This window comes from Geodermatophilus sp. SYSU D00703 (assembly GCF_054050155.1).
Genome location: NZ_JBJGYU010000032.1, coordinates 1 through 50087 on the forward strand (window position 1 = coordinate 1; position 50087 = coordinate 50087).

A 50087-nucleotide genomic window follows, 5' to 3' on the forward strand; every position below is an offset into this window, starting at 1 on the left:
GGGGGGGGGCAACTAAAAAAGCCGGAGGTCCCGCGGGCCACGCCCCCGGCCCCCCCCCCCCCCCCGGGGGCCCCCCCCCCGTCCGCGGAGCCTGTGGTCGTCCGGACGCCGCTTCCCCGACGACGTCCGGACGACCGGTCCCGAGCCTACGACCAGAGGGCGGGAGCCCTCAGCCCGTCGTAGTCGGATCGTGATCTGCGCCTAGACCACCTGGTGGAGCCAGGTGATGGGGCTGCCGTCGCCGGCGTGCCGGTAGACCTCGAGGTCGGCGTCCCAGGCCGCGCCGAGGAGCTCGTCCACTCCGTGCCGGAACGCCTCGATGGACGTCGCCGTCGCGGCCAGGTGGCGCAACTGCTGCTCGGTGACGATGAGGTCACCGTTGGCGCTCGTGGGCGCACGGAAGACGCCGTGTCCCGGCACGTACGACATGCGCTCGCCGTCGTTGCCGTGGCTGGCTTCCTCGGTCACCTCGAAGCGCAGCATGGGCCACGCGCGCAGCGCAGCCACCAGCTTCGCCCCCGTGCCGGGAGCGCCGGTCCAGGCGACCTCGGCACGGTAGGAACCGTGTGCCGCGGGCTGGTCGGCCCACGACAGGGAGACCGGCGCGCCGACGACGCGTTCTAGCGCCCACTCGACGTGCTGGCAGAGCGCCTTCGGGCACGCGTGCACGAAGACGACACCCTGGGTAGACCGTCGCTGCACGGGGCACCTCCATCGACTCGATCGGTCTCGTCTTCCCCAACGGACGATCGATTCGGTGACAGGCTGTGTTCGGCGGTCGTGGACCCCAGGGATCCCAGGAACAGTTTGCACGATGGTCACCCGATCGCGCCAGTGCGGGAGGGACCATTGGGTCACATGTGACGGATGGTCACTGCGCGGACCTCTATCTGCTGGTCAGCGGGCCATACCACGACCGCGGGACCGGCGTCCAGCACCGTGCCGCCACCCACACGCCATCCACAGGATCTCCCCCGTGAGCCCACAAGGCGATCCCCAGCCGGGCTCCGCTCCGAGGTCAGCGCTCACGCAGGGTAGTCGACGAGGCCGTGCGACGCCGGAGCGACGCGGCGTCAGGCACCCAGCGTGGCCTGGAGGTCCTCCCGCGGGACCACCCGCGTCGCCCGGAACGGAACGCCCTCGACGCCCGGCTCGGTCCAGTCGACGTCGACCACCTGGCCGGCCCGCAGGGTTCCCCCGGGCGGGCCGTCGACGACCGCGGCGTCCACCCAGCAGCCGCCCGGCAGGTCCGGCGCCTCGACCAGGCCGGCCCGGCGGGCGTCGTCCCAGCGGATGACGGTCCCGTGCGACGTGCCGCTGCGTGTCATGCGTCCAGGCTGCGCGCAGGGCAGTCGGCGTTCAAGGCCGCCGGCCACGCTGCGGTCCGGCCGAGCCGGGGTAGGGCCGTCACATGGCGCGACAGCAGGGGATGTCCGATGCCGGGCGGGACGTGGTGGCCGGGATGGTGCTCGGCGCGTGGGACGCCTTCCTCGAGCAGGCCGCGGCGGTCGACCTCGACCGGCCGACCCGGCTGCCCGGGTGGCGGGTGCACGAGGTCTGCGTGCACCTCGGCTGCTGGGACGACCACGCCGCCCTCGCCGACCTGGTCGCCTCGGCCCGGGCCGGCGGAGCCGGGACGCCGCCGGACGTCGACGCGACCAACGCCCGTGTGACCGCCGCTCACCGCGACGCCTCCCGCGCGGAGGTGCTCGCGGCGCTGCGCCGCAACCGGGAGGCCACCGCCCGGTACCTGTCCGACGAACCGGTCGAGCTCGACACCGCCCCGGCGGTCGCCGTGGTCGGCCGGCTGCCCCTGCTCAGCGTCGTCCTGGGCCAGGCCTACGAGCTGGCCGTGCACGGGCTGGACCTGGCCGACGCGGGGGCGCCGCCGGTCCCGGGCCCGGTGCTGCAGGCGGGGCTGGCCGCGCTCGCCGACGTCACCGGGGCACTGGCGGCGGCCGAGGGGATCACCGGGGGCGCCGGCCTGGCCACGCCGGACGGCGGCTGGCGGTTCGCGGCCGACGAGCAGGGGTGGACCGTCCGGCGGTTGCCCCCCGGCCGCCCGACGGGGACCGCCGTGGAGGCACCGGCCGACCTGCTGCTCGAGGCGGCGTCCGGTCGGGTGAACCCGGTGGTCGCGCTGGCCCGCCGGCGGCTGAAGGTGCACGAGATCGGCGGCCTGCTGGCGCTGGCGCCGATCGTGCAGTCGGCACCCGGCATCCCCGGCGGCCCGATCCTGCAACTGGCGGCCCAGACCCTCGGCGGCGTGGGCGGCCTGCTCGGCCGGTTGCGCGGACGCCGTTAGCCACGGCCGCGCGGCCGACGCTGTCACGGGTGCGGCCGCCGAGGGGGTCCCCCGGCGGCCGCACCCGTGACAGCTCCGGAGTCAGCAGCCGCCGACCGAGATCCCGTGCCCGGTGAGCCACGGCACCGGGTTCACCCGGTTCGCGTACAGCCCGCCCTGGTGCACCTCGAAGTGCAGGTGCGGGCCGGTCGACTGGCCCTTGTTGCCGACCTCCGCGATCTGCTGGCCGGCGGTCACCACCTGGCCGGCGCCGACGAAGAACCGGTTCACGTGGCCGTAGAGGGTGATCTGACCGTCGGCGTGCTGCACGTACACGGCCTGCCCGAAGCCGCTGGCCGGCCCGGCCTGCAGCACCACGCCGTCCTCGGGCACGTAGATCGGCGTGCCGATCGGCGCGGCGATGTCGACGCCCTGGTGCATGGTCCCCCAGCGCGCGCCGTAGCAGGAGGTGACCCGGCCGGCGGCCGGCATGGCCGTGGCGCTCTGCGCGCTGGCCAGCGCCTGGCTCTGCGCCTGCCGCTGGTTCCACGCCGCGCCGGGGTCGGCCGCGCCCTGGGAGGCCAGCAGCCGCTCCCCCGCCTGCCGGAGCTGCTCCTCCAGGGAGGCCTTCTCCGCGGTGCGGGCGTCGTACTCCGCCTGGGCCTCGGCGAGGTGGGCGTTGGCGGCCGCCTCGGCCTCGGCGGCGGCCCGCGCCGCCTCGTCGAGCCGGGTGACGGCGTCCCGCGCCGCGCGGTCGGCGTCGGCGACCCGCTGCTCGACGGTGAGGAACTCCCGGAGCTGGGCGGCGCGGTGGTCGCCGATGACCTCCATCGTGGCGGCCTGCTGCAGCAGCTCGGTCGGGCTCTGCGCGTCGAGCAGCAGCTCGACGTCGCCGAAGCCGGTGTCGCCGCCCATGTAGGCCTGACGCCCCAGGTCGGAGATCGCCTGCTCGGCGCCGACGACGTCGGCCTGGGCGTCGGCGAGCTCAGCGGCGGTGCGCTCGGCCTCGGCCTGCGCGTCGGTCAGCTGAGTGCGGGCGACCAGTGCGGCGTCGGCGGCCGCCTCGGCCTCCACGGTCATCCGCTGGAGCTGCTCCTCGGCTCCCTCGAGCTGCTCCTCGATGCGGGCCACCTGCGCGGTCAGCTCCTCCTGCTCGGAGGAGGCGGGCGCGGCGGGCGCGGCGAGCGCGACGGGCGTGCCGGCCAGAAGGCCGGCCACCGCCGCGGCGACGACGAAGGCCCGGCGCGGCGCGCGCAGGCGTCGCGCGGCGGGGTGGCCGGGCAGGTTGGTGCGGTGGTGCAGGGTCGCCAAGGCGACGGTTCTCCCATCCTCGCGACCGCCTACCGAGTTAGCTGACGGGTTCGGGCCGGACGGCGCCCTACCTCCCTGCGCCCCCGAGAACGCAGGCAGGACTCACCCCAGGAGTTCGGTGGGTCCCCGGTCCGCCGCGACCCCAGGAGGTCGTCGGCGGTTCGGCGGGGCCTGGCCGAGGCCCTCGGTTCCCGAGGAGCTGAGCCCGGCGAGGCCGTCGGGAAAACTACTAGGCGCGACACCCGAGGTCACGATCGGGTAACTCGCCGGTGCGCCTCATTGCCCGATCGGGTGAATCCCGGGTACGGCCCGTGCCTGGACGACTCCGAGCCGGTGCCGCCGGAGACCACCGGTGGGTGCGGGCCTGGACTCCCTGGCCCACCTGCACCGACGCCGGCCGACGAGCGAGGCGCCGGCGACTGGGCGCCGCTCCACCTCCGTGCGCGAGGACGCGGCGGACGGGGGCGGACGGCGGCGGTGAGATCCTGCACACGCTCCCCCGACACGCCGGCGACACGCCGGGGCCGACAGCGCGGCCTGTTGCCACTGCGCCTTCCGGGGACCACCGGTCGGGGCGTCCTGCACTCAGCCGTCCCGTCGCCCTGTGCCACCCCGCCGGGACCACGTCTGGCAGGCTGGAGGCACCGGGGCGGTAGCTCAGCCGGTCAGAGCATGGGACTCATAATCCCTGGGTCGTGGGTTCGAGCCCCACCCGCCCCACCGGTGCAATTCCAGGTCATAGCCTTGACGGTTCGGTGTCAAGATCGCTGATCTTGAGCCGCGCCCACGTGACGCCCACAGGATGCTCCGAGATGTGGGTGGCGTCCATGCGTTCTGCGAGGGCGCCGAGGTCGTCGTCGAAGAGGCCGGAGTAGACGTCGAGGGTCATCGCGGCGGAGGCGTGGCCGAGCATGCGCTGCACCGCCTCGACGTTCGCGCCGCTCGCCACGAGGAGGCTCGCCGCGGTGTGGCGGAGGTCGTGGGGACTGAGATCCTCCAGTCCCGCTGCAGTAGCGGCCGGGTCGAACCACGTCGCCGTACTCCCGCGCCGCGTCAGCCAGCTGCTCCACCTGAACCCGAGTGAGCAACCGGGGCTCAGCACGGATCGCTCGGGGCAACGGGACCCCGGTGGCCGGGTTCCGCGGGATGCGCCCGTCACGGACGGCGAGCGTCAGGACGAGTGCGAGCACCCGGTGCGCCTGCCGGACGGTGGCCGGCGCCAGCCCCCCGGGGGTCATGTCGGCCACCCACGCGGCGACGTCAGCGTGGCTGACGTCCGCCAGCCGATGGCCGCCCCAGCGCGGCAGGATCTGCGAGCGGAGCAGTGACCGGTAGCGGTAGGACGTGCTCGGCTTCAGGCCCGTCTGTGCGGCGAGCTACTGCTCGGCCCACGCTTCGACCGTGATCGATACCGGGCCCGACATCGCTTCGTCCCGTCGCTGAGAACGATCGTGGAGATGGACCCCGCCATGCGCGGACGATGCCCACGTCAAGTCCCTGCGTCAGGGCTTGCTGTGGACGCCCATGGCCAGACAGAGGACGGCGAGCGCAGGGACTGTCAGTGGAACGCGTCTTCATGGCATCAGCCGGCTGCGCGACAGGCTTCAGTCCCGAACCTGTTCGCCTCGACGTCTCCCAAAGCTCACCGCCGAGGCCGACCGCACGCCCGCCTGCCTCCTCCGGATCAAGCTCGAAGCGCGCGACCGTCTGACCCGCGAAGCGAGATGTGGGGAGGCTCGACGCGTGTCTCAGAAGGCGGCCTCAGAGACAGGGGGGACCGCTAGACATGCTTGAACCCGCGCTGTCACCGACGTCATTGACGTCTTCTGGATCGATCGGTGATCCGTTCTCCACGTCGTCCACGACGCGGATCGCCACATCGTTGGCGACTCGCACCAAATGGCCGCGCTCCTGCCCCATGAGGTGTGTCAGAACGGCGAGTGCCAGCGGTACGCCGAATAGGAAGATCGCGATGGCGCAGGCCAGCACGGCCACGCCGAGGATGCGAATGCGCACAAGCACCGCCTCCGATCGGACACCGCCCGGAGGCGCGGTCCCGGCCGCCACGAGGATGCAGGGGCCCAGGCAGGCCTGTCACGGCATCCCGCAGTGGCGAGCCGATGGGGTTCCGGTCCGCGGGCGAGGCGCCGCCACCGGTCACTCGCCGCTCGGCCGGGCTCCCGCCGGACTTCGGCCAGCCGTGGTCGGGCTCAGCCGTCAGCGGCTCAGCCTCTTCAGCACCCACATCACCAGTCCGATGAGCACGATCACGACAGCGAGGACAACCACGAGAACGACCCAGTTCGTTGTCATCGGTGGTCTCCAGCCTTTTCGGAGGATGTGGGCTCGGCGGCATCCGCGGGTCGCTCAGGGGTGAGTCTCGATGGCCGGCGGCGACTCGCATCGGGCGAGGGCCGCGCTCAGGCGGAGTGGGCACCACGGGCGGCCCCCGTCTGCTCGACCGGTGCCGGGCGGCCCGCCGCACCCGTGGAGCTCCACGTCAGGAGGCGCTCCAGCGGCCCCCTGCCCAGGAAGATGCGCCAGAGCGTGGCGGCGGCGGTGGTCACCACGACGAAGGCCAGCCAGGCGTGGTTGGTGGTGTAGTCCAGAGTGCCAGTGATCGCGACGGCGACGATCCCGCCGGTGTAGGCGGTCAGCGCCATCGACCCCACCGCTGCCAGCGGGAACACAACCCTCGGCAGCCGGTCGGCGACGGCGAGGCACACCGCGATGACGGTGAGGGCCACACCGACGGAGCCGACGATCTCGAAGGTCGTGCCGGTGTGCGGGAAGGCGCCGGTCAGCAGGACGGGATCGGACGTCTCCGGGCGCGCGGTGTCCTCGAGCACCCAGGTCTGCGGCGTTGCGGCCGCCCACCACTGCGTCGACAGCCAGCCGCCGCCGTACCCGACGACGGCCAGGCCCGCCCCGGCAGCCACCAGGCGCAGCCGCACTCGTGCGGTGGTGAGGTCGCAGCGCCCCACAGCGAGGCCCACGAGGATGAAGGTCCACCAGATCAGCGCCGGATAGACGCCGGTCACCGTCAGCCAGACAAACGGCGCGTCGTAGGCATCGGTGGCCACGACGACATGCGTGAGGACCAGGTCAGCCGGCGGTGTGAGCACCGCCAGCACCGCGGCCGCCACCAGCAGACGGCGGGGCGACCACCGGAGGAACGGCAGGGCGAGAACGAACAGGACCGCGTACACGCCGAGGATGACGTCGACGTCGGTGCCCAGTGCCTCTAGCACGCCGCCGATGGCGAACACCCAGGCCGCTCGCACCAGGATCCGCACCCGGGCGCCAACCAGTTCTTCACCAGTAGCCGGTGTCGTGCGCCCGGACAGCAGCGCCACCGAGATCCCGGCAAGTACGGCGAACAGGATGGACGACCGCCCGTTCACCACGCCTGTCCAGGTCGATGGCGATGCCCCGACGTCCGGCGCGACGATGCCCACGTGCGCGCCGAGCATTCCGAACACCGCCAGCGCGCGGGCGACGTCGAGGCCGACGATCCGGCCGAACCTGTCGGTGGAACCTTCGGGGACAGGCCGCGGTCTGGTAGCGCAGCCAGGGCTGGCGGCGGTCATGGTGCGGGAAGCTAGGCACCTGCGGCACAGGTCTACACCGGCTGCACCGGCGTTTACCAACTTCTTGAGACTTTCTCGTCGGCCCCTGCGACGCTGCCCGGGCCCTACTGCAACCCCGCTCGCCGGCCGGTGCCTCACACGCCCGGACCCCACACGCAGAGGCAGATGCCAGCACCGCCAGGCCCTGCATCCTGGCGGTGCCCGGACGAGTCCGGCGCCCAGCGCGGGCTGCTTGGGCGCCAGGTCAGGCAGTCGCCATATGCCAGGTTTCTCCACGTCACGGTTCGCCACCCTCGGTGCCGATCCTGAGCACTGGTGACGCCCCTGCTGCGGCGGGCATCCTGGGGCCTACCGAGCGCGGCGATGACGCCGCAGCGGAACGGAGATGCCCGTGCGCACTCGGATCATCGGCTTGGCCGTCTGGGCGTCGGTCTTGGCAATCCTGCTGTTCGCGGTGCCACTCGGGATCGGGGTTCTCCAGTACGCGCTGCAGATGCAGCGCAGCGACCTGGAGCGGACCGCGGACGGGGTGGCTCTCGCAGTGGCCCGCGACGTCTGGAAGCACGAGGACATCGAGGCCGGCGAAGACATCGACGCCATCGGTCAGCGCGATGACCTCGCAGTTGCCGTCTACGACGAGGACGGTGACCTGCTGGCCGGCACGCGGCTGCTCGACGGGCGTGCGCAGCTGGCCGATGCACTGGACGGCACGGTCAGCAGCGGCACTGACGGTGGGGACCTCGTCGTCGCCGTCCCGGTCACACACGCGGACGAGATCACCGGCGCCGTGGTGGCCACCTCACCACGCACCGCCGTCCTGCCCAGAGTCGCGCTGGTGTGGGGTGGGATGGGGGCGCTCGCGGCTCTTGCGGTGTCCTTCGCGTGGCTGGTGGGACGGCGGCACGCCCGGCGACTGGCCCTTCCGCTGGAAGACCTGGCCGGCGCTGCGCGCCGGCTCGGCGACGGGGACTTCAGCGTCCGCACACGCACCGGCGGCGTCCCGGAGATCGATGAGGTAGGCGCGGCGTTGAACTCCACCGCCGGGCGCCTCGACGACCTCGTCGCCCGGGAGCGGGCCTTCTCCGCCGACGCCTCTCATCAGCTGCGCACCCCCCTCGCGGGCCTGCGATTGCGGCTGGAGGCAGCGCTGGAGCGGCCGGACCGGGATCCTCTGCCCGCCGTCGCCGCCAGCCTGGCTGAAGCCGGGAGGCTCGAGGCCACCATCGAGGAACTGCTGGCCCTCGCGAGGGAACAGCAAGCCGACCGAGCCGGTCCGCTCGACGTGGTCGCGCTTCTGAGCGAGATCTCCCCGGCCTGGCATGAACGTCTGGCGCTGCAGGGACGCGAGCTGGACCTGGCGATCGACCCGGATGTCCCGGACCCGTACGCGCACGCCTCGGCGGCCGCGGTCCGCCAGGTGCTGGCCGTGCTCCTGGACAACGCCACGACGCACGGCGACGGCACGGTGTCGATGACGGTCCGCGAGACGCCCGGAGCCGTAGCCATCGACGTGGCCGACGAGGGCCACGGTGTGCAGGACCCGGCGTCTCTGTTCACACGCCGCGCTGATCGGCGGAACGGCCACGGCATAGGGCTTGCGCTGGCCCGGCGCCTCGCCGAGGCCGAACAAGGGCATCTGGAACTGACCCGGCCAGCGCCGCCGGTGTTCACGCTGCTGATCCCGTGCGCCGACGCCGACCTGGCGGCCCGCAGCCGGGGCCTCCTGTCGACCGACGGGCAGTGTTAGCGCGCCCCACCGCTCTCATCGCACGCGGCGAGCTCCAGGCGGAATCCGTGCGCGCGCACCGTCACGATCCGGGGGATGCGGTCGCCGGCGGCGGCGACCTCGCGGATCTTGCGCCGCAGCGCCGCGACGTGGACGTCCAGGGTCTTGGTCGAGCCGACCCAGTAGGGATCCCACACTTCGGCCATCAGCTGCTTCCGGCTGTGCGCGACCTCCGGGTGCGCGGCCAGCCGCGCCAGCAGATCGAACTCCTTCGGCCGCAGCGCGAGCTCACGACCAGCGACCGTGACCTGGTGCCGGGCCATGTCCACGACCAGGTCTCCTATCGTGAGGACCCTCGATGCGCTCGATTCGGCCTGGATGCGGCGCAGGTGCGCGCGGATGCGCGCGTGGAACTCGGCCAGAGAGACCGACTTGACCAGGTAGTCATCGGCGCCGGCATTCAGCCCCACCACGACGTCCCTCTCCGCAGAGCGAGCCGTCAGCATGACCAACACACAACCGGGTTGGGTACGCCGCAGCTGCCGACACACCTCCAGACCATCGATGTCCGGCAGCCCCAAGTCCAGTAAGACCAGGTCAATGGCACCGGTTGCGGCGCGTTTCAGCGCACCGGCGCCGGTCTGCTCCCACACGACGTCGTAGGCATGGTCACGCAGACTCGAGGTCAGGGCCTCCCCGATCGTCCAGTCGTCCTCGACGAGAAGGATTCGACTCGACATGGCCTCATCGTTGCAGGGACGACAACCGCTGGGGTGCCGGTCAAGGGGGGGAGACGGTCACGCCGCCCGGCGCCCGACCGGGGTCAGGCCCCGCGGTTCGTACACCGCCAGCCCCGTCGCTCCGAGTAGTACGACAAGTGCCGCCGCCGCGTCGACCGCCAACTGGATTCGCATCCCGTCGAGGTCTGCCCCCAAGCTGGCACCGCTGGCAGCAACGGACCCGAGGTGACAGATCGGGCTGGGTGTGCAACACCAGTGGCGCGATCGCCACGACGGTCAGCACCAGCTTCACCACCGGGGGGCTCGGAGTAGTCGTCCGGCTGCACCAGGGAGAGCACATCGACCGAGCGCGACGGCGGCTGCTCGGCTTCATCGCCGACCTGGTCGCCGACGGCGCGCGTGCCGGCGAGGTACGGGGAGACGTCCCGGCCGACGAACTCGCCGGGTACGTGCTGGGTGCGATGTCAGCGGCCGGCCAGATGCACTCGGAAGCGGCCGTACGTCGACTCGTCACGGTGATCGTGGCCGGGCTACGGCCGCCGCGCTGACCGCATGAGGCGGCTGAGCTTCGCTCCCCTGCTCGCCGACCAGCGCCTACACGAGGACCGGCTCGCCGACGACGGTGCGGCGGCGGGCGTCGGATCGGCGGCGGAGCAGCCGGCAATGAGCACAGCCAGGGCGGTCGCGGCGAACTCGGGTGGACCGGGGCGCGGTGCGCGCATAGGAGATCTCCGGTCTGGTGCGCAAGGGCAGGGGGATCGCGCACGCCGCGGCGGGGCGGGTCACGTGTCCGCCCCGCGGGCCAGCCGCCGAGCTCGGTGAGCAGCTGCTGCATCTCTGTGATCCCCGCGTTCTGCGTGTCCCGGATGGACTCGGCCAGCGCGATCGGGTCGGCGTTCCGCCCCTCGGCGGCTTCGGTGGTCGCCATTTCCACCGCACCACGGTGGTGCTCGATCATCATGGTCAGGAACGTCCGGTCGAACTCGGCGCCGGACGCGGCGGCCATGTCCCCCTGTCCATCCCGCCCATGTCACCGTCGTCCATGCCGCCGTCGTCCATGCCGCCCATGCCGTCATCGGAGGGGCTGCTGGAGGCGGCGGCGCCCCAGTCGGCGAGCCAGCCGGACATCGTCTCGACCTCCGGCGCCTGCGGGGTCTCGATGCGCGCGGCGAGGTCCTTCACGCGTGGGTCGGCGGCCCGATCCTCGGCCACCTGCGCCATCGTGATCGCGGACTGGTGGTGCGGGATCATGCCGTTGACGAACTGGACGTCTTGATCGTCGTGGTCGGCCTCGGCACTGGCCGAGGAGCTGGCCGAGCCGCTGCTGCTCAGCATCGAGCCGTGTCCGGCGGGGTCGGAGGAGTCGTCGGCACAGCCGGCGAGCAGCAGAGTGCTGGCGACGAGGGCGCCGGCGAGGCCGGTGAGGCGTGCGGTGGTCTGCGTCATGGTGGTGCGTCTCTCCTGGTGAAGTCGGTACGAAGGCGTGCACGAGCGACCGCCGCCGGGCCAGCCGGAGCCGGGGCGAGGCGGTCGGACGGGTGGGCCTACGTCCGCAGCAGGCAGAGAGCGTGGAGGTCAGGTGGTCGCGACAACGGCAGAGATCCAGCGGCGCGGCTGACGATGCGCGCTGGAGCGGCCAGCGCCCGCGGCACCAGCCGAGAACCGAGTTGAGCGAGCAGGACCGCGAGACCGGCAGCGAGCACAGCCAGGCAGACCGCCCACAGGTGTCCAGGTCCGGGTATCACGTGCCGCCGTGCTCGCTGCTCAGCACGGCACCGGCCAACACCTGGTCGGCGGCGTGCGGGAGAGCAGCGGCCAGTGGGCCGGCGTGGGCGACCGTGGCGTCGGCCTGGTCAGCCGTCGTGGCGGTCACGGCCGTCACGGCGAGGGAGACCACAGGTTCAGCGCCGAGGTGGGCGGCCCCCTCGTGAGCCGAGCTGCACTGCAACCCGTGCACGAACAGGACCGCGAACAACAGCAGCACCGCCGTCCGGCTTCGCCCGGTCATGCCCACCCGCTCTCTCGAGGCTACGAGGCCTCCGCAGCGTCCGTCGCGGAGGCCTCGTCGCCCCTGTCGCACCGTCAGCGAGACACCGGCTCCGGCTCGGGGGCCGTGGCCGTCTCGGCCGCGGGCGTCTCGGGCGCGGCGGGCAACCGCAGGCGCTTGAGCAGCAGCGCGTTGACCGCGACCAGGAACGACGACCCGGACATCGACAGCGCGGCGATCTCCGGCCGCAGCACGAGGCCGAACGCGGGCTCGAACACGCCGGCGGCGATCGGCAGGGCGATGGCGTTGTAGCCGATGGCCCAGCCGAGGTTCTGCCGCATCTTGCGCAGCGTGCCGCGGCCGATGGTCAGCGCGGTGGGGACGTCGAGCGGGTCGGAGCGCATGAGCACGACGTCGGCGGTCTCGATGGCGACGTCGGTGCCGGCGCCGATGGCGGTGCCGAGGTCGGCCGTCGCGAGTGCGGGGGCGTCGTTGACCCCGTCGCCGACCATCGCGACCCGCTTGCCGGCTCGCTGCAGCTCGGTGATCTTCGCGGCCTTGTCGCCGGGGAAGACGTCGGCGATGACGGTGTCGATGCCGAGCTGGGCGGCGATGCGTCGGGCGGTGGCCTCGTTGTCGCCGCTGAGCATGACGACCTCGACGCCGGCCTCGTGCAGCGCGGCCACCGCGGCCGCCGAGGTCTCCCGGGGGGCGTCGGCCAGGGCGATGATCGCGGCGGCGCGGCCGTCGACAGCGACCAGGACGGCGGTGCGGCCGCTGCCGGCCAGCTCGTCCCTGCGGGCGCCGAGGGTCCCGAGGTCGATCCCCTCGTCGGCCATCAGCTTGGCGTTGCCAACCAGGACCCGACGTCCCGCGACCTCGGCAGACGCTCCGTGGCCGGGGACGTTGCGGAACCCGGTGGCGGTCAGCGCCGGCACGCCGAGGTCGTCGGCGTACCGGGCGACGGCGGCGGCCAGCGGGTGCTCGGACTCCCGCTCCACGGCGGCGGCCAGCGCCAGGACGTCCTCGCGGAGCATCCCGTCGACGACGACGTCGGTGACCTCCGGCTCGCCCTTCGTCAGGGTGCCGGTCTTGTCCATCACGACGGTGTCGATGCGGGCGGAGGTCTCCAGCGCGGTGGCGTTCTTGAACAGGACGCCGCGCCGGGCCCCGAGACCGGTGCCGACCATGATCGCCGTGGGCGTGGCCAGGCCGAGGGCGTCGGGGCAGGTGATGACGACGACGGTGATCGCGAACAGCATGGCCGTGGCGAACGAGGCGCCGGCCAGCAGCCACACCGCGAGGGTGAGTCCGCCGCCGAGGAGGGCGACGAGCACGAGCCAGAACGCGGCCCGGTCGGCCAGTCGCTGGCCGGGCGCCTTTGAGTTCTGCGCCTCCTGCACCATCTGGACGATCTGGGCCAGGGCGGTGTCGGATCCGACCTTCGTGGCCCGCACCCGCAGCGTGCCGGTGGTGTTGACCGAGGCGCCGATGACCTCGTCGCCGGGTGCCTTGTGCACCGGCAGGCTCTCGCCGGTGACCATCGACTCGTCGACCTCGGAGTCGCCGTCCTCGACCGTCCCGTCGACGGGGATCTTGGCGCCGGGGCGGACCAGCAGGAGGTCTGCGACGACGACCTCGGCGGTGGGCACCTCGACCGGCTGCCCGTCGTGCAGCACCACCGCGCGTGGCGGCGCGAGCTCGAGCAGGGTGCGGATGGCGTCGTTGGCGCCGCCGCGGGCGCGCATCTCGAACCAGTGCCCGAGCAGCACGAACGCGGTCAGCACGGTGGCGGCCTCGTAGAAGACCTCGCCGCCCCCGGTGAGGGTGATCACCAGGCTGTAGATCCAGCCGGTGCCGACCGCGACGGCGACCAGCACCATCATGTCCAGCGTCCTGGCCCGCAGCGCCCGCCAGGCGCCGTCGAAGAAGATCCAGGCCGACCAGAAGACCACCGGCAGCGAGAGGATCAGCGAGAAGACGTCGTCGCGCAGGCCGAACGGCGCGGGCGCGGTGAATCCGAGGACCTCCCGGCCGATCGGCGACCACAGCAGGATGGGGATCGACAGCAGCGCCGCCACCAAGAACCGGTTGCGCATGTCGCGGACCATGTCGTCCATCGACATGCCGGCGTGGTGTCCACCGTGGCCCGTCGCCTCCTGCGGGGTCATGCCGGCGTGACCGCCGTGGCTCGCCTCGTGACCGCCGTGCTCGCGGGTCGCTCCCCCGGTGTCCACGTCCGGCTGGTGGCCGTCGTGGTGTCCCGTCGGGCCGGGCGGCGGCTCGGCCGCTGGATCGCACACGTGCCGGGGCACCGACTGCCCAGCGCAGTGGTAGCCGCAGTCGCGGATCCAGGCGGTGAGGTCGGCCACCGAGGTCCGCGTGGGGTCGTAGGTGACCGTCGCGGTCTGGCCGACAGGGTTGGCCTCGGCGCCCAGCACGCCGGGGCGTCGGCCGAGCACGCGTTCCACCGTCGCCTTCTCCGACGCCCAGTGCACACCGGCGACCTCCAGCACGGCGGTCGTCTGCTGCGTTGCCATGACCCTCTCCTCCCTCGAGCCTGTGCGGCCGGGTCGGCCCTTCCTTGTGTGGGATCGCTGTCGGTGCCGGTGGTCACCGCGCCACGGCGGTCGCCGGGGGCGAGCTGACGGCGTCAGCGCCGCCGGGGCGCTCGGCGGCCGGCGCCGGGCCGTTGGCGCTGCGGAAGCGCCGCAGTCGCAGGCTGTTGGAGACGACGAACACCGAGGAGAACGCCATCGCGGCCCCGGCCAGCATCGGGTTGAGCAGGCCGGCGGCGGCCAGCGGCAGGGCGGCGACGTTGTAGGCGAAGGCCCAGAACAGGTTGCCCTTGATGGTCCCCAGCGTCCTGCGGGACAGCCGGATGGCATCCGCGGCGGCGCGCAGGTCACCGCGCACCAGGGTGAGGTCGCTGGCCTCGATGGCCACGTCGGTGCCGGTGCCCATCGCCAGGCCGAGATCGGCCTGGGCGAGTGCGGCGGCGTCGTTCACGCCGTCGCCGACCATCGCCACGACCTTGTCCTCGCCCTGCAGCCGCTGGACGACGTCGACCTTGTCGGCGGGCAGCACCTCCGGGATGACCTCGTCGATGCCCACCTGGGTGGCCACCGAGCGGGCGACGGTGGCGTTGTCGCCGGTCAGCAGCACCGGTGTCAGGCCCAGGCCCCGCAGCTGGCCGATGGCCTCGGCGGAGGTCTCCTTGATGGCGTCGGCGACCACCAGGACGCCGCGGGCGGCGCCGTCCCAGCCGACCGCGACCGCGGTCTTGCCCTCGGCCTCGGCCGCCGCCTTCGCCCGCTCCAGCTCGGGGCTGAGGCGCACCGACCAGCCCTCGAGGAGCCGGGTGCGGCCCACGAGCACCGCGTGCCCGTCGACGACGCCCTGCACGCCGAGGCCCTCGACGTTGGCGAAGCCCTCGACCGGCGGCAGGGTGCCGACCTGGTCCGTGGCGCCCTTCGCGATGGCCCGGGCGATCGGGTGCTCGGAGGCGTCCTCCAGCGCGCCGGCCAGGCGCAGCACCCGCTTGCGGTCCTCGCCGGGGGCGACGACGTCGAGCAGGGTCATCCGGCCGGTGGTGACGGTGCCGGTCTTGTCCAGCACGACGGTGTCGACCCGACGGGTGTTCTCCAGCACCTCGGGGCCCTTGATCAGGATGCCGAGCTGGGCGCCGCGGCCGGTGCCGACCATCAACGCCGTCGGGGTGGCCAGGCCCAGCGCGCAGGGGCAGGCGATGATCAGCACGGCGACCGCGGCGGTGAAGGCGGCGGCCAGCCCGCCGCCGGTGCCCAGCCAGAAGCCGAGGGTGCCCACGGCCAGGGCGATGACGATCGGGACGAAGATGCCCGAGACGCGGTCGGCCAGGCGCTGCACCTCGGCCTTGCCGTTCTGGGCGTCCTCGACCAGCCGGGCCATCTGCGCCAGCTGGGTGTCGGCGCCGATGCGGGTGGCGCGGACGACGAGCCGGCCGCCGGCGTTGACGGTGGCGCCGACGACGGCGTCGCCGGGGCCGACCTCGACCGGCACGGACTCGCCGGTGAGCATCGAGGCGTCCACCGCCGAGGAGCCCTCGGCGATCACGCCGTCGGTGGCGACCTTCTCGCCGGGGCGCACGACGAACAGGTCACCGACGGCCAACTGATCAACCGGGATGCGCTGCTCGTGCCCGCCGCGCAGCACCGAGACCTCCTTCGCGCCCAGCTCGAGCAGCGAACGCAGAGCGGCGCCGGCGCGGCGCTTGGAGCGGGCCTCGAAGTAGCGCCCGGCGAGGATGAAGGTGGTCACCCCGGCGGCGGCCTCGAGGTAGATGTTCCCCGAGCCGTCGGTACGGGCGATGGTCAGCTCGAACGGGTGGGTCATGCCCGGCTCGCCGGCGGTGCCGAGGAACAACGCGTACAGCGACCAGGCCAGCGCGGCGATGGTGCCCATCGAGATGAGCGTGTCCATCGTGGACGCGCCGTGGCGCAGGTTGGTCCACGCAGCCTTGTGGAACGGCCACGCGCCCCAGACGACCACCGGCGCGGCCAGAGTGAGCGACAACCACTGCCAGTAGGCGAACTGCAGCGCGGGGATCATCGCCATCGCCACGACCGGGACGGTGAGAACCGCGGAGACGAGCAGCCGCTGGCGCAGGCCGCGGACGTGGTCGTCGGCCTCCGTCACCGGCCGCCCTTCCTCGGCGTCGGCCTTCGGGGGCTCGGGCAAGTGCGCGGTGTAGCCAGTGTGCTCGACGGTCGCGACCAGATCCTCGGGGGTCACGCTGCCGGTGAAGCTGACCTTCGCCTTCTCGGTGGCGTAGTTGACCGTGGCGGTGACGCCGTCGAGCTCGTTCAGCTTCTTCTCGATGCGCGCGGCGCACGAGGCGCAGGTCATCCCCCCGATCGCCAGCTCGACCTGGCTGTCCCCGGCCGCGGCCGGTGGGATCGTGCGCTCAGTCGCGGAGCTCATCGTCTTCTTCCTTCGAGGCTGCTCGGGATGGGGTCGGGAGTGCGTCGCCTCAGCCGTGGCTGTGGCCGTCGTCGACGTGGCCGCCGCCGTCGGCCGGGCCCGGAGTCACCGTGCCGCCGGCGCCGGTATCCGCGGTGGTCTCCCCCGCGCGGACGGTGAACTCGGCCGTGCGCACCACGTCGCCGTGCTGGAAGTCCAGGAACAGCCGGTAGTCCCCGCCCGAGGGGGCGGTGGCGGAGAAGGTGATGTCCGGGCCGGGTGCGGTGGTGCCGTCGCCGGGCTCGCCGGCCGGGTGCACGTGGAGGTAGGCCAGGTCACCGTCGCGGAGGGCGACCAGGTGCCCGTAGGCCGCCAGGTAGGGCTGCAGGTCGGTGACCGGCTGCCCGTCCCGGCTGACCGACAGGGTCAGCTCCGACTCCTGACCAGGGACCAGCTGCCCGTCGAGGGTGACGGTGTACCCGTCGACCTCGGCCGTGGTCGACGGCTCGGGGAGCGGCTGCGGGACGTGGTCGCCGGCGACGGCGACGTCGGTGCCCAGGACGACCGCGGGGTCCTCACCGGCGGGGTCGAAGTCGGCGAACAGCCGCCAGGTGCCGGCGGTCAGGTCCAACGGGATCGACCAGGTGCCGTCGGCGGACAGCTCCGGGTGCACGTGCTGGAAGCCGGTCAGGTCCCGGCGCACCGCAATGAGGTGCAGGTCCTCGTCGTGGGCGGTGTCGTAGGCGGTCACGGGCTGCCCGTCGGGGCCGAGGACCCGGAAGGACACCGGGGTGGCCGCGCCGGCCGGCACGGAACCGGCGGCGTCGAGGGTGTAGCCGTTCTCGGAGACCTGCAGGCCGCCGGGCAGGCGGGTGCCGGCGGCGGAGGCCTGTCCGCTGGTGTCCAGCGGGGACTCCGCGAGCGTCTCGCCGTGGGGAGCGGTGTCGTGGCCGGCCGTGTCGTCGGCGGCCGCGCCGACAGGACCGACCACCGAACCGAGGCCGGTGGCCGCACCGAAGACGGCCGCCAGCCCGAGTGTGTAGGCGCCGAGCTTGGCGGGGGTGTTCATCGCAGGTCCTCCGGGTCAGGAGCGGACGAGGCGGGCGATCGCCTCGGAGGCCTCACGGACCTTCGCGTCGGCCTCCGGGCCGCCCTTCTGCGCGGCGTCGACCACGCAGCCGGCCAGGTGCTCGTCGAGCAGGCCGAGGGAGAACGACTGCAGGGCGCGGGTCGCCGCCGACACCTGGGTCAGGATGTCGATGCAGTACTTGTCGTCCTCGACCATGCGCTGCAGGCCGCGGATCTGGCCCTCGATGCGGCGCAGCCGCTTGAGGTGCTCTTCCTTGTCGTGGCTGTAGCCGGCCATGTCTGTCGGTCTCCTCGTGAGGTGGACGGATGGGGAGGCGGGGCGCCGGGCGGAGCGGCGCCCCGCCGGGGATGCCGGTCAGCCGGCGACGACCTCGTAGCCCGCCTCGTCCACAGCGGCAGCCACCGCCGCGTCGGACACGGGACCAGCGCTGCGGACGGTGACGCGGCCGCCGGCCACGTCGACGTCCACGTCGGTGACGCCCGGGATCTTGGTGACCTCCTCGGTCACCGCGCCGGCGCAGTGCCCACAGGTCATCCCTCGGACGGTGTACTCGGTGCTCGTCACGACACCTCTCCTCTCACGGGTACCCCCTACTGGTACCGGGTACCACTGATACCCCCTGGCGGTACATTCCGCAAGCGATCGGCCTGTGGTGGCGCTCTCCGACTGGGCTGACCGCGGTTGGCCGAGCACCCCGTGCCTGTGCCGGGTCGTGCACCCCGGGTCGGCAAGCTCCTCTCGGCGTGAGCAGGTACGTGTCGAGGCCCTGGACCGATGTGGCCCAGGGCCTCGACGAGTCCACCGATTCGGGCAGCCCACGGAGCTCCGACGGTCAGAGCCAGGCGAGGAGCTGCCTCTGGGTCGCCGCCGTCCCTGGTGCAGCCGTTCACCCGGCTGCGGCCACGGAGCGACGGGTGGCGCGGCGGACCGCGGCGAGGGTGAGCGCGACGGCGGCGAGGGTGAGCGGCCAGCCGAGCAGCAGCTTGCCGACGGCCAGCAGACCGGGGAGGTCCTCGCGGTACAGGAACGCCTGCACGCCGGCGCGGACGCCGAACACCGCCGACCAGCCGAAGGTCGCCAGGACGAACATCCGGCGCAGGCGCTCGTCGTCGCGCCAGTCGCGTCGCCGGTAGAGCAGGCCGTGGATCGTGCCCACCAGCGGATAACCGATCAGGGCGGAGCCGGCGAAGACGAGCCCGTAGGCCGCGTCGACCAGGATGCCGGGAAGGAAGAACCCGCGCGCCTCGCCAGAAGTGGCGGCGAAGAGCACGGCGATGGTGAGGCCGGCCAGGCCGGCGATGGCCTGCCGCAGTGACTCCTTGCGGATCAGCCGCAGCGCGACGATCCCCAGGCCGGTCGCGGCGGCCGCGCCGATCGCCGCGGCAAGGGCCGTCGGCCGGTTGGTCTGCGCGCCGGCGACGGCGTTGACGGCGACGAAGACCAGCGGGGGCAGGCCACCGTCGATGAGACCGCGGATGCCGCCGAGCGCGGGCGGAAGACCGGTGGCGGGTGCGGCCGGCTGGTCGGCCCGACCGGCGGGCGACGTCGTCGCGGGGCGGGGGGCGGTGTCGGTGAGAGTCATCGGTGCCTTCTCTCCGGCCGAGGCCAGTGGTGGGATGTCCCCACAGTCGCCGGGCGGACTGTCGTGGCGCTGTCCACCCGCTTGCGCCACCCGTGTCAGGCGCCGGCCCGGGTGAGCCGCTTGGGCTTCGCGGCGATCACCGGCGCCAGCAGGCCGATCGCGCCGCGCATGGCGCGCGGCAGCGGCGGGATGTGCGCCCAGTCGATGCCGTCGAACGGCGGCTGCGGGTCGTAGTCGAGCGCCAGCTGCACCCGCCGGGCGGTGGGCTCGTCGGTCAGCTGGGCGACCAGGTGCAGCGCCCAGTCGATGCCGGCGGACACCCCGGCGGACATGGTGACGTCGCCGTCCTCGATCCACCGCCGCCGGTGATACGTGGCCCCCAGCGATTGCAGCACGCCGGCGAAGAACCAGTTGGTGGTGGCCTGACGGCCCTGGAGCAGGCCGACGGCGCCGAGGATGAGCGAGCCGGTGCAGACCGAGCCGACGACGTCGGCGGAGGCAGCGGCGCTGCGCACGTAGGCGCGCACCCCGGGGTCGCTCATCGCGCGGATGGTGCCGATCCGTCCGCCGGGGACGACGAGCACGTCCGGGTGCGGGACCTCGGCGAAGGTGCGGTCGGCGACCAACTGGAGCGGGAGGTCGGTGGCCATCGGCCCGGTGTGCGCGCCGACGACCACGACGCGGTACCGCGGGGCGAAGCGCTGCAGCTCGGTGAGCACCTGCAGCGGGCCGACCAGGTCCAGGGCGGTCAACCCGGGGTAGAGCACGACGGCGATGGTCTTCCCGTCGGTGTCGGGGACGGTCATGGCGCTCACCTCTCCTCTGCCGGAACGTCGGTGTGGGCGGCGCGCGGGGTGCGCAGCATCGCGGCCAGCCCGGGATCGCCGCGGTCCGGGCCGAGGGGGCCGAGCGGCGGCTCGGGGTCGTACTCCATGAACAGCTGCGCCAAGGCAGCGGCCGAGCGGCTCTTCAGCCGGGCCAGCAGGGCCAGCATCATGTCGATGCCGGCCCCACCGCCGGCGGCAGTGAGGAACCGGCCGTCCTCCACCCAGCGCTCCCGCGCCCAGGTGACGTCGAAGCGCCTGAGCTCGTCGGCGTAGGCCCAGTGGGCCGCCACGCGGCGGCCGGTGACCAGGCCGGCGGCGGCGAGGATCAGGGCGCCGTTGCCGGTGGCGCCCACGATCTGCGCTTTCTCCGCCGCGGAGCGGACGTAGCCGAGCAGCGCCTCGTCGGCCATCGCCGCGACCGTGGCCGGGCCGCCGCCAGCGATGATCACCGCGTAGGGCGCGGGCACCTCGGCGAACGTCGCGGCCGGGACGACCTGGAGGGCGGTGTCGGTGGGCAGCCGGTCGGTGCGCTCGCCGACGACGACGGTGCGGTAGGCGGTGCCGGTCAGGTTGCGCAGCACGGTGAGCGGTCCGACCACGTCCAGCGGCGTCACACCGGGGTACACCGGGAAGGCCAGCAGCTGCCTCTCCCGGCGCCGGGCCCGGGCGGTCACGACGTCGCCCCTCGGGTGACGGTGAAGCTGAACACCATCCCGCTGTGCAGGTGCTCGGCGATGTGGCAGTGGGCCATCCACGTGCCTTCGTGGGTGACGTCCAAGAGCAGGTCGACGGTCTGCCCGGTGAGGATGAGCACGGTGTCCTTCCACACCAGGTTGGGCTCGGGGGCCCCGTCCCGCGCGAGCACGAGGAAGCGGCCGGCGCCGTGGATGTGGAGCGGGTGGTGCATCGGGTGGTCGGAGTCCGTCTCGTTGACCACCCGGAGCTTGACCCGCTGCCCGACGGTGAACCGCCAGTCGGCCGGGGGTGAGTTCTGGCCGCCGGTGCGGTCCAGCAGCTGCCAGCGCATGTTGGCGGAGGTCATGGCGCGGTTCATCTCGACCATGTGGTCTTCCCACTCGATCCGGTCGCCGGCGCCGTCCTGCACGCCCGACATGTCATGGCTCACCGGCATCTCGTGGCCGACACCCATGTCGTGGTCGTGGCCCATGTTCATGGGGTCGCCCATGTCCATGCCGTGGCCCGTGTCCATCGCGGCGACGATGGCGAGGACCTTGTCCGGCGGCGCGGCCAGCCACCGGCCCAACTGTCGTCGTTCTGCGGCGAGCTCCGGGGCGGCTCCGAGCCGCTCGAACGCCTGCCGCAGCGGCGGCTCCGCGGCCTGCTCGGTGACGGTGATCGCGGCCAGCGGATAGGTGCGGTCGGGTGTGCGGTGCTCGAGGGTGTACCGGCCCGGCCGGTAGATGAGCACGTCGACCACCGCGCGTTCGGAGGGGGCGAGCACCACGTCGCCGATGAACTGCTCGTGCTCGACCCGGCCGTTGTCGCCGCCGATGAGCTTCATCCGCGCCCCGGGCAGGGCCACCCGGAACACGCGGCTGTTGGCGGTGTTGACCAGCCACAACCGCAGCACCTCACCGGCGTGCGCGGTCAGCGCCAGGTCCGTCTCGCCGCCGACGAGCAGCACGTTGCCGTAGCGGCCCATCGCCGCGTAGTCCGTCTCGCTGCGGCTGAACGGCGCGATTGCGTCGTCCCCGAGCAGCACGTCGTCGAGGGTGAGCACGACGTCGCGGTGGGCGGGAGGCCAGTGGTCCGGCTCGGCCGGGTCGACCAGGATGGTGCCGTAGAGGCCCATCTCCTGCGTGTAGTCCTCGCGGACGTGCGGGTGGTACCAGAACAGCCCGGCGTCGACGAGGGGCAGACGGTAGGTGAACTCACCGCCGGGCGGGATCGGCGCCTGTGTCGTCCCTGGCACCCCGTCCTGGCTGTTGTCCAGCCGGAGCCCGTGCCAGTGCACGGTCGTCTCCAGATCGGTGTCGTTGGTGACGTGCACGACGATCTGCGAGCCCTGCCGCACCCGCAGCGTCGGCCCGGGGACCGAGCCGTTGTAGGCGAGCATCCGCACCGTGGTCCCGGCCAGCTGCTCGGCGATCGGGCCGAGGCGGAGCTCGAGCGTGTCGCCGTCGGCGAGATCCCGAACCTGCGGGCTCGTGGCCTCGGGCAGGCCGGTGGTGTCGGTGGAGAAGAAGGTGTCCACGGGACGTCCTCCTGTTCGGATGGTGCCGGGCAGCGGGGTGCCGTCGGCGGGCGGGTCGGTGGCCGGGGCGACGGCGAAACCGGCGGCGGTGACGGCCGCGGTGATCGCGGCGGGATCGGCGGGGCCGGTCACCTGCACGGTGCGGGTGGCCAGGTCGGCCTGGAGGGTCTGCACGCCGGGGACGTCGCTGATCGAGGCGCTGATCGCGCGGACGTCCGGCCGTGCGGTCATCGCCGGCACGCGGACGGTGATCATGGCGTCTCCTTCGACGAGTGGGATGGCTCCACGGTGGCGGCGTGCGCTGTCCGTCCGCTGTCGGTTCGCTGACCGCGCCGAGCCGGCCGATGGCTCGTTGTCTCGGCTTCGGTGGGAGGGCCAGAATCGGCGCCTCGGCAGACGGACCCGTTCCAGGAGGGCGTCGCATGGAGATCCGCGTCCTGGGGCCGGTCGAGGTGGTCGTCGACGGGCAGCGACGATCGCTGCCCGGTGGTGGTGAGCGGGAGCTGCTGGCGCTGCTGGCGCTCTCGGCCGGGCGGGTGGTCTCCGTCCCGGCCCTCGTCGACGCCCTGTGGGACGAGACACTGCCGGCCAACCCGGCGAACGCGCTGCAGGTGCGGGTGTCCAAGCTCCGCCGCGCGCTGACCGCGGCCGGCGCGCCGAGCACCGTGGTGGCCACCCGCCCACCCGGCTACCTGCTCGACATCGCCCGCGACCGGGTCGACGCCCTGCGCTTCACCGACCGGGTGGCGGCCGCCCGCGCCACCACCGACGCCGATCCGGCCGACGCCGCCGAGCGGTACCGGGAGGCGCTGCGGGAGTGGCACGGTCAGGCGCTGGCCGAGTTCGCCGACGCCGCGTGGGCCGGCCCGGCGGCGGCCCGGCTGAGCGAGCTGCGGCTGGCGGCCCGGGAGGAGCTGATCGACCTGGAGCTCGCGGCCGGCCGGCACACCGAGGTGCTCGGTGACCTGGAGGAGCTCAGCGCCGCCCATCCGCTGCGCGAGCGGCTGCACGCCCGCCTCATGCTGGCGCTCTACCGAGCCGGACGACAGGCCGACGCGCTCGCCGCCTACCAGCGGGCCCGCGACGTCCTCGACGCCGAACTCGGCTTGGAGCCCGGCGCCGAGCTGCGCGTCCTGCAGGAGGCGATCCTCCAGCAGCGACCCGACCTGCAGGCGCCCGCGCGGACCGTCCCCGTCCACACGGCGGCCATCCCCAGCCCGGAGCCGGCCCGGCATCGACTGCCGGTGCGGTTGACGTCGTTCCTCGGACGCGAGACCGACCTGCAGCGGGTGGGCGGGCTGCTGCAGGCGGCGCGGCTGGTCACCGTGACCGGTCCTGGCGGCGTCGGGAAGACCAGCCTCGCCCTGGAGGTCGCCCGCGCCGCCGCGGAGCGCTTCCGCCACGGGGTCGGGCTCGTCCGGCTGGCCGGCGTGACCGACCCGGCGCAGGTGCCGTCGGCTGCGCTCGCCGCGCTGGACGTCCGCGACGTGGCGACGGCGACGGCAGAGGACCAGCTGCTCGGTCACCTGCGCGACCGTGCGGTGCTGCTGGTGCTGGACAACTGCGAGCACCTCGCCGACGCCTGCGCAGTGCTCGCCGAGCGGATCCTGGAGTCCTGCCCCGACGTGCGGCTGCTGGCCACCAGCCGCGAACCGCTCGCCGCCCGCGGCGAGGTGCAGTACGCCGTCGACCCGCTGCCGGTCCCCGCGGCGACCGCCTCTGCGGCAGAGCTGACGGCCAGCGCCGCGGCCCAGCTCTTCCTCGACCGGGTCCTCGCCGCCTTGCCGGACCTCGCCATCGGCGACGAGGCCGACGCCGCCGCTGTCGCGGACATCTGCCGTCACCTCGACGGGATGCCACTGGCGATCGAACTCGCCGCCGCACGGGTGGCTGCGCTCCCGGTCGGCGAGCTGGCCCGGCGGATGGGTGACCGCTTCGCCCTGCTCACCACCGGCCCCCGCACCGCGGAGGCGCGGCAGCGCACCCTGCGGGCCACCGTGGACTGGAGCTACCAGCTGCTCACCGAACCCGAGCGGGTGCTGCTGCGCCGACTGTCGGTGTTCCGCGGCAGCTGGACCCTGGAGGCCATGCAGGCCGTCGTCGGAGGCGAGCCGCTGGAACCGGCGACGGTCGTGGACCTGCTCGGTCGACTGGTCGACCGGTCCCTGGTCGTGGTGGACCGCGCCACCTCGGATCCGGCCGCCGGGCCGCGCTACCACCTCCTGGAGACCATCCGGCAGTACGCCGCCGAGCGGCTCACCGAGGCCGGTGAGTGGGACGCGATCGCCCGCGCGCACGTCGGCTACCTGACCGGGCTGGCCGAGCAGGCCGAGGCCGACCTGCGCGGCGACGGACAGGCTCGCTGGCTGCCGCGGCTGGCACTTGAGCGCGACGACGTCGACGCCGCCCTGGCCTGGTGCACCGAGCACGCCACCGAGGAGCCCGACGCGGGGCTGCGGCTGGTCGCCTCCCTCGGCTGGTACTGGTACTTCGCCACGCGTCCGGACGGCGGTCGGCGGGTCGCCGCGATGCTGGACGCCGCCCCAGGCGGCTCGTCCCCGGCCCGGGCGCGGGCGCTGCAGGCGCTGGCCGTCGCCGCCCGGCCCGGGGCCTGCATCGTCCATCCCAACCCGGACTGTGCCGCCGCGGCCGCGGCCAGCCGGACCCTGTTCGCCGAACTCGGTGAGCAGCTCCGTACCGCACTGTCGGACACCCTGCTCGCCGTCGAGGCCATCGGCAGCAACGACCCGACCGGGGCCTTCGGACTGCTGGAACAGGCTGATCGACACTTCGCCCGGGCCGGTGACGCCTGGTGTGCGGCGCTGGCCGACTTCGTCCGGCTGGAGCTGCACGCCGGTACGGGTGACCTGGCCGAGGCCACCGCCCTCGGTCACCGGGCGCTGCTGGCCTTCCGGGCACTCGGCGACCAGTGGGGGGTCTCGGCCATCCAGTTCCACCTCGGCATGGCCCTGCACCGCGCCGGCCGGCTGGAGGAGGCCCTGGACATGTACGAGGGCGCGCTGGCCAGCGTCCGCGACGTCGGCCCGGCGAACACCGTCCAGTACGCCCTCGCCGGCGCCGGCCACGTCACCCTGCTGCTCGGCGACCTCGACCGGGCCGCACAGCTGTTCGCCGACTCCCACGCCGTCGCCCGCGGGCTCGGCGCCGACGCCAATCCACGCGCCGCAGTGGGCGAGGGACTGCTGGCCCGCGAGCGCGGCGACCTGGCCGCCGCGCGGGAGCGCTTCACGGTCGGGCAGCAGCTGTTGTCCGGGCTGACCGAGCCGGAGTGGACCGCCGTCGCCCTGGTCGGTCTGGGTCACCTGGCCGAGAACGAGGGTGACCTCGACACGGCCGTGTTCTTCCACCGCCGGGCGTGGTTGATCGCGCCCGGACACGCCGCCGCCCTGGAGGGCCTGGCGTGCGTGGCTGCCGCCCGCGCGGACGCCGAGGCCGCGGCCCGCCTCCTGGGCGCGGCCAGCGAGTGGCGTCGGCGGCGGCACCGGCCCGCCGCCCGGCTCGAGCGGGCCGACGCCGAACGGGCGGAACGGGCTGCGGGCGCGTTGCTGGGCGCGGACGACTTCGATGCGGCGTATCGGGCCGGTGCCACCCGACCCGATGCCGTCGTCAGCTCCGTAGCGGACCTCGCCGCTCAGCGCTGACAGCAGCGTCGAGCAAGGGGATGGACAGCGTTGCGACATCGGCCGCTCGCAGGCTGAGGATGCGGCCGCCCAGGAACGCGCCAGCGACCGGTCGCCGCGCCGCGTCCACTGACCCGACGCGCCGACGTCCTCCGGGCCGCCGCTCGGAGAAGGGAGCCTGTCATGCGACCCACCGCGACCACCCCCGACTCAGCTGTCGACCTGAGCGCCGTACAGGGACTGCTGGCCGGGGGAAGACTGCGGATCGAGCAGCTGATGGACGCCGAGCTGCACCAGGGACAGGTACTGAACGTGCCACGGGTCGAGCTGGCCCCTGGAGTGGTGGAGCCCGCGCACGTCCATCCGGGGGCCGGGGGGGTCTTCGGCGTCGCCGGCCGCGGCTTCGTGGAGATGGACCACACCGACCGCGTGCCGCTGGCGCCGGGCGCGTTCGTCCACGTCGAGCAGGGGACGGTGAAGGCGCTGGGCAACAACGGGTCAGGCCCTCTCGTCGTCCTGGCGGTGCTCGTGCTCGACGGGGACCAGCCACCCCTGACCGTCGCGCAGTAGCGCGAGGGACGTCATTGGCAGCGCAATCGGCCGCCGTTCTGCGCCACTGTCCACCTGTCGGCCCCGGGCCCATCGCCGTGGCCATGAAGGCCGGCTCTCCCTTCCCAGGGTGAGCACGCCGCACCGGCGAGCCGCCGGCGCTTCGCCCCGGCGACGAACCTGGTGGAACTGCCGGTCCGAGTGGCGCGCCCGTCACCCATCCTCAGGCCCAGCCGCCATCCCTCCGCACACGAGGCCGCACGATGACCACCACCGAACCGACCGCCACCGAGGCCGTGTCCACCACCGACCGCGGATCCCGCCGCCGCCTCATCCGCCGGATCATCGCCGGGTCGCTGGGAACCGGGGCGGTCCTCGCCGCCGTCCTCACGCTGGGCGTCTTCGCCGGCGGACCCGAGCCCGTGATCACCGGGGCGGCCCTGCTCGGCTTCGCGGTCGGTTGGGCGATGCTCGCGGTGCTGTCGGCTCGGATGACCGACCAGCCGCAGCAGTCGAGCCGTATCCGCAGCACGCTGGTGTTCGTCGATGCCGGCGACGGCAACTGGCTTCTCTGCCACGAACACCACTCACCATTCGCGACCAGCGCGTAGGCCACCTGGGCGCACGGGATGTCGGCGGACCGGTGGCCGTCGCCGCCGTCGAGGCGTTCCATGCGGGTCGAATCGCATTCCGAGATGGACTGAACCGCGTTCTGAGTACTGGGCCGGCGCCGCACAGCGACACGGCGAGGCGCACATCGACCGAGTTGTTCCCGTACGCCCACGCCGGCGGGACATGGGAACGAGTACAGCGAGGACGCCGGGGCACCTCCGCGGCCTGGGCTCCGTGGTGACCCCAGCGCCGGCCCGCTCCGTGGTGTGTGGACGCTCCTCCGGTCACTGCTCCCGCTGCCGCGCCGGACGTCGAACGCCGATCGGAGGACCCAACGGGTCCGGATGTGGCTGTCGGCGAGGCCGTGACGTCCTACGGCTTGATGTTCTGGTTGTTTCGAAACACGTTGTCCGGGTCGTACCGGCGCTTCAGGTCAGTCAGCCGCGCGAGGTGATGGCCGTAGGCGGCGCGGACCCGTTCCTCGCCCTCCTCGCTGAGGTAGTTCACGTACACGTCTCCCGTCGAGTAGGGCTGCATGGCTTCCCAGAACCTGCGAGCCCAGTCGATGTGTGCCTCCTGCTCGTCGGGTCGCGACCAGACGGCGGCGATGATCAGGTCGTAGGCCGCGTCGCGGTGCCCGAACGCGGTGGCGTCGTCGGGAACCCGGGCGACGGCACCGCCGAACTGGTCGACGATCACCATCGGCCGCGGCGAGGGCGCATCGGCCATGAAGGCGATCATCGTGTCGATCGCCTCGTCGCTCAGTTCGGCGAGGTTGCTGGACTTCCAGTAGTTGAGCAGGCCGAACGGGAAGTCCGCGTCATAGGCCTGCTGCACGTCGCAGTAGCTCATCGGTTCGATGGCGACCTCGATCGGCGCCCCGAACTCGCGGATCGGACGCAGGATCTCCTCCGCGGCCTCCAGCGCTCCGACGTAGACCACGAAGATCAGTACAGCCCGCTGTCCGTCGGGAAGCGTCGCCAGCCCGAGCTCGACGAACAGGTCGTCCGGTGCCGACTGCGAGAACTCGCGGTAGAACCTGCAGACATCCCGGGCCGCGCTGAAGGGATGCACCGCCGGACCGGCGACCACCTGCCCGACGGGGTGCAGCCGGTACTCGAACGACGTGACGATCCCGAAGTTGCCGCCCCCACCGCGCAGTCCCCAGAACAGGTCGGCGTTCTCGCTCGCACTCGCGGTCAGGAACCGCCCGTCGGCGGTGACGACGTCGGCCGACAGCAGGTTGTCGCATGCCAGTCCGTGCTTGCGCTGCAGCCAGCCGATGCCCCCGCCCAGCGTGAGCCCCGCGATACCCGTGGTGGACACCGCCCCGCCCGTGGTGGCCAGACCGAACGCCTGGGTCTCCCGGTCGAACTCACCCCACGTCAGGCCTGCCTGCGCCTGAGCGACCCGCCGTACCGGATCCACGCGCATGCCCTTCATCGACGCAAGGTCGATGACCAACCCACCGTCACAGACGGCTTTCCCGGCGACGTTGTGGCCGCCTCCGCGCACCGCTATGGGCAGGCCTTGCTCGATGCCGAACTGGAGCGCCACCATCACGTCGCCCACACCGGTGCAGCGAGCGATGACCGCCGGCCGCTTGTCGATCATCCCGTTGTGGACACGCCGAGCGGTGTCGTACTCCGGATGGGTGGGGTCGATCACCGCACCACGCATGCGGGCCCTCAGCGCCTCGAACGCGGGCCTCTCGAGTAGGAGCGTCATCGCGCACCTCCCAGGCGAATCCCGTGCGAACCGTCGCGCCGCGCGGCTCTGGGCACAAGGGCCGGAAGCCTCAGCGCATCAGCCGTCCGCGGCCGCCACTGGGCGATCGCCCCCTCGGACAGCGTCGCAGCGGTGCCACCGCGAGCGGACGTCCGCTCCATCGCCAGCATCCACCCGTTCGCCCGTGGACAGATCACCCGGTTGCTCAGGCGTTCCAGGTCAGGCCGACACGCATTCCGAGACCAGCTGCCTGGGGTTCCGAGATCGGGCGTGGAGTCGAGCGGCGCACACTACGGAAGCGCAGGTCACCGGAGTTGTTCCCATACGCTATTGGACTGACCGCGACCGCCGCCCGGCGCTCCTGCGGTTAGGCGGTCGGGGTGGCGCCGGTCTCGACCGGGACGAGCTCGATGAGGAGCGAGCTCATCAACCCCACGCCCTCGTTGGCCGCCGCATCCTCGATGCCACCGGGGATGTACCACGTGGTCCCGGCCGGGCAGACGTGACTGGCCGCCTCCCCGGTCGTCTCGTGGAGCACCGCGCCGTCCGCGCCGTACATGATCTTGCCAGGGTTGCCTGGGCACGTCGATTCACCGGTCTCGATGTACATCAGCGCTGGGTACGGGAGGGTCGCGGGCGGGACGCTAGCGCCTGGCTCGAGGGTGAGCCGGGCGATGCGCACTTCGACCGGGCCGGCCGGCATGTCACGGACTATTCCGCCGACGAGCAGGGACGCGAGACCGACGCCATCCTGGGCGGGCGGGGCGGTGGCCACGCACTCGCCCGCGCTGGGAGTCGCGTCCTGCGCCAACGCCGCGTCCAGATCGTGTGCGTAGAACGCCGCAGCCGCGCCTCCGACCACCAAACCGCTGAGCACCGTCCGGCGGCTGACCTCCGGCGTCGCGTTCGAGACAACGACTTCGTTCTGCTTGGCGACCACGTCGGTCCCTCCTGGCGCTCGTCGCGACCCGCTGACAAGCCCGCTCCGTCCGCCGACCCGCCCAGCGACGGTGTGCCCTGACGTTGCCGGTCAAGTCTCCGCCTACTGTCATCCGGCCACCAGACCCCGCCCAGCGTCACCGCTGCCTCGAGTCGACGGCCGGCAGGACCGTGCTCACGCCGAAGACCATGACCGAGCGGTCTGCGGTTCGCTGGCGAGGCCCCGACGGATCAAGGAGGGGTACCTCGCTCGACGGGGCAGTTCGGGCCATCCCAGTCGAACGCGCCGGTCAGGAGGACACCGTGGAGTGTCGCCGTTGCCTTCGACGGCCAGCACGTTGAAGCAGGCGCAGCGAACAAGGTCGTCCTACGCCACGGCAGCGACGACGTCTTCATGCTGCCGGAGGCGGTGATCGAGAGCGGCGAACAGCCGCGCGACCTCGGTGGCCACCGAGGTCGAGACCGGTCAGTGGGCCTTCGCGCGCTGCGCTGCAGCACGGGCGTGGGGCAGGTAGTCGGGGTGAGTCTGCGTGGTCTTGCGGGGCTCTCGGTTCGGTTGGAGGGGTCTGACGGCCCGGAAGGTGCCGCAGCCGTCCCGCAGCGCAATCAACCCCGAACCGCTGGGTCTCTCGTTTCGTCGTTTCCGGCATCGCCTCAGAACCCAGATCGTCAGAGGAGTTCACCTGGTGGCGAGCCACGGCTCGAGATCGGCCGGCCGAGGTTGTCCGACCACGCGCCTGACCTGACCGCATGTCGGTCGTCAGCGACACACGGCCGGTGCGCGCACCCGCCGCCGGGACGACCGGGATGAGCGCGGCCACCAGCGGCGCGAGGCTGCTGCGGGTGAGGTCGGGCAGGTAGCCCGCCTCGATCAGCTTCTGCAGCAGCTGCGGGGTGGTCCCGACGGCCGCCGCGGCCGCGCGCAGCCTGAGCGGCGGCTGGACAGAGGCTGCGGGGCCCGTCACCTCACGTGGGCACAGGGCGGGCACGAACCCGCGGTTCACCGGTGGCGAGCCGTGAACGAGCGCGGACCGTGACGGGCGCCTGACCTGTACAAACGGGCGCAACCGATCACGCCTGACCACTGCCGACATGCGGGCCACCCGACTCATGATCCCTGGGTCGTGGGTTCGAGCCCCACCCGCCCCACCGGCCCTTATCTGCGGTCTCGTCCTTGTCGTCCCTGCGCTCGGCGCCCCCTGCGGCGATCCGCATCTCCGGACGCGAGCGGGACCCCCATCACACGTCAGCGCGAGATGACGACAGCGCGTCCGGCCGGCGACTGCACACCTCCTCCGCGAGCTCGATGACCTCCGCCGTGGTGACGCCGCGGCCCCGTCGCTGCGGTCCACGCCCTCAGCAGGTCGTCCGGCGGCTGATGGACGGGATGGGCCACCCGCGGCGCGACGGCTGATGCGCACCATCTTCGAAGAGGTGCGCATGGGCGGGCAGCGTCCGGGCCGGATCCGCCCGCTCGCGCCCGCCGAGGTCCACTCGCTGTACCGCGTGGGCAGCCCGTGATCGGTCCCGTCCTGGGGCCATGATCGTGCGGTGACCCGTCCCCGGCGCACGCCGCTCGTGCTGCTCGAGGCGTCCACGCTGCTGTCCAGCACGGGCAACGGGATCACGACCATCGCGCTGCCGTGGCTGGTCCTCGAACGGACGGGCAGCGCCACCGCGACCGGCGTGGTGGCCGCCGCAACGGTGCTGCCACTGCTCGCCGGCAGCCTGCTGGCGGGCACGCTCGTGGATGCCCTCGGCCGACGTCGTGTCGCCTGGCTGGCCGACGCCGCCTCCGCGCTCTCGGCGGCCGCGATCCCGCTGGTCGACGCCACGGGCGGGCTGACGGTGCCGGTCCTCGTCGCACTCGCCGTGCTCGGAGCGCTGTTCGACCCCGCCGGGTTGGGCGCGCGCGAGACGCTGCTCCCGGCCGCTGCGGGTGCCGCGCAGTGGCAGCTGATCCGGGTCAACGGCCTGCATGAGGCAGTGTTCGGACTGGCGTACCTGGTCGGTCCGGGGATCGGCGGGGTGCTGATCGCGGCGGTGGGCGCGGCCGGAACGCTGTGGGCGAGCGCCGCGGCCTTCGTGGTCTCCGTCGTGCTCGTCGCCTGCGTCCGGGTGCCGGGCGCCGGCTGCCCATCGCGACGGCCCCGCGGTGTCTGGCGGGCGACCGGCGAGGGGCTTCGGTTCGTCTGGCGTGACCGGCTACTACGCACGCTCGGCCTGCTCAGCGCGGCGATCGCTGCGCTGTACCTGCCGGTTGAGGGCGTCATCCTGCCTGCCCAGTTCATCGCGGACGGGACGCCGGAGCGGCTCGGGCTCGTCGTGATGGCGATGAGCGCGGGCGGGCTCGCCGGCGCGCTCGGATTCGGTACCGTCGGGCACCGGCTGCACCGGCGGGCGGCGTTCATCACCGCCGTGCTCGGGTCGTGCGCGGCCCTGCTCGCGATGGCCGCGCTCCCGCCGTTCCCGGTGCTGGTGGCGCTGGCCGCGGTCGTGGGTCTGCTCTACGGCCCGGTTGGCCCGCTGGTCAACACCGCGATGCAGATCCGCACTCCCGAGCCTCTGCGCGGCCGCATTGTCGGGGTCATGACGTCGGTGGCCTACGCCGCGGGCCCGGCCGGATACCTGGTCGCGGGCCCACTGGTCGAGGCGTTCGGGCCGCGCGGCGCGTTCCTCGCCATGGCGTCGACGTTGCTCGCCGTCGTGCTGGTGGTGGTGCCCACGCGGGCGTTGCGTGGACTGGACATGCCAGAACCGGGCCCGCTTGCCCCCGTCCAGCCCGTCCCGGTTCCGGGATTCCCCCCGGGCACGCCGCCCCCGGACGGCACCTGAGCATCTGGGCGCCGCCCCGGACGCGAACGGCATGATGGGCGCGCCCGGGCCGGCGGGGGGCCCCGAGCGGAGTGACGTGACGAATCGGCCGCACGGGGTCGGGGTCTGGACGGGCCGGCGTCGCGCCCGAGGCCCCGAGGCGGGAAGCGCAGCGATGACCCGTTGGCGCCGCTGCAGCCATGGAACATGCGAGTGCACAGACTTCACGCCCTGTCTTTGGGCCGCATTCGCGCCGTCAACCTGGGCACGACGGGGTCCACCACGAGCAGCGCGACCCAGAACAGCTGGGCGATGGCCGGCGCCACGAGATAGGCGATCGGTATCGAGACGAGGAAGACGACCGCCGGAGCCAGGCCGGCTACCACCGTGTCGAGCCGCCCACCTGCGTCTGGAGGTGGGTCGATGAGCCCACTTCCGGCGGCGACGATCCACACCACGGTGTAGAGGACCGAAACCGCCGCGACGTTGACCGCCATCAAGACGGTGGGAAGCGGGAGGTCCTCAACGGCGGGGTCGCCGACTGCGGCAGTGCTGAACGGCAGCAGGACGATCCCGGCTATGAGGCACAGGTTGGCGACGATCGTTCGAACGTCGATCGCGACGAAGCTCGCGACCATCCGGTGGTGCCGGAGCCAGAAGCTGGCAATGACAGCGAAGGCGATCAGGAACGTGATGAACTGCGGGCCGATCGCATCGCCGAGCGAGGAGAGGTCCCGGAAGGCTGATGCTCGCTCATCGATGTCGAGCGACGTCACCAGCAGCGTCGTCGCGAGGGCAAACGTCGCATCGATGAAGGCAATCGCACGGTCGAACTCGGCCTGGTCGCGTGAGTACCGCATTCGTCCTCCTCTCGTGACGGGCACGCTCCACCCCTCAGGGCGCTACCGCTAGGCCCGGCTGCATCGGGGCGAGCACCGGAGCCGGTGGGTCGATGTCCAGGGGCTCTGATACAGGTTCGGTCCGTCCGAGATGGGCGACCGGGCCGGCCGTAGCGGGGGCCCGGTCGCGGAACTGCTGTGGGTCGAGCGAAGCGGCGCTGGATGACGGTGCGGCCGGCGTAGACCGCGACGTCGAAGGCCGGTGGGCGGCCACCGGTGGGGCCTCTGGCCTTGCGGTGGGCGAGCCGGTCGGTGCGTCCGGGGCTGGAGGAGGCATGTGCCGACGGCGCAGCGCCGCCCAGGTGGAGGCGTGCGAGCAGGCCTTGTCGGCCACCACCCGATCCGGGCGCTTGCGTGGCCGGCCCGGCCGCTGCGGGCCACTCAGACCTCGTGGAGCAGCGGAGCGGTTGCGGATCGTCGCCGGTCTGGCCGGCGGTGAACGCGATGGCCATGGGCTGGGCGGGCCGGGGCCGTCGACCGCCAGGTGCAGCGTGGAGGTCGGCCCGCCGCGGGAGCGTCCGAGGGCGTCGCCGGCGACGGCGAGCTCGTTGACCCAGGCGGCGCAGCACCCCCCTCTCCGTGCTCCGGCCGCCTGCTGGTGGGCACGGACGGAGCTGGAGTCGCACCGTGCCGACCGCCTCGTCCTCGACGAGGCGGTCGGCCAGGATCCGGTTCCCCCGATGCCGTCGACGGTCCACGTGCGCAGCCGCTCATGGGCGGTCTTCCACGGCCCGGAGCGCCAACATCGCGGGCTGGTCCCACGATCCGCAGGGCCCGCCCTGGATGATCAGCACCGCGCCTGCCGACGTTCGCCCCGAGCGGCTACGACTGCTGATCGGTCCCCGGCACCGACGGGATGGTGGAGCCGGTCCAGTGCTGGCCGGCCACCTCGAGCTCGCGTACCTTCAGCGACCCGATCTCGATCTCCTCGGCCCGCAGTCTCCGGATCACCGCGTCAGCAATCGCGAGCCGGCCGACGGCCATCGCGCCGACCGCGGTCACCGCGAGAGCAAGAGGCCCCATCGCTGACGGCCCGAGGATGCGGGCGCCGACAGCCATCGCGCCGGTGACGCTCGCCGGCGTCGCGCTGGGGCCGGTCGTCTGGCGACGGATGGTGATGAACCTGGACATGGTGCCTCCTCCGGGAGTCCGTACGACCTGGCAGCAACCGTTGCGCGTTCTCACCGGTCGGGATCCCGTGGGTGGGCTGACTCCAGCAAGAGGCTGGAACCGCTCGGCGCGCCTCCACCGCCTGTGCACGAGCCTGGGCCGAAAGGTCCCGCGGCGTCGCAGTCGCAGTCTCCGCCGCATCCCCGCCGCCAGACCCGGGCGTGCCTTCGTCGTGCCACGGCTTCTTCCCGTGCGCGGGGCGAGCGCTTCTGCCCACTCCGGGGTCGACCGGAATCGGGAGGGGCGAAGGCCGTGGGGGCATCGAGAACAGGCTCACCGTCGAGCAGCTCGTCGCCTTGCAGCCCGGCGACACGGCGACCATCGAGTCCAGGGCCGGCTTCGGCTGACCTCGGCTCGCCACCCGCCCCACCGGTCCTGACCTGCGGTTTCGTTCTGGCGGCCGGCACCCCGGACGCCCACGGCCCCCGAGGTGCTCGGCGTCGACGGGGCGGACGTCGCCCGGACAGGGGCAGTGTTCAGTCCCGGCCACGGACGGCCATGGGGGTCGCTGGGCCGAGGAGGGCTCGGCGGGCCCGGTTGGCGGCTCGTCCCACGAGCTCCTCCAGCGGGCCCTGCGCCCGCCACCGCCGCCAGTGGGTCGCGAAGACCCTCGAGCCGACCACCAGGGCGAGGTACTGGAGCAGCTCGTGGTCCTCGAACAACCCGGTGGCCAGGACCAGGATGTGTGCGCTGTAGAGCGTGAGCGTCATGGCCCCCGCCGCCCGGACGGGTCGGAGCACCCGGTGGAGGACCGCGATCCGGGTCACCAGGAGCGACGCTCCCAGCACCGCCATCGCTGAACCGGCCGAGTGGATGAGGTCGAGCTGCGTGTGCGCGTGGGGGGAGGCCAGCGCCAGGGACGACCACGACGGCGGCGCGTTGGGCGGTTCCCACAGCACGGCCACCGCGTCCTGCCCGGTCAGGGACATGAGCCGGTTCAGGCCGCCGAGGGGGTACAGCAGGACGTCGGAGACGGCCGTTGCCGCGACGCCCAGGGCGACGCCGCCGCCGAGCAGCCAGACCGCCGGCCGCCGCGACGTCAGGTCCAGCCGGCCGATGGCCAGCCCGGCGCACAGGTAGGCGAGGTAGACCACCACGGGGTAGTCGCCGGTGAGGAACAGCTGGCACAGCAGGCCGACCGGGTGGCTCAGCAGCGTGGTGAACGTCGGCTCGGCGGTGCTGCTGTCGGGCAACCCCATGTGGGCTGCGCCCATCAGCAGGAGGGGGCCCAGGAGGGCGAACCCGACGGAGAGGGCGGCGAGCGTCTTCGGGCGCAGCCCGACGAGCGGGATCGAGCACAGGAACAGCACGGCATAGGTGGCGAGGATCAACTCGATGCCGGAGTGGGCGTACCCGAGCAGGAGCCCGATCGTCCCGGTCGCCGCGGCCCGGACCACCAGGCCGGCGGCGGCCGCCCGGCGACGGTCACCGGTGAGGATCTGCCGTCCGCCGGACAGGAACGCGACGCTGATCCCGGCGACCAGGGCGAACGTGGCAGCGGACCGGCCGGAGGCGATGAGCCCTGTCGCCGTGGGGCCGGTGTCGGTGGTGTCGTCGAAGATGTGCTTGGCCATCATGCCGAACAGCGCCAGGCCGCGGGCGAGGTCCACGCCGGTCACCCGCCGTCGAGGAGGCGGCGGCGGGGCGGCGACCGCCACGGGCGCGTACGTCACGACCCCAGCCCCTGTGGTCTCCCCGATCTGCGCTGACGGGGTGCGCACGTACTCCGACAACACGATCTCCCTCGTCCGTGACCCTGCAGCAGCAGCAACGGCGGCGTTCGTCACGATCTCCCCGGTCAGGTCCCCGGAGTGCCTTCCGATGGTGGGGCCTTCTGTGGTCGTCACATCCCACTGAGCCGAGGGTTGCGGGAGCTGGGCCCTCACGACATCGCGCTGGCCCCCGCCCGGCCGGGGCGAGCCCCCGCTCCCTGTCGGGGGCGGACCCCCGGACGCATACGGGCCGGCTCAGCGCGGAAGACCACGGCTGTGCGCCGGAAGCTCCGGGCCTGCTCATGCAGCGCTGAGCCCGTCGACGATCAGCAGCGCGCCGATGACGAGCAACAGCGTGATCAGCACCGCGTCGCTGTGCGTGGTGAGCCAGCCGCGGGACGACTGCAGCCGCCCGGCCAGGCGCTGGCGGCCGAGCGCGACAGTGACCACCGGAACCGCAACGGTCCTGGCCGCGACGACGGTGAAGACGATCAACGCCGCGATGGTCCCGGCCACGGACAGGTCGCCGCCGGCGATGGCCGTGCCGGCGGCGGCGCACAGCAGCAGGTTCTTCGGGTTCACCGCGGCGAGCGCGAGGCCGATCCCGGCGGTCCGGACGGCGCCGAACCGGTCGATCGCCGCCGTCCAGCTCGGCATCAGCGGCTTCTGCCGTCGCCTGCGCCGGGAACGCCATCGGATCGCGGCCAGCACGAGCAGCAGGATGCCGAGGACGAGCTGCATCCACGCCGCGGTGGACCGGCTGCCGCCAGGGGCCAGGGCGCCGGCGGCGAGCAGGACCACCGTGCTCGCCCCGGCGATGCCGACCACCCATCCGGCGAGGAAGCGCGTGCTGGTGCGGCCGGCGTCGGCGGCCAGGAGCATCAGGATCACCGCGGCGATCGGGACGGGCGCGATCGCAACGCCGACCGCCAGCGGCAGCACGTCGCCGAGGACCTGCCACATCCGGCTCACCTCCTGCGGCAGGGGCGGCTTGGCGCCTTCCGGCGGACGCGACGGCTCGAGTGCGGTGTCGGGAGACCCGACGGCGGGTCCTCCCGCGGGCCGGATTCTCCAGGTCCGGGCTGCGGAACGGACGGTGCCGGGACGTCGATGACCGCGACCGGCCGACCGCGGTGCCAGCGGAGACCGCTGCCGCACGGGCACGGCCAGGACCGGGACAGCTCAGCGCTGCGCTGTACCGGCGGGAGCGGGGCGCGGGGGCGGCAGTGGCCTCCCGCCACAAGCGACGCGGACGGCATCCGGACTGCCGAGGTCAGTCGAGAGGCCCTCGGTGACCTGTTCCCCGATGCCCCGCAACCAGCGCGATGCCGGCAGCGCCCACGATGCCGGCACCCTCCGTCGCGGAGGGACGGTCGAGACGGGCCTACAGCAGCTGCAGCGCCCGAGCGCTGCGGACCGCGTCGGCGCGACTGGTGACCTCGAGCTTGTCGAAGATCGCCCGGATGTGGGTACGGACGGTGTTCACCGACAGGAACATGACGTCGGCGACCTCCCTGTTGGACAGCGGCGCGGCCACGTGCCCGAGCACCTCCAGTTCGCGGTGGGTGAGCGGGTCGCGGGCCTGCAGGGCGGAGCGCTCGTGCACCGCACCGGGCACCGGGCGTCCCTGGCGCGGCGTCGGGATGCTCGGAGGAGTCACCTTCAGCCACGCCGCGGCGTGCGCCAGTTCCGGATGGGCGCGCAGCAGCCGCCACAGCGGCAGGGGCGTGTCGAGGAAGGGACGGCGCAGCCGTTCGGGTTCGGCCAGGCGCAACGCCCGGTCCAGCGCAGCGACCGCGGCGGAGGTGTCCCCGGCCCGGAGCCGCCGGCAGGTCTGCAGGATCGCGTTCTCGACCGCGAAGGCCGGAGGGAGCTCGGCGCCCGTGGCGGGTGGGGCGGCTCCCCCGCCGGACACGCCGAGCACGTCAGCGGTGGCCCGCAGCACCACAGCGTGCAGCGAGGAGGCGGGAAAGCGGTCCAGCAGCTGCAGGCCCCCGGCCCCGTCGTGACGGGCGAAGCGCAACCGGACGGCTTCGTCGAGCACCGGTTCGTAGACCCACCGAGGTGGGTCCGGGCCGTCGAGGACGGCCTGCACTGCGCGTTCGGCTGCGGTCAGCTCGTGCCGCGTCCGGCGCAACCGGCTGCGCAGCACGGTCAGCAACGGGTGGATGGTCGCGACGTCGGAACCAGCCCGCTCCGCCTGAGCCAGCCAGCCCTGTGCGTCACGCAGGTGGTGCCGTTCCGCGCCGATCCAGGCCGCTGCCGTCGCCGCGGTCGCCGTGTGGTCGGCCGCCGGTAGCCGGTGCGCGGCGCAGAGCGCGTGGTAGCGATCGAGCAGCTCCGCAGCCTGGTTCAGCCGCCCCTGCAGAGCTGCGAGCAGCGCCAGGCCCGCCAAGCACCGTGCACCCGGCCGCGGCGCATCGGCGGCGCTGCTCGACTGCAGCGCAGCGTGCTGGGCATCCTGGAGCGTCTGGTCGTCGGCGTCCGTGTACAGCAGCGCGGCGGCGCGGGCCGCGGTGAGCACCGCGGCCAGCTCGCCGCGCTCTCGTCGGCGTTCGTGGGGAAGGGCCGCCACCAGGTCCTCGGCGGAGTCGGCGGCGACGCGCACCTGCTCGGCGGGGTCGGTGGTGTCGGCCGTCACAGCGCAGATGACGGCCGCGGCGGCCCGCAGTGCCGGGTCGGTGTCGGGGTGGCCGGCCGCGGCCGTGGTGGCGGCGAGGTCGGCGGGGTCGGGGGGCGTCTCACCGGCGATGGCAGACGCCGCGCGCAGCACCGCCGCGTCCGGGCCGGGGACCCCGGCCGGGACGGTGGGCACCGGCCGGTGCTCCGGGTCGGCGCCGTGCGCGAGCAGCTGCACCACCGCCCCGTCGACGACCAGCAGCTCGGCGGCGAGCCGCCCGTCACCCGCGGCGATGGCGTGCTGCGCAGCTCGCGCACGACAGCCGGCCCGGGCGTACCAGTCGGCGCAGGCGTGGTGCGCGGCGGCGAACTCGTCGGGGTGCTCGCCCGCCAGCTGCGCGGCGAGGGTTCGTCGAACCAGTGGGTGGACCCGGAAGGCGCCCGCGGCTGCGGGCCGGCGCTCGACGAACACGTTGGCGGCGGCCAGCGCCGCCAACATGCGCCGGCTGTCAGGTCGGCCGGTGAGCCGCTCGGCCAGCTCCGGCTCCAGCTGCTCGGGGACGCTGATCCGCAGCAGGAACTGCCGCACGTGCGACGGCAGGGGCTGCAGCACCTCGGCGCGCAGGTACCCCGCCACGGGACCCTCGGCGGCGGCGAGGCTGGTCGGTAGGTGCTCGGGCGGCACCCCACGCCGCAGCAGGTCCGCAGCCAGTCGCAGCGCGACCACCCAGCCCTCGGTCGTGGCGTGCACCGCAGCGGCGGCCTCGGCGGTCAGCGGCGCGCCGAAGCCGGCGAGCAGCTTGCGGGTCTCGCCGGCAGTGAAGGCCAGCCGGTCGGCGCGGATCTCGGTCAACCGGTCGGCCAGGCGGTACCGGTGCAGCGGCAGCAGGGGGGCAGCGCGGGCACACAGGACCAGCCGCAACCGCGCCCCGACGTGCCGGACGAGCAGGTCGAGCACGTCGAGGACGAGCCGATGGGTCAGGCGGTCGGCGTCGTCGAGGACCAGCACCACCGGCCGGGGCGACGCGAGCACGGCGGCGGCCACCTGGACGGCCGCCGTCCCGGGCCAGCTCTCGGCCGGACCCCACCGGGGCAGCTCGACCTCGAGCCCGGCCCGTGCCAGGGCCGCGACCAGATAGCGCCCGAAGGTGACCGGGTCGGCGTCGGTCGCTTCCAGGGAGAGCCAGGCGACGGTCCGCAGATCGCGCTGGGCACGCGTCCAGGAGCCGGCGAGCACGGTCTTGCCCGCCCCGGCCGGTCCGGTCAGCAGCGTCACCGGCGTGTTCGTGACCCCGGCGGAGAGCTGGTCGAACAGCCGGGCACGAGGAAGCGGCGCGAACCCCAGCAGGGGTGGCGCGAGCTTGGCGACGAGCGGCGGGATCTCCGGCGGCCGGGGCCCCCACGGCGTGTCGCGCCGCTCGTGTGCCTGTTCCACCGCGGTCATGGCCGGGCCTCCGATCGTCATCGGTCGGGACGGCCGTCACAGCGGCGCCTCCGTCCGTGCTGCGGGTGCCAGGCTGTGAGCGTCTGCCGGACGGGCAGGTGCGGGCATCGCCTGAATGGCCCTATAACGCCATCGCACCGGTCCCGTCCCGGGCCGGTGCGATCGGCGAGAGTAGGCCGGATCGGGTGATGCCGGCCCGTGCCGGCCGCCGGAACCTGCCCACTGACACGACGGGGTGGGGGAGGTGCCGGAGGCATGGCCTGGCGGCTGGCGGTGGCGTTCTTCGATCCGCCGACGGCCGCGGCGGCGGTGGCCCGCCTGCTTGCCCGGCGATCGCGCGTGGAAGTGCCCGAGGGCTGCGTCGGCGTCTTGACGCTCGATCCACGCGGGCAGATCGCGTCTCGGCCCTCCCGGCCCGGCGCGGGCGGCGAGGTGAGCCCGGTGCTCGATGTGCTGGTGCTCGCGATGGGCCGGCGCCCGCCGCCGGCGGCCGGCCCACTGCTCGCCGGTGGCGCCGATCTGTCGGCCGACGACCTGGCACGGTTCGCGGCCGAGCTGGAGGCCGGGCAGGTCCTGGTAGCGGTCCTCGACCGACGGCCGAAGGCGGAACAGGCCGTCGTGGAGCTGACCGGCCTGGGCGGGAGGGTCGAGCTGCACCGGGTCACCGACGAGGCCCTGCGGCAGGCCGCCGACCTAGCGGCGATCGGCGGCGCCGCGTCTCCCCAGCCGTAGCGCCGGGACGGGCCGGAGGCCCCTGGTCCGGGGCATCCCGGCGGTCCTACCGTGCCCCCGATGAGACCGGCTCGGGCAGGAACCAGCCCCGCCGTTGGCCAGGCGCTCCGGGCGGCGGACGACGCGGCAACACCCCCGCTTCCGGTGGCACTCCTGCCGTCCTGGTTCACGCCGCCGCCCGTTCGCGCCGGCATCGTGCCGCGGACCGGGCTGCTGCGCCGGCTGCTGCAGGCCGAGGAGCAGGTCATCGCGCTGGTGGCTCCACCCGGGTACGGGAAGACGACGCTGCTGGCGCAGTGGGCGGCCCGTGACCGGCGACCGTTCGCCTGGTTGCGGCTCGACCGTCGCTGCAACGACCCGGTCGTCCTGCTGTGCTCCCTGGCGCTCGCACTCGCCCAGGTGATCCCGGTCGACCGTGCGGTGTTCGCCCGTCTGATGACAGCGCACCGCCTGCAGCGCGAGGCCGTGGTGGCCGAGCTGGCCGCGACGGTGTCCCGTGCGCCGCGGCCGTTCGTGCTCGCCATCGACGACATCCATCTGCTCACCGACGCCGAGGGCGCCGAGGCGCTGCAGATCGTGCTGGGGCACCTGTCGACCGGCGCCCGACTCGCGGCCGCCGGCCGAGCCGAACCGCCCCTGGGACTGCCCCGGCTGCGCGGCGAGGGCCGCGTCGTCGACCTCGGCGCCGCCGACCTGCGGCTGGATGCCGCCGGCGCGCGAGAGCTGCTGTCCGCGGCCGGGGCGCAGCTGGACGACGAGCAGGTCGTCCAGCTGCTGGCGCGCACCGAGGGCTGGCCGATCGGCCTGTACTTCGCCGCCCTCGCCGGGCACGGTGCGGGCCCGACGGTGCCCGTCGACGCCTTCTCCGGCGAGGACCGGCTGCTGGCCGACTACATCCGTAGCGAGTTCCTCGCCCAGCTGCCCGCCGACCGGCTGCGGTTCCTCACCCGCACCGCCGTGCTCGACGAGCTGTGCGGGCCGCTGTGCGACGCGGTGCTGCAGCGCACCGGCTCGGCCGCCGAGTTGGAGCAGGTCGAGACGTCGAACCTGCTGCTGGTGCCGCTGGACCGGCAGCGCCGCTGGTACCGCTACCACGCCCTCTTCCAGGCCGTGCTGCGCCGCGAGCTCGAGCGCACGGACCCGGAGGCGGTACCCGCGCTCGCGCGGCGCGCCGCGAGATGGTGCGAGCGCAACGGCCTGTTCGACGCCGCCGTGCACTACGCGCAGCTGGCTGCCGACGTCGACGGCGTGGGACGGCTGGTGCTGCGGGACGGGCTACGGCAGTACGCGGCGGGACGGGTCGCCGCACTGGGCGAGTGGTTCACCTGGCTGATCGAACACGGCAGCGCGGACGGCGGCGTCGCCGTCCTGGGCACCTGGCTGGCCATGCTCTCCGGACGCCCGGCGGAGGCCGAACGCTGGGCCGCGGTCGCCGACGCCGGGGACCCGGCCGCCGAGCAGCCCGACGGCAGCCCCCTGGAGGGCTGGTTGTCGACCATGCGCGCGGCGATGGCCCGCGACGACGAGCACATGCGCGAGCAGGCCGCTCGGGCGCTGCAACTGCTCGCCCCGGCCAGCCACTTCCGGCCGACCGCCGCGCTCTGCCTGGGCCTCGCCGAGCTCCTGGGCGGCGATGCCGCCGCCGCCGACCAGCAGCTGGTCGACACCGCCGAGCTCGGCGAGCACCTCCGCGCCGAAGGCGCAGCCGCACTCGCGATGTCCGTGCGCGCGCTGATCGCCCTCCGGGCCGACCGTTGGCCGGACGCGGACGCGCTGGTGCAACGCGCGTGGGCGCTGATCGAGCGAGCCGGCCAGCAGAGCTACCCGCTGACCGCGATGAACCACGCGCTGCGGGCCCGCATCGCCGCGCACGCCGCCGACCCCGCCGGCGCACACCGGGAGATCACCGCGGCCGCCAGGCTGCTGCCGCAGCTCAGCCGAGCGCTCGGGCACGTGGCCGTCCTGACCCGGCTGGAGCTCACCCGGGCCGCGGTCGCTGTCGGCGATCCCGCGGCCGCGGCGGCCTTCCTCGCCGAGGCACAGCAGCTGTTCGCCGGCGGACTGCGGTTCGGCTCCCTCCAGCAGGACGCGCAGGACCTGGTGGCGGCGATCGAGCAGCAGCGCAGCGCCGCGCCCGGTCTGCCCCGGCTGACCCCGGCCGAGCTGCGGCTGCTGCCGCTGCTGGCCACCCAGCGCTCCCTGCCGGAGATCGCCGAACAGCAGTACCTGTCCGTGCACACCATCAAGGCCCAGGTCACGTCCATCTACCGCAAGCTCGGCACCTCCTCCCGCACCCAGGCCGTCGACCGCGCCCACGGCCTCGGCCTGTTGCCCACCTCATCCCAGCCCGGGAAGCCTCCACCCCCGCGGCCGGCCCCGGACAGGCGGCTCGGTGACCGCGGGGAGTCATCCCCACCGGCTGACGGGCAACAGCCAGCGGCGACCCGCGCAGGCAGCTGACGGCGGCGAGAGCTGCCGGTGGCCGCAACCACCTGCGCCGGCCAGGTCGCCTCCGGGCCGTCGCCTCCACCGCGACACCTGTCGGGGCTCTCGGGCCGGCATGCGGCTTCCGCTCCTCGCCGCGGCGAGTCGTCCTCGAGGGGTGAGGTCGCACCGACCGGATCAGCAGATCATCCAGACACCGACGGGGCCATGCCCCGGCCGACACAGGGAGGTGCGGCGTGACACAACAGGTGACCGAAGAGGCTCGCGAAGCCGTCGACGAACTCGGACCGGTCGACTGGATCGTCGTCGAGTTCCCCGGGAGCAGGTTCAACGGAGAGATCGCCCCCGCCCTCGAAGAGCTGGTCGACCGCGGCACGGTCCGGGTCCTGGACCTGCTGCTCATCCGGAAGGGCGAGGACGGGTCGCTGGAGTTCCACGAGCTCCGCGACGTCGACGAGACGGATGTCGGCAGTCTGCGGGCCTACGAGGGCGAGCTGGCGATGCTGCTCAGCGAGCAGGACGTCCTGGCCGTCGCCGAGGCCGTCGAACCCGGCAGCACCGCGGCGCTGCTGGTCTGGGAGAACACCTGGGCGGCCCCGTTCGCCTCGGCCGTCCGGCGTGCCGGCGGCCAACTGGTGGCCAGCGGGCGCATCCCGGTCCAGGCCATGCTCGCCGTGCTCGAAGAGGACGACGAGGGACAGGAGGAGTGAGATGCCGCTGGCAGCCCGAAGGATGCGCCGGGCCGCAGTCATAGGTCCGGCCCCGGTGGCCCGCACGGCCGCGACCGTCGGGACCGCGGCGGTCGTCGCCCACGGCGTGGCACGGCGCACCGACCGCCGCGAGGATCGGCGAGAGGACCGACGCGACCGACGTCGGTGGTAGCGGGGCCGGCAGCGCAACCCACCGCAGCTGCGGCAGGTGCGCCCTCCGGTCCCGACGGTGCGGATGACCCCGCAGCACCAGCGCGTCCCGGGCGGTGGAGAACCACGTCATGGGGCGGTCGGCGGTTGCGGCTGCGCTCGGCACCGACGTGCCGGCCCAGCTCAGCGCTGCGACGGGGGCGCCTCGGGTCTCCCCGACCGCTCGCCTGCGGATCCCACGTGGATCGGGAGGGGCATCATGCTGTTCTTCGGGCTGAGCACCTGGGTCCTGGCGGTCCTGCTCGGCCTGCTCATGATCGGCACGACGCTCGCTGGGCTGTTCATCGGCCAGCGGATGGGCCACTCCTCGGACAGGTTCCGAGAGCCGCTCGGGGTGCTGCAGGGGGCACTCATCGGCTTCATGGGCCTCCTCCTCGCCTTCGGCCTCAGCCTGGCGCTGGGACGGTACGAGTCGCGGAGGGCCGACACCGTCGACGAGGCCAATGCCATAGGTACGACCTACCTCCGCGCGCAGACCCTCCCCGAGCCGGTGCGCACCGAGACGCTCGACCTGCTGCGGCGGTACACCAGGACCAGCATCGCGATCGCCGACTCGGTGCCAGGGAGCCCAGCTCAGCAGGCGGCACTCGCAGCCAGCGAACGCGACCAGCGCCGGCTCTGGTCGTTGGCCGGAGAGGCCCTCGATCGAGAACCGCTCGCCAGTGCCCCCCGTCTCTACGTCGAATCGCTCAACGAGACGTTCGACGCGCAGGCCACCCGTGTGTACGCCTTGACCAACCGCGTGCCGACGGCCGTGCTCGTCGTGGAGGTCGTCGGGGCCGCCGTGGCTCTCGGCGCGCTGGCCCTCCACCTGGCCCTGCACCTGTCCACCATCCGACGCGGCCTGGCCACCACGGTGGTCGCGGCGCTGCTCGTCACCGTCCTGCTGGTGGTGACCTTCGACCTCGACCGCCCGGCCAGGGGTCTCATCCGGGTCCCGGCGACCCCGCTCACGGACGTCCATGCCTCCATGTCCGCTCCACCGGCAGCTGGCGCTCCCGACTGAGTGCCGTGCAGCGGGCACGAACCCGCGGACGGCCCGACCCGTCCCACCGCCCTGAGCTGCGTCTCCCGGCTATCGCGCCGGCTGCACCCGTGGGTGAGCCCGCGGCCCGAGCCTGGCGAGGAGGACCACCCCCAGGGCCGCCGGGACCAGGGGCGCCGCCACCAGCCACAACAGCGGAGCCTGGTGGACGGCCAGGCGCAGGACGTACTCGCCGGCCAGGGGGGCGAGCAGCCCCGCACAACCCCACCCGGTGAAGACCCGGCCGTAGGCGGTGGAGAAGGCGTCCGCACCGACCCGGTCCGCGGTGGCCGCCGGCACCAGCGAGGACACGGCGCCGTACGCGAGTCCCGTACCGAGGAAGCCGGCCAGCACCACCGAGGGCGCGGTGGGCCCGGTGAGGCCGCCCACCGCCACCGCCGCCGTCCCCAGAGCGACCGCGAGTGCCGGCAGCCGCCCGATCCGGTCGGAGCCCCAGCCGGCCACCAGCCGTCCGACCAGGTTGCCGGCGGCGAGTGCCGACACGGCGATGGCCGCCGTCTGGGCCTCCTGGTGCCGAGCCGAAGCCAGCGGGACGGCGAGGGCGAAGAGCGCCAGCCCGGGAGCGGTTCCGCCGGCGAAGACGAGCCACAACAGGACCACCGGCGCCCGCGGGGGACGGAGTGCCCGATCTGCGGGCCCGGCCGGTCGGCTCCGCTCCCCGGGGGCGTGGCGGGCCGCGACGGCGAGCAGCGCGGTCACGACGACCGCGAGACCGACGAGGCAGGACCGCCACCCCGAGGCCCGCAGGGCGGGGGCCGCGACGAACCCGAGCAGCAGGGGGCCGGCCGCGTAGGCGGCGACGACGAGACCGGTGGCGGTACCGCGGCGTCGCTGCGGGGCGCGCGCCGCGAGCCCGACCGCGACCCCGTACCCCAGCCCGTTGGCGGTCCCGAAGAGCAGCGCGACACCCGACCACAGGGCGAGGGGTCCGCTCGCGGTCGCCGCGAGGAGCAGCCCGCCCCCGCCGGCAGCGGCGGCCGCGGCGAGCAGTCGGCGCGGGCCGTACCGCCGCTGGAGCGGTCCCACGACCAGCAGCACCGCACTGAAGACGACGATCGCCGTGGCGAAGACGGCGGCGGCTCCTCCCGGGGACATGCCCAGGTCCGCCGCGGCGTCCTGCGCCACCAGGCTCCAGGCGAACAGGGTCCCTGCCGCCAGGTTGGCGGCGATGCCGGCCAGGAGGGGGCGCGCCGTGGCAGCACGTCGTCCACGAGGCGGCGGGACGTCGCTCGCCCGCTCCGGACCCGACGGCGTCCCACCACCGTCACGGGCGGATGGGCACATGAGGACCGGAACCGTCTGCAGCGGACGACGAGAAATGGGGGTGGAACTCAATTCCTCCCACTTGAACGTATAGCGCACGGGGGGCCTTGCGGCAAGACCCGGGGAGAGGCGGAGGATCGCCGACCGAAGCCGAGACCTGCGGAAACGGAGTCCTGAATTGCGCGTGTCGACCAGCACCGGTTCACGCGGGAATCCGATCGGAGCTGATTCCGGAGATCCGGTGGTCACCGGCGCGTTCGACCTGCCCGAGGACCTCACCGCCAAGGCCGACCCCGCGTTGATCGCCGCCGACGAGCAGCACTTCGCGGCCGTCGCCGAGAGCCTCGAGCGGTCGATCGCCGACCTGTCCGACCGCCTCGACGCCGAGCGCAGGGCCCCCGGCGGAACCGGCCAGGCGGCGCTGGACCGGGACCTGGAGGTCCACCGGCTGACCGCCCGCCTGCGCGCCCTGCGTCGCTTCGGCCTGGACCTGTGCCTCGGCCGCATCGTCCGGGCCGACGACCCCGAGCCCGTGTACGTCGGACGCCTCGGTCTCACCGACGGCGACGGTCGCCGGCTGCTGGTCGACTGGCGCTCCCCCGCGGCCGAGCCGTTCTTCGGCGCCACCCACGCCGACCCGATGGGTCTGGTCAGCCGCCGCCGGTACCGCTGGACCCGCGGCCGGATCACCGACTACTGGGACGAGGTGTTCACCCCGGACGGACTGGAGGGGCACGCCGCCCTCGACGACCAGTCCGCCTTCATCGCCAGCCTGGGCGGCAACCGGTCGGCCCGGATGCGGGACGTCCTCGGGACCATCCAGGCCGACCAGGACGCCGTCATCCGCGCGGGGTCGGACGGCGCGCTCGTCGTCGACGGCGGTCCCGGCACGGGCAAGACCGTCGTCGCCCTGCACCGCACCGCCTACCTCCTCTACTCCGACCCGCGCCTGGGCCACCACCGGGGCGGCGTGCTGTTCGTCGGTCCGCACGAGCCCTATCTGGCCTACGTCTCCGACGTCCTGCCCAGCCTCGGCGAGGAGGGCGTGCTGACCTGCACCCTGCGCGACCTCGTCCCGGAGGGGGCCACCGCCGGGGTCGAGACCGACCCGGACGTGGCGCGCCTGAAGTCCGCCATGGACGTGGGGACGGCGATCGAGGCGGCCGTCCGGTTCTACGAGGAGCCGCCCGCCAGGGGGATGACCGTCGAGACCCCCTGGTCCGACCTGTGGCTGAGCGCCGACGAGTGGGCCGAGGCGTTCGAGGCGCGCGAGCCCGGGACCCCGCACAACGAGGCGCGCGACCAGGTCTGGGAGGAGCTGCTCGCGATCCTGGCGGAGAAGCTCGACGACGACGTCCCGGCCGACCAGCTCCGGAGGTCGCTGCAGCAGAACGGGGACCTGCTGCGGGCCTTCGACCGCGCGTGGCCGCTGCTGGAGGCGCCCGACCTGGTCGGGGACCTGTGGTCGGTCCCCGCCTACCTGCGCCGGTGCGCCCCCTGGCTCGGCCCCGACGACGTCCGGAAGCTGCAGCGCGCGGACGCCCGGGCCTGGACGGTGTCCGACCTGCCGCTGCTGGACGCGGCGCGGCATCGGCTCGGCGACCCGGAGGCGTCCCGGCGCAAGCGCCGTCAGGACGCGGTGGTAGCCGCCGAGCGCGAGCGCATGGCCGGCGTCATCGACGAGCTGATCGCGGCCGACGACTCCGAGCTCCTGCTGATGACGAGCCTGCGCCACCAGGACCTCCGGGATGCCCTCGTCGACGAGGCCGCGCTGCCCGTCGCCGACCGGGACCGGCTCGCCGGTCCGTTCGCGCACGTCGTGGTGGACGAGGCGCAGGAACTGACCGACGCGGAGTGGCAGATGCTGCTGCTCCGCTGCCCGTCGCGGAGCCTCACCGTCGTCGGGGACCGCGCGCAGGCGCGGCACGGTTTCGCCGAGTCGTGGCAGGAACGGCTCGGGCGGATCGGGCTGGACCGGACGCGCCTGGCCTCGCTGACCATCAACTACCGGACGCCGGCCGAGGTCATGGCCGAGGCCGAGCCGGTCATCCGGGCCGCGCTCCCGGACGCCAACGTGCCGACCTCCATCCGCAGCACCGGCGTCCCCGTCGTCCACGGACCCGTGTCGGACCTGGGCTCGGTCCTCGGCACCTGGCTGGCCACGCACGCCGAGGGGGTCGCCTGCGTCATCGGCGACCCCGCGTTCCGGGAGACGTCCCGCGTACGGTCGCTGACCCCGGAGCTGGCGAAGGGGCTCGAGTTCGACCTGGTCGTCCTCGTCGACCCCCAGCGGTTCGGCACGGGCATCGAGGGAGCGGTGGACCGCTACGTCGCGATGACGCGGGCGACCGCGCAGCTCGTCGTCCTGACGACCCCCTGACGTCGGCTCGGGGGAGCGCAGGGGCCACAGTCGGTGCATGACGCCGCTCGTGGCGGTGCTCAGCGGTGCCCTGGTGCTGGCGCCGCTCGCCGTTCCCGTCCGGGCCCCCGCGGACGGGTTCTGCTCCGCCGGTCACGTCCGCCTCACGTTCGACGACGGCCCCTCGCCGACCGGGACGCCGCAGGTCCTCGACGCGCTGGCCGCCCGGGATGCGACGGCGACCTCCTTCGTCGTCGGCTCGCTCGCCGCCGCGTACCCCGGGCTGCTCCGCCGCGCCAGCCAGGAGGGGCACGCGATCGGCAACCACTCCTGGAGCCACCCGGACCCCACCACCCTCGACGAGACCGCCGTGCGAGGACAGCTGCAGCGCACCGACGACGCCCTCCAGGAGGCGACCGGCGCCGCGCCCACCGAGTGGCGCCCCCCGTACGGGGCACGCAACGCCGCCGTGCAGGCCGTGGCCCGCGACGTCGGCCTCGACCCGATGGTGCTGTGGGACGTCGACCCCACCGACTGGGCCGACCCTCCGGCGACGACGGTCCGCGACCGGGTCCTGCGGGACGTGCACCCCGGCGCCGTCGTCCTCCTGCACGACGCCACGGGGGCGAACACCCCGGAGGCCGTGCCCCTGGTCCTCCAGGGTCTGGCCGAGCTGGGCTACTGCACGCGCTGACCGGCGCGCGGCAGGAGCTCGCTGCCTACCGCCGGCAGGTCCTCCTCAATGGCGCGGGCCTGGGATGTGGGGTCCCCGCAGGGACCGGAAACCCGCCCGGAGCTCCTCCACGAGGAGCTGCGGCTGTTCCCACGCCGCGAAGTGCCCGCCGCGGTCGAGCCGGTTGTAGTGGACCAGGCCGGGATAGGCCCGCTCGGTCCAGCTGCGCG

Annotated in this window: 39 protein-coding genes, 1 tRNA gene, 1 pseudogene and 1 riboswitch; of the genes and pseudogenes, 14 read left to right on the plus strand and 27 right to left on the minus strand. The window is 73.6% G+C overall.

Annotated features, from left to right (window positions below; translation table 11 throughout):
- Positions 1-201 precede the first annotated feature (201 nt).
- Positions 202-702 (minus strand): DUF3145 domain-containing protein, encoded by a 501-nt coding sequence (locus tag ACI782_RS21430; protein ID WP_456912120.1) that lies wholly within the window; start codon positions 700-702, stop codon positions 202-204.
- 371 nt (positions 703-1073) lie between these two features.
- A complete protein-coding gene (locus tag ACI782_RS21435) occupies positions 1074-1328 on the minus strand; it encodes a hypothetical protein (protein WP_456912121.1) in 255 nt (84 codons plus the stop codon).
- Positions 1329-1411: 83 nt separating this feature from the next.
- On the opposite strand from ACI782_RS21435, the gene ACI782_RS21440 reads away from it, so the two are divergent.
- A complete protein-coding gene (locus tag ACI782_RS21440) occupies positions 1412-2305 on the plus strand; it encodes a maleylpyruvate isomerase family mycothiol-dependent enzyme (RefSeq protein ID WP_456912122.1) in 894 nt (297 codons plus the stop codon).
- An 81-nt stretch (positions 2306-2386) separates the two neighbouring features.
- On the opposite strand, the gene ACI782_RS21445 is transcribed toward ACI782_RS21440, so the two are convergent.
- Positions 2387-3595: a peptidoglycan DD-metalloendopeptidase family protein gene (locus tag ACI782_RS21445; RefSeq protein WP_456912123.1), complete on the minus strand. Its 1209-nt coding sequence runs from the start codon at positions 3593-3595 to the stop codon at positions 2387-2389.
- 11 nt (positions 3596-3606) lie between these two features.
- A riboswitch (cyclic di-AMP (ydaO/yuaA leader) is annotated at positions 3607-3772 on the minus strand.
- A gap of 469 nt (positions 3773-4241) precedes the next feature.
- On the opposite strand from ACI782_RS21445, the gene ACI782_RS21450 reads away from it, so the two are divergent.
- A tRNA-Ile gene (locus ACI782_RS21450) sits at positions 4242-4315 on the plus strand.
- 16 nt (positions 4316-4331) lie between these two features.
- Here ACI782_RS21450 and ACI782_RS21455 read toward each other — a convergent pair.
- The 3 genes from ACI782_RS21455 to ACI782_RS21465 all read right to left on the minus strand — a co-directional run bounded on the left by ACI782_RS21455 (position 4332) and on the right by ACI782_RS21465 (position 7185).
- A complete protein-coding gene (locus ACI782_RS21455; RefSeq protein WP_456912124.1) occupies positions 4332-4754 on the minus strand; it encodes a tyrosine-type recombinase/integrase in 423 nt (140 codons plus the stop codon).
- A 602-nt stretch (positions 4755-5356) separates the two neighbouring features.
- Positions 5357-5590: a hypothetical protein gene (locus ACI782_RS21460; protein WP_456912125.1), complete on the minus strand. Its 234-nt coding sequence runs from the start codon at positions 5588-5590 to the stop codon at positions 5357-5359.
- Positions 5591-6015: 425 nt separating this feature from the next.
- The gene (locus tag ACI782_RS21465) at positions 6016-7185 is read right to left on the minus strand and encodes a heparan-alpha-glucosaminide N-acetyltransferase domain-containing protein (protein WP_456912126.1); all 1170 of its coding nucleotides are present in this window, start codon (positions 7183-7185) and stop codon (positions 6016-6018) included.
- Between the two features lie 391 nt (positions 7186-7576).
- Here ACI782_RS21465 and ACI782_RS21470 point away from each other — a divergent pair, with 391 nt between their 5' ends.
- A complete protein-coding gene (locus ACI782_RS21470; RefSeq protein WP_456912127.1) occupies positions 7577-8932 on the plus strand; it encodes an ATP-binding protein in 1356 nt (451 codons plus the stop codon).
- Here ACI782_RS21470 and ACI782_RS21475 read toward each other — a convergent pair.
- Positions 8929-9651 carry a response regulator transcription factor gene (locus ACI782_RS21475; protein ID WP_456912128.1) on the minus strand — a complete coding sequence of 241 codons (723 nt, stop codon included), beginning with the start codon at positions 9649-9651 and terminating at the stop codon, positions 8929-8931. The genes ACI782_RS21470 and ACI782_RS21475 overlap by 4 nt on opposite strands.
- A gap of 242 nt (positions 9652-9893) precedes the next feature.
- Here ACI782_RS21475 and ACI782_RS21480 point away from each other — a divergent pair, with 242 nt between their 5' ends.
- The gene (locus tag ACI782_RS21480) at positions 9894-10199 is read left to right on the plus strand and encodes an SbtR family transcriptional regulator (RefSeq protein WP_456912129.1); all 306 of its coding nucleotides are present in this window, start codon (positions 9894-9896) and stop codon (positions 10197-10199) included.
- Between the two features lie 332 nt (positions 10200-10531).
- On the opposite strand, the pseudogene ACI782_RS21485 reads toward ACI782_RS21480, so the two are convergent.
- The 12 genes and pseudogenes from ACI782_RS21485 to ACI782_RS21540 form a co-directional block, all read right to left on the minus strand.
- Positions 10532-10657 (minus strand): annotated as a pseudogene (locus tag ACI782_RS21485) (DUF305 domain-containing protein); the annotation flags it as partial.
- A complete protein-coding gene (locus ACI782_RS21490) occupies positions 10615-11097 on the minus strand; it encodes a DUF305 domain-containing protein (RefSeq protein ID WP_456912130.1) in 483 nt (160 codons plus the stop codon). The pseudogene ACI782_RS21485 and the gene ACI782_RS21490, both read right to left, overlap by 43 nt.
- Before the next feature lie 295 nt (positions 11098-11392).
- Positions 11393-11659: a hypothetical protein gene (locus ACI782_RS21495; RefSeq protein WP_456912131.1), complete on the minus strand. Its 267-nt coding sequence runs from the start codon at positions 11657-11659 to the stop codon at positions 11393-11395.
- A gap of 74 nt (positions 11660-11733) precedes the next feature.
- Positions 11734-14178 carry a heavy metal translocating P-type ATPase gene (locus tag ACI782_RS21500; protein ID WP_456912132.1) on the minus strand — a complete coding sequence of 815 codons (2445 nt, stop codon included), beginning with the start codon at positions 14176-14178 and terminating at the stop codon, positions 11734-11736.
- A gap of 73 nt (positions 14179-14251) precedes the next feature.
- Complete coding sequence (locus ACI782_RS21505) at positions 14252-16600, minus strand: heavy metal translocating P-type ATPase (RefSeq protein ID WP_456912133.1); 2349 nt, start codon at positions 16598-16600, stop codon at positions 14252-14254.
- 49 nt (positions 16601-16649) lie between these two features.
- Positions 16650-17648, minus strand: a complete 999-nt coding sequence (locus ACI782_RS21510; protein WP_456912134.1) for a hypothetical protein — start codon at positions 17646-17648, stop codon at positions 16650-16652.
- A 15-nt stretch (positions 17649-17663) separates the two neighbouring features.
- Positions 17664-17945: a metal-sensitive transcriptional regulator gene (locus ACI782_RS21515; RefSeq protein WP_456912135.1), complete on the minus strand. Its 282-nt coding sequence runs from the start codon at positions 17943-17945 to the stop codon at positions 17664-17666.
- Between the two features lie 78 nt (positions 17946-18023).
- Entirely contained in the window at positions 18024-18233 is a 210-nt protein-coding gene (locus ACI782_RS21520) for a heavy-metal-associated domain-containing protein (RefSeq protein WP_456912136.1), read from the minus strand.
- A 322-nt stretch (positions 18234-18555) separates the two neighbouring features.
- Complete coding sequence (locus ACI782_RS21525; RefSeq protein WP_456912137.1) at positions 18556-19251, minus strand: DUF3159 domain-containing protein; 696 nt, start codon at positions 19249-19251, stop codon at positions 18556-18558.
- Positions 19252-19346: 95 nt separating this feature from the next.
- A complete protein-coding gene (locus ACI782_RS21530; protein WP_456912138.1) occupies positions 19347-20057 on the minus strand; it encodes a DJ-1/PfpI family protein in 711 nt (236 codons plus the stop codon).
- Positions 20058-20062: 5 nt separating this feature from the next.
- The gene (locus ACI782_RS21535) at positions 20063-20752 is read right to left on the minus strand and encodes a DJ-1/PfpI family protein (protein ID WP_456912139.1); all 690 of its coding nucleotides are present in this window, start codon (positions 20750-20752) and stop codon (positions 20063-20065) included.
- Entirely contained in the window at positions 20749-22548 is a 1800-nt protein-coding gene (locus ACI782_RS21540; protein ID WP_456912140.1) for a multicopper oxidase domain-containing protein, read from the minus strand. Before ACI782_RS21540 ends, ACI782_RS21535 begins: the two co-directional genes overlap by 4 nt.
- A gap of 167 nt (positions 22549-22715) precedes the next feature.
- Between ACI782_RS21540 and ACI782_RS21545 the strand changes: the two genes are divergently transcribed.
- From ACI782_RS21545 to ACI782_RS21555, 3 genes are all read left to right on the plus strand, one after another.
- Positions 22716-25955, plus strand: coding sequence for a BTAD domain-containing putative transcriptional regulator (locus tag ACI782_RS21545; RefSeq protein WP_456912141.1), 3240 nt, complete (start codon positions 22716-22718; stop codon positions 25953-25955).
- A 162-nt stretch (positions 25956-26117) separates the two neighbouring features.
- Positions 26118-26504, plus strand: coding sequence for a cupin domain-containing protein (locus ACI782_RS21550; RefSeq protein ID WP_456912142.1), 387 nt, complete (start codon positions 26118-26120; stop codon positions 26502-26504).
- Positions 26505-26746: 242 nt separating this feature from the next.
- Positions 26747-27094 carry a hypothetical protein gene (locus tag ACI782_RS21555; RefSeq protein ID WP_456912143.1) on the plus strand — a complete coding sequence of 116 codons (348 nt, stop codon included), beginning with the start codon at positions 26747-26749 and terminating at the stop codon, positions 27092-27094.
- A gap of 373 nt (positions 27095-27467) precedes the next feature.
- On the opposite strand, the gene ACI782_RS21560 is transcribed toward ACI782_RS21555, so the two are convergent.
- Positions 27468-28823, minus strand: a complete 1356-nt coding sequence (locus tag ACI782_RS21560) for an FAD-binding oxidoreductase (RefSeq protein WP_456912144.1) — start codon at positions 28821-28823, stop codon at positions 27468-27470.
- Positions 28824-29190: 367 nt separating this feature from the next.
- Positions 29191-29763, minus strand: a complete 573-nt coding sequence (locus tag ACI782_RS21565) for a hypothetical protein (RefSeq protein ID WP_456912145.1) — start codon at positions 29761-29763, stop codon at positions 29191-29193.
- A 1550-nt stretch (positions 29764-31313) separates the two neighbouring features.
- Here ACI782_RS21565 and ACI782_RS21570 point away from each other — a divergent pair.
- Complete coding sequence (locus ACI782_RS21570; RefSeq protein ID WP_456912146.1) at positions 31314-32597, plus strand: MFS transporter; 1284 nt, start codon at positions 31314-31316, stop codon at positions 32595-32597.
- A gap of 203 nt (positions 32598-32800) precedes the next feature.
- On the opposite strand, the gene ACI782_RS21575 is transcribed toward ACI782_RS21570, so the two are convergent.
- From ACI782_RS21575 to ACI782_RS21595, 5 genes are all read right to left on the minus strand, one after another.
- A complete protein-coding gene (locus ACI782_RS21575) occupies positions 32801-33436 on the minus strand; it encodes a TMEM175 family protein (protein WP_456912147.1) in 636 nt (211 codons plus the stop codon).
- Positions 33437-34297: 861 nt separating this feature from the next.
- Complete coding sequence (locus tag ACI782_RS21580; protein ID WP_456912148.1) at positions 34298-34606, minus strand: hypothetical protein; 309 nt, start codon at positions 34604-34606, stop codon at positions 34298-34300.
- A 515-nt stretch (positions 34607-35121) separates the two neighbouring features.
- Positions 35122-36318, minus strand: coding sequence for a heparan-alpha-glucosaminide N-acetyltransferase domain-containing protein (locus tag ACI782_RS21585; protein ID WP_456912149.1), 1197 nt, complete (start codon positions 36316-36318; stop codon positions 35122-35124).
- A gap of 339 nt (positions 36319-36657) precedes the next feature.
- Positions 36658-37320: a GAP family protein gene (locus ACI782_RS21590; protein WP_456912150.1), complete on the minus strand. Its 663-nt coding sequence runs from the start codon at positions 37318-37320 to the stop codon at positions 36658-36660.
- Positions 37321-37741: 421 nt separating this feature from the next.
- Positions 37742-40420 (minus strand): LuxR C-terminal-related transcriptional regulator, encoded by a 2679-nt coding sequence (locus tag ACI782_RS21595; protein WP_456912151.1) that lies wholly within the window; start codon positions 40418-40420, stop codon positions 37742-37744.
- A gap of 255 nt (positions 40421-40675) precedes the next feature.
- Between ACI782_RS21595 and ACI782_RS21600 the strand changes: the two genes are divergently transcribed.
- The 4 genes from ACI782_RS21600 (at position 40676) to ACI782_RS21615 (ending at position 45523) form a co-directional block, all read left to right on the plus strand.
- Complete coding sequence (locus ACI782_RS21600) at positions 40676-41152, plus strand: hypothetical protein (RefSeq protein WP_456912152.1); 477 nt, start codon at positions 40676-40678, stop codon at positions 41150-41152.
- A gap of 144 nt (positions 41153-41296) precedes the next feature.
- The gene (locus ACI782_RS21605) at positions 41297-43612 is read left to right on the plus strand and encodes a LuxR C-terminal-related transcriptional regulator (RefSeq protein ID WP_456912153.1); all 2316 of its coding nucleotides are present in this window, start codon (positions 41297-41299) and stop codon (positions 43610-43612) included.
- Positions 43613-43833: 221 nt separating this feature from the next.
- Positions 43834-44307: a DUF6325 family protein gene (locus tag ACI782_RS21610; RefSeq protein ID WP_456912154.1), complete on the plus strand. Its 474-nt coding sequence runs from the start codon at positions 43834-43836 to the stop codon at positions 44305-44307.
- A gap of 409 nt (positions 44308-44716) precedes the next feature.
- Positions 44717-45523 (plus strand): bestrophin-like domain, encoded by an 807-nt coding sequence (locus ACI782_RS21615; RefSeq protein ID WP_456912155.1) that lies wholly within the window; start codon positions 44717-44719, stop codon positions 45521-45523.
- Between the two features lie 69 nt (positions 45524-45592).
- Here ACI782_RS21615 and ACI782_RS21620 read toward each other — a convergent pair whose 3' ends face one another.
- A complete protein-coding gene (locus ACI782_RS21620) occupies positions 45593-46846 on the minus strand; it encodes an MFS transporter (protein WP_456912156.1) in 1254 nt (417 codons plus the stop codon).
- Between the two features lie 220 nt (positions 46847-47066).
- Here ACI782_RS21620 and helR point away from each other — a divergent pair, with 220 nt between their 5' ends.
- Both helR and ACI782_RS21630 read left to right on the plus strand, forming a co-directional pair.
- Positions 47067-49205: an RNA polymerase recycling motor ATPase HelR gene (gene helR, locus ACI782_RS21625; RefSeq protein ID WP_456912157.1), complete on the plus strand. Its 2139-nt coding sequence runs from the start codon at positions 47067-47069 to the stop codon at positions 49203-49205.
- Positions 49206-49242: 37 nt separating this feature from the next.
- Positions 49243-49878, plus strand: coding sequence for a polysaccharide deacetylase family protein (locus tag ACI782_RS21630; RefSeq protein WP_456912158.1), 636 nt, complete (start codon positions 49243-49245; stop codon positions 49876-49878).
- Positions 49879-50087 lie beyond the last annotated feature (209 nt).

Bases quoted from the DNA above. Each gene is read 5' to 3' on its own strand.
- ACI782_RS21435 (WP_456912121.1), bottom strand. From the start codon at position 1,328: ATGACACGCAGCGGCACGTCGCACGGGACCGTCATCCGCTGGGACGAC.
- ACI782_RS21440 (WP_456912122.1), top strand. From the start codon at position 1,412: ATGGCGCGACAGCAGGGGATGTCCGATGCCGGGCGGGACGTGGTGGCC.
- ACI782_RS21465 (WP_456912126.1), bottom strand. From the start codon at position 7,185: ATGACCGCCGCCAGCCCTGGCTGCGCTACCAGACCGCGGCCTGTCCCC.
- ACI782_RS21475 (WP_456912128.1), bottom strand. From the start codon at position 9,651: ATGTCGAGTCGAATCCTTCTCGTCGAGGACGACTGGACGATCGGGGAG.
- ACI782_RS21490 (WP_456912130.1), bottom strand. From the start codon at position 11,097: ATGACGCAGACCACCGCACGCCTCACCGGCCTCGCCGGCGCCCTCGTC.
- ACI782_RS21495 (WP_456912131.1), bottom strand. From the start codon at position 11,659: ATGACCGGGCGAAGCCGGACGGCGGTGCTGCTGTTGTTCGCGGTCCTG.
- ACI782_RS21500 (WP_456912132.1), bottom strand. From the start codon at position 14,178: ATGGCAACGCAGCAGACGACCGCCGTGCTGGAGGTCGCCGGTGTGCAC.
- ACI782_RS21505 (WP_456912133.1), bottom strand. From the start codon at position 16,600: ATGAGCTCCGCGACTGAGCGCACGATCCCACCGGCCGCGGCCGGGGAC.
- ACI782_RS21510 (WP_456912134.1), bottom strand. From the start codon at position 17,648: ATGAACACCCCCGCCAAGCTCGGCGCCTACACACTCGGGCTGGCGGCC.
- ACI782_RS21515 (WP_456912135.1), bottom strand. From the start codon at position 17,945: ATGGCCGGCTACAGCCACGACAAGGAAGAGCACCTCAAGCGGCTGCGC.
- ACI782_RS21525 (WP_456912137.1), bottom strand. From the start codon at position 19,251: ATGACTCTCACCGACACCGCCCCCCGCCCCGCGACGACGTCGCCCGCC.
- ACI782_RS21530 (WP_456912138.1), bottom strand. From the start codon at position 20,057: ATGACCGTCCCCGACACCGACGGGAAGACCATCGCCGTCGTGCTCTAC.
- ACI782_RS21540 (WP_456912140.1), bottom strand. From the start codon at position 22,548: ATGATCACCGTCCGCGTGCCGGCGATGACCGCACGGCCGGACGTCCGC.
- ACI782_RS21545 (WP_456912141.1), top strand. From the start codon at position 22,716: ATGGAGATCCGCGTCCTGGGGCCGGTCGAGGTGGTCGTCGACGGGCAG.
- ACI782_RS21550 (WP_456912142.1), top strand. From the start codon at position 26,118: ATGCGACCCACCGCGACCACCCCCGACTCAGCTGTCGACCTGAGCGCC.
- ACI782_RS21555 (WP_456912143.1), top strand. From the start codon at position 26,747: ATGACCACCACCGAACCGACCGCCACCGAGGCCGTGTCCACCACCGAC.
- ACI782_RS21560 (WP_456912144.1), bottom strand. From the start codon at position 28,823: ATGACGCTCCTACTCGAGAGGCCCGCGTTCGAGGCGCTGAGGGCCCGC.
- ACI782_RS21575 (WP_456912147.1), bottom strand. From the start codon at position 33,436: ATGCGGTACTCACGCGACCAGGCCGAGTTCGACCGTGCGATTGCCTTC.
- ACI782_RS21580 (WP_456912148.1), bottom strand. From the start codon at position 34,606: ATGTCCAGGTTCATCACCATCCGTCGCCAGACGACCGGCCCCAGCGCG.
- ACI782_RS21590 (WP_456912150.1), bottom strand. From the start codon at position 37,320: ATGTGGCAGGTCCTCGGCGACGTGCTGCCGCTGGCGGTCGGCGTTGCG.
- ACI782_RS21595 (WP_456912151.1), bottom strand. From the start codon at position 40,420: ATGACCGCGGTGGAACAGGCACACGAGCGGCGCGACACGCCGTGGGGG.
- ACI782_RS21600 (WP_456912152.1), top strand. From the start codon at position 40,676: ATGGCCTGGCGGCTGGCGGTGGCGTTCTTCGATCCGCCGACGGCCGCG.
- ACI782_RS21615 (WP_456912155.1), top strand. From the start codon at position 44,717: ATGCTGTTCTTCGGGCTGAGCACCTGGGTCCTGGCGGTCCTGCTCGGC.
- ACI782_RS21620 (WP_456912156.1), bottom strand. From the start codon at position 46,846: ATGTGCCCATCCGCCCGTGACGGTGGTGGGACGCCGTCGGGTCCGGAG.
- ACI782_RS21630 (WP_456912158.1), top strand. From the start codon at position 49,243: ATGACGCCGCTCGTGGCGGTGCTCAGCGGTGCCCTGGTGCTGGCGCCG.